Raw genomic sequence first — 55,766 nt, 5'->3', positions numbered from 1 at the left:
TCCCCCACCGGCCGCGGCTCCCCGTTCGTCAGGACGTAGGCGTTGCCGTGCACGGCGTCGTCCGCCGCGTGCTCGAGCGCAGCGACCATCGCCGAGGCCGCGTTGTCGACGTAGAGCGTGTCGATGAGTGCGGCGCCCGAGTCGAGGAGCGGCAGCCGGCCGGCACGTGCCCGGTCGACGATGCGTCCGACCAGCTGCGTGTCGCCCGGTCCCCACACCAGGTGCGGGCGGACGGCGACGACCGCGAAGCCCGGCTCGTCGGCCGCCAGCGCGAGGAGCTCCGCGGCGCCCTTCGTCCGCGCGTAGTGCCCGCGGGCGGCCATCGGCTCGGCGGGGTCGGCAGCGGCGCCGGCCAGCGACGACCCGGTGTGCGCCACGGACGGCGACGACACGAAGACGAAGCGCCCCACCCCGGCGGCCCGCGCGGCGTCGAGCAGCGCGCTCGTCCCGGCGATGTTGACCCGCGCGAAGTCGGCCGGGTCCCCGGCGAGCGAGACCTTCGCCGCCAGGTGCACCACGGCGTCGACGCCCTCGACCGCGCGCGCGACCGCAGCGGTGTCCGTCATCGTGCCGAGCGAGTCCTGCACGCCGTCGACCCGGGACGGCCGACGCTGGAACGTGCGGACGTCGTGCCCGGCGTCCCGGACGGCAGCGGCGGTCGCCCGGCCGAGGAAGCCGCTGGCACCGGTGACCAGGACCCTCACGGGCGGGTCATCCGGCCGCCGCCGAGCACCGTCGTCGCCCATCGCGACAGCCGGGCGCGGTCGACCTTCGAGTTGTGCCGGACGTCCGTCGGCAGCACCGGGACGACGAGCACCGCGGCGAGCGGGACCCCGGCGGCGGCGCGGACGGCGGCGGCGAGCTCGGCCGACGCGAGGCCGGGACGCCGGGCTGCGGGGACGGTCTCGACCACGGCGACGACCTGCTGGGTGCCGGACGGTCCGGTGCCCGCGATGCCGGCGCGGCCGACACCGTCGACGCGCTCGATGCGCTGCTCGGGTCCGACGGGTGTCACGACACCGTGCGGAGTCGTCACGACGTGCTGGAGCCGGCCCTCGATCCACAGGCGCCCGTCGGCGTCGAGGTGCCCGACGTCGCCGGTACGGTGCCCGCGCGGGTCGTCGACCCCGAGCCGCGAGACGCGGTCCGTGCGCCAGAGTCGGTCGTAGTGGTCGCGGACGTGCGGGGCCGCGACGACCACCTCGCCCGTGACGCCGGCCTGCTCCGTGAGGTCTCCGGTCGGTGCGCCGTCGGCGTCGAGCGGCGCGATCCGCACGCGGACACCGACCGCCGGTCGACCGACGCAGATGCCGTCGTCGGGAGCGGAACCCGCCGACCGGATGCCGTCCAGGTCGACGTCCGTCATGAGCAGGCCCTCGGTCATGCCGTAGGGCGTGTGCGCCGCTGCGTTCGGCATGAGGTCGGTGGCCGCCCGGAGGAGCGCCGCAGGCACCGGTGCCCCCGCGGACAGGAACAGACGCACCCGACCGAGGGCCTCGCGGTCGCCGGCCGCCAGCGCCGGTGCCGTCGCGACGACGTTCGCCAGCGCTGCGGGTGAGAGGAACACCACGGTCGCGTCCACGGCGGCCACTGCGTCGGCCACCGCCGACGCCGTCAGCGTGCGCGGACGGGTGACGTCCATGTCCGGGGCCACCGACCGGGCACCGAGGGCGGGACCGAGCAGGGCGAACGGCGCGAAGCCCGCGACCAGCCCCGTGCCGACGCCGACACCGTACTGCGCCGCGAGGACGTCCCGCACCGCGGTGAGCTGCCCGTGCGTGTAGACGACGCCCTTGGCCGGACCGGTCGAGCCCGAGGTGAACAGGACGGCCGCGGGTGCGTCCGGCGACGGTGCAGCGGGCAGGCCTGCTCCGGCTGCGAGTCGTCGGGCGCCACGTCGGGCGACCTCGGTCAGGGTGTGCTCCACGCCGAGGACCGCTCGCGCGGGGGCCGAGAGCGCGACCGTCGCGATGCGTCGACCCGGCCACCCGAGTGCGCGCGCAGCGCCGAGACCGGGCAGCGCCCCGATCACCCAGTCCGGCCGGGCGCCGCGGACGGCGCGGGTGAGCCCGCGCAGACCGAGGCCGGCGTCCGCGACGACGACCACGGCACCGATCCGGACGCAGGCGTACAGGACGGCCGTCAGGTCGGCCCCGGGCGTGACGAGCAACGAGACGCGGTCGCCGGGACGCACGCCGAGGTCGGCGAGACCGACGGCGACCTCGCGGACACGGCGGGCGAGCAGCCGCCACGAGACCGTCCGCGGGCCGCCGGGAGCGGCCATCTCGACGAGCGCCGGGCTCGCGTCGTCCGCGAGGTCGTCGAGGGCTGCCCAGAGCGGTCGGTCGGTCGCGGGGCCCTCGGTGGTCGCATCGGTCGCGTCGCTCGCGTCGGCCGTCCGGGCGTCGGCCGTCCGGGCGTCGGCTGTCCGGGCGTCGGCCGGGAGGCTCGACTCGCCGCCGCCGGGCGCGTGCCCGTCCGGCAGGCGGTCGCCGAGCCAGTCGAGCACCGTGCCCGCGACGTCGGCGTCGTCCGGCAGCAGGTGACCGGCACCCTCGAAGCGGTGCACGTCGGCGTGCGGCAACCGGTCGGCCAGGTCGTCGAGGTACCGCTCGAGGAACACCGGGTCACGTGGTCCCCACATGACGAGCGCCGGGACCTCGAGCGCCGCGACACCGGCCGCGATCCGGTCGAGCTCGGTCGCGCTGGGGTGCGCGGCGTCGACGGGGATGTCCGCCACGAACCCGCCGATGCCCCCGCGGCGGGCTGCTCCGCGGTACGGCGCCCGGTAGGCGTCGGCGGTCGGCCGGTCGAGCGTCGGGTGGGCGATGGCGAGCGTCGTCTCGAGGAACGCGGGCGTCAGGACGGTGCCGCGACCGAGCACGCCGGGACGCAGGGCCAGCCGCAGCGGTGCGGGGATCGGGGCGTCGTCGGGCTGGTGCACGGCGGTGTTGCACGTCGCCACGCCCACGACGAGGTCGGGGTGGTCGACCGCCCAGCCGAGCGAGACGACGCCGCCCCAGTCGTGCCCGAGCGTGACGACGGGTCCGGCGAGTCCGAGCTCGTCGGTCAGGGCGCCGAGGTCGCGCACGCGGTCGGCCAGACGGCGCTGGTCGGCGGTGCGCTCCGAGAAGCCCATGTCGAGCTGGTCGACGGCGATCACGCGCCAGGCCGGGCCACCGGCCCGGGCGACGCTGAGCGTGCGGGCCGCGACGGACCGCCAGAGGTAGGACCAGGTGGGGTTGCCGTGCACGCAGAGCAGGGTGCCGACCGGGGTGACGCCGAGTGCCTCGAGCTGACCGGCCGTGTCGAGGAGGTGCCAGGTGCGCGCGGGGTGGTGCGTGCCTCCCGGCCGGCCGTCCGGCGACGCGGGGACGGTGACCAGACGGGACCAGGCCGGGTCGAGTCCGGGCAGGGGCGGCGGGAGCGTCGCCGGGGCCGTGCTGGCGGCGACGCGCGGGAGGCCGGACCTCACCAGCGCAGTTCCATCATCGCCGTGTTGATGCCGGAGCCGACGCCTCCCAGGAAGACGCGGTCGCCGCGGGTGATGCCGCCGCGGTCGACCTCGTCGGCCAGGGTGATCGGGATCGACGCCGGGCCGACGTTGCCGTAGCGCTGGTAGGTGGTCGGGACCTTCGTGCGCGGGATGCCGATGGCCTCGACGAAGGCGTTCGTGTGCACGTCGGAGACCTGGTGGAGCACGTAGCGGTCCATGTCCTGCCAGTCGAAGTGCGATCGCGCCTCGGTCCAGGCGGCGACGACGAGCTCCATGCCGCCCTTCAGCAGCATCTTCGCGTCGGTGAACATGCCGTCCACGCTGCCGACGCACAGGTCGTACCACTGCGTCGCCGCGCGGGTGACGCCGCCGATGATGCGGTGCCCCTCGGGGTGGACGTCGGACGGGCCGAGCACGGCGGCCGCGGCGCCGGACCCGAGGGTCAGGCTCGCGAACTCGCTCATGAAGTCCTTGCGGTTCCGACCACCCTGGTTCAGGCGGTCGATCGTGTTGAGCTGCACCTGGTCGGCGTCCTCGCCGTCCACGATGAGCGCGTACTTGATCTGACCGGAGTCGATCATGCCCGCGGCGACGCTCATCGCGTTGACGAAGCCGAGGCACGCGTTCGCGATGTCGAAGTTGATGGCCGACGTCGGCAGCCCGAGCCCGTGGTGCAGGCGGACGGCGACGCTCGGCTCGAGGTGCGGACGGGTCACCGAGGTGTTGATCAGCAGGCCGACGTCCTCCGGGCGGATGCCGGCCTCGGCCATCGCGCGACGGCCGGCGTCGATCGCGGCGTCCTGGAAGGTCTGCCCCTCGCCCCAGTTGCGGCGCTCGGTGACACCGGCGACACGCTCGAGCAGACCGGTCGGGAGACGGAGCCGACGCAGCGCCCCGCGGAGCTTCGCCTCGATGTCCGCGGAGGTCGTCACACGGTCCGCGACGGTCGTCGCCACCGACAGCAGCGACACGTTCTGGTGCTTCGCCGTGGCGTTGCCGGGGCGCTCCGGTTCGCTGCTCGTCGACTGGTCGACCGGTCGTTCCGTCATGATCGTCACCGACACATACTTCCGCATCCGACCTGGATGTGCGATCCGGGTGCGCTGGGCGGCACCGGTCAGGCGTCCTTCGGCAGCTTGCGGACCTTGCTCCGGCGACGCCGACGGTCCGGGATCATCGACCGCATCTCCTCGAGCTTGCCGAAGCAGAGCAGGCGGTCGCTGGCCTGCAGCTCGACGCCGCTGCGGGGGTTCGGGATCACCGAGGCGCCGCGGTGCAGGGTCAGGACCGTGATGTCCCGGTCCCAGAGCCCGGACTCCTTGATGGTCTTGCCGACCAGGTCGGCGTTCGTGTGCACCAGGAGCTCGGCCACGCCGTAGCCGGTCGAGACGCTGAGGCGCTGACGGACGTCGATCTCCGGGAACGCGACCTGGTTGCCGATGAAGTCGATGATCGCGCCGGCGACGTCGAGGCCCGTCGCACGCTCGATGCCCTCGAGCCCCGGCGAGGAGTTGACCTCCATGACGAGCGGTCCGTCGTTGCCCTCGAGCATGTCGACACCCGCGACGCGGAGCCCCATGATCTGCGCCGAGCGCACCGCCGCCTCCTCGTACTCGGGGCTCAGCGTGACCTTCTCGACGGTGCCGCCGCGGTGCACGTTCGAGCGGAACTCGTCGCCGGAGGCACTGCGACGCATCGCAGCGACGACCCGGTCCCCCACGACCAGCGCACGGATGTCCCGGCCCCGGCTCTCGGAGATGAACGCCTGGATGAGCACGTTCTGCTTCGTGGAGTGCAGCGTCTCGACGATCGACTCGGCGACCTTCGCCTCGGGAGCAAGGATCACGCCGATGCCCTGCGTGCCCTCGAGCAGCTTGATGACGACCGGCGCCCCACCGACGCTGTCGATCGCCCCGCGGACGTCGGCACGGCTGTTCACGAACGTGGTCGCGGGCATGCCGATGTGGTGGCGGGACAGGATCTGGTTCGCCCGGAGCTTGTCGCGCGAGTTCGTGATGCCCGTCGCCGTGTTCGGCGTGTAGACGTCCATCTGCTCGAACTGCCGCACCACCGCGGTGCCGTAGTAGGTGATCGAGTTGCCGATCCGCGGGAGCACGGCGTCGTAGTCGCTGAGCAGCTTGCCCCGGTAGAGCAGGTCGGGCTCGTCACCGGACAGGTCGATGGCGAACCGTAGGGTGTTCAGCACCTTGACCTCGTGGCCGCGATCGACCGCGGCGGCACGCAGACGCTGCGTCGAGTACGCGTGCGGGGCGCGCGACAGGATGGCGAGTTTCATCGGGGTTGCTCCACGGGGTCGAGACGTCGACGGCGACGCTCAATCAAAGCATGCGACAGGATGGGCACATGGCCCGGAACCCGACGATCGCAGGATGGCGTGAGTGGGCTGCCCTGCCCGGGTTGGACCTGCCCTGGATCAAGGTGAAGCTCGACACCGGGGCGCGGAGCTCGGCACTGCACGCGTTCGACCTCGAGGAGCTCCCCGGCGACCGCGTCCGCTTCTCGGTGCACCCGTGGCAGGACACCGACGCCGATGCCGTCACGCACGAGTGCGACGTGCACGACCGACGGATCGTCCGGAGCTCGACGGGGCACACGCAGGAGCGCATCGTCGTGCTGACGCCGATCACGCTCGCGGGTCGCACGATCGACGCCGAGGTCACGCTGAGCAACCGCGACCAGATGGGCTTCCGCATGCTCGTCGGCCGCGAGGCGCTGCGCCAGGGCTTCCTGGTCGACCCCGCGCGGTCGTTCATGGCCGGCCGGGCCCCGAAGGAGATCCGGCGGCGCAACCGCGGTCGCGCCTGAGGCGCGGGGCCGCGCGTTCCGCACCACGGCGGACGGGAGGCGCGGGGCGGGTCGGATCCGCGCCTCCCGTCCGCCGCTCGGGTCGCGCCCCGCAGCCCGGATGACGCTCCGTGACGGCGGCCGTTCCCCCGCCGAGGTGACGTGCCTACGCTCCACGCACCGGCCCAGTCGCCGGCGTCCCGGACCCGAGGAGACCGACGTGACCGACCAGACCATCGCCCGCCAGGTGGACGACTTCAACCAGGGCTTCACCACCCAGATCGGCCCGGAGCTGTCCGCGGTCTTCGACGGCGAGCAGGCCGACCTGCGCGCCTCGGGGGTGCCCGACGGGGTCGTCGGTGTCGGCGAGACCGCCCCGGACGCGCGACTCGTCACCCCGACCGGCGACGAGACGTCGTTCGCCGCCGTCCGCGGCTCCACGCCGACCGTCGTCGTCTTCTACCGCGGCGCCTGGTGCCCCTACTGCAACATCACGCTGCGCACCTACCAGCAGGAGCTCCTGCCGGCGCTGCGGGAGCGGGGCGTCCAGCTCGTCGCGGTCTCGCCGCAGACGCCGGAGGCCGCCGAGCAGTCGATCGCGAACGGGGAGCTGGAGTTCCCGGTGCTGACCGACCCGGAGAACGTGCTCGCCGGACGCTTCGGCATCGTCACGGAGCCGAGCGACGCCGCGCGGGCGGCGCACACGCAGCTCGGGTTCGACGTCGCCGACAGCAACGCCGACGACACCGCGGCGATCCCGTTCCCGTCGGTCTTCGTGATCGACGCGGACGGCGCGGTCCGCTCCGCTGACGTGCACGTCGACTACACGACGCGCACCGAGGTCGCGGACGTGCTGACCGCGGTCGACGCCCTGGTGGTCCCCGCGCCCTGACCGGCCGCTCGGCGCGGAGCCGACCGGGGCGGACGGGAGGCGCGGGCCGGGTGACGGACGTCCGTCACCCGGACCGCGCCTCCCGACCGCACCGCGGCGCGGCCGTCAGGGCAGGAGTGCGGACGCCACCGCGCGTGCGGTGGCGGAGTCCGCAGCGGGGTCGCGCAGGCGCATCGCCAGCGCACCCGAGACGACGAGCAGCAGCTGCTCGGCGAGCGCCGGGGCACGGTCGCCGACGAGCGGACGAGCCGTCTCCGTCAGCCGCCGTCGCAGGGTGTCGGTCTCGCGGTCGAGGACGGCGCGCAGGTCCTCCGGGGCATCGACGTACTCGGCAGCGGTGCCGAGGAAGGCGCACCAGCGGGAGCCCGTCGGGGTGGACCGGTACTCGTCGAGCGCGTCGAACACGGCGAGCAGGCGGCCGCGGTCGTCGGTCGCCCGCTCGAGGGCACGGTCCCACGTCGCGACCCAGTCGTCGTGTCGTCGGTCGAGCGCCGCGGCGACCAGGGCCTCCTTGCTCGGGTACCCGCGGTAGAGCGTCGCCGACGACACCCCCGCGCGTTCGAGCACCGCGTCGACGGGGGTCGCCGCGATCCCGCGGGTGAAGAACAGTTCCTCGGCGGCGTCGAGCACCCGTTGCTCGGTCCCTGGACGCATCGCCATGCAGCCAGCCTAGGGTCGCAGAAGTGAAACGATCGTTTTTGTTACCGACCTCCGTCCTGCTCGCGAGCGGGCTGGGGCTCGTCGCTGCGACCTACGGCCTGGTGCGCCTGGCGTTCGGGCTCTTCCTGCCGGACGTCCAGCGCGACCTCGGCTTCGGCGCGGACGTCGGCGGTGCGGTGTCCTCGGGCGCCTCGGTCCTGTACTGCACCGGTGCCGTCGTGGGGTTCCTGCTCGCGGGCCGCGCTGCCCGGTGGCTCGTCGTGGGCGCGGCGCTCACCGCAGGCCTCGGCGCGATCACGACGGCGGCGAGCGCGACGACCGTCGTGTTCGGGGTGGCCGCCGTGGTGGCGTCGGCCGGGGCCGGGCTGGCGTCGCCGGCGATGGTGCAGCTGGTCGCCGGCCGGCTCGACGACGCCGCTCGCGACCGGGCCCAGGCTGTGGTGAACTCCGGGACGGGCCCGGGGCTCGTCGCGGCCGGGGTCCTCGCGCTCGTGCTGCTGCCGGACTGGCGCACCGCCTGGGCCGCCGCCGGCGTGGTCACGCTGTTGGTCGGTGCGGTGGTGTTCCTCGCGGCCGGGCGCGGGGCACCGGACGCGCGCTCCGCCCCGGCTCAGGGCTCCGCACTCCGGCACCCCGCGGTCCGGCGCTCCGCGCCCCGGCGCCCCGCGCTCCGCGCGGCGCTCCCGGGCCGGTCGTGGTTCGGCGCACAGGTCGTGCCGGTCGTGGTCGCGCTCCTCTTCGGTGCGGGCTCGGCGGTGGTCTGGACCTACGGCCGCTCAGCGCTCGTCGGAGCCGGCGTGCCGAGCGGACTGACGGTCGTCGCGTGGATCGCGCTCGGCGTCGGCGGGGCCTCGGTCGCGGTGACGGCACGATGGACGAGCGGGCTGCCCGCTGCCCGCCTGTGGCTGCTGACGACGACGCTCGCCGCCGTCGCGGTGCTCACGCTCGGCCTGCTGCCCCACGTCGTCGGGGCCGCACTGGTGGCGTGCGCGCTGTTCGGGTGGGGCTACACCGCGGCGACGGGCGCGCTCATCGCCTGGACGACCGAGATCGACCAGGACCACGCGGCCGCGGGCACCGCGCTGCTCTTCGTGGTGCTCGTCGCCGGCCAGGCACTCGGGGCAGCGGCGGCCGGCGTGCTGGTCGGGCCCGTGGGCACGGCGACGACCTTCACCGCGGCAGCCGCCGTCGTGGCGGTCGCTGCCACCACACCGCTCGTCGTCGCCCGGCGGGACCTGCGGCCGGCGGCGCCCACCCGGTAGCGTTGCCCGCATGGGGTGGACGAGGGAGGGGTGGGCCCGGTTGCCCGTCGGACCGCGGGAGCACCGGCAGGACGCACTGCTCGCGCTCGTGCTCGGCGTCGGGTTGGCCGTCACGACCACGCTGTACGGCGCCGCGGGCGTCTACGAGGACGACCAGGCGCCGTGGTGGGTGTCGGCGCTCATGGTGGTCGCGAACGCCGCGCCGATCGCGTTCCGCCGCCGCTGGCCGATGACCGTCGCCGTCGTGTCCGCGCTGGCGTTCGCCGCGACACAGCTGCTCCACGTCCCCGAGATCATCCTCGTCAACTTCACCCTCTTCATCGCGCTGTACACGGTCGGGGCGTGGTGCTCGGACCGGATCCGCGCCGAGGTGGTCCGCTGGGTGATCATCGGCGGGATGTTCGCGTGGGTGTTCCTCGCGCTCTCGTTCGGGTGGGCGGTGCCGAACGCGCTGCCGAACGACGACGACGCGCTGATCCCGCCGTACATCGCGTACTCGCTCGTCAACATCCTCATCAACGTGCTCTACTTCGGCGGCGCCTGGTACGCCGGCAACCGCGCGTGGGCAGCCGCGGTGGCCAAGCACGACCTCGCCGAACGCACCGCGGAGCTCGCCGCCGAACGAGAGCGCACGGCTGCCCAGGCGATCACCCTCGAGCGCGTGCGGATCGCCCGCGAGCTGCACGACGTCGTGGCCCACCACGTGTCGCTGATGGGTGTCCAGGCCGGAGCCGCCCGACGCGTGGTCGGCCGCGACCCGGAGCAGGCGACCGCCTCGCTCACGGTGGTCGAGGACAGCGCACGCACCGCGGTCGAGGAACTCCGCCGCATGCTGGGGACCCTGCGCGAGGACGACCCCGGCGCGAGCGCGACCGACACCGCGCCGAGCACGGCCGGGCTCGGTCGGATGCCGGAGCTGGTCGACGCCGTCCGCTCCTCGGGCCGGGACGCCGGGCTCGTCGTGGTCGGTGACGAGCGCTCGGTGCCGCCGACGGTCGGGGCCGTGGCGTTCCGCATCGCGCAGGAGGCCGTGACGAACGTCGTCAAGCACGCCGGCCCCACCGCCCGCGCGGACCTGCGCCTGCGGTACCTCGACGACGGGATCGAGGTCGAGGTCGCCGACGACGGACACGGCGCCGGCGCGGTCCGCGACCCCGGCGGCAGCGGGCTGGGCCACGTCGGCATGCGGGAGCGCGTCGCCGCCGTGGGCGGTCGCATCGAGATCGGGCCCCGCGCCCGGGGAGGGTACCTGGTACGGGCATGGCTGCCGACGACCTGACGATCGTGCTCGCGGACGACCAGGACCTGGTGCGTGCCGGCTTCCGCGTCATCCTGGAGTCCGAGCCGGGCTTCCGCGTGGTCGGCGAGGCCCCGGACGGCGGCGCCGCGGTCGAGGCGGTCGTCGCGCTGCGACCCGACGTCGTGTGCCTCGACGTCCAGATGCCCGGCGTCGACGGGCTCGAGGCGGCACGACGCATCGGCGCGCTCCCGGACCCGCCGGCGGTGCTCGTGCTCACCACGTTCGACGACGACGACGCCCTGTTCCAGGCGCTCGAGGCGGGGGCGAGCGGGTTCCTGCTGAAGAACGCCTCCCCCGAACGGCTGATCGACGCCGTCCGCACGGTCGCCGCCGGGGACGCCCTGCTCGCCCCCGACGTCACGCGCCGGGTGATCAGCCGCGCGACCGCCGGGCACGGCCCCACCTGCCCCGCGCACGCCGGGCACACGGCGTCCCCGGCCGACGACGGTGCTGCCGCCATCGCCACCGCGGGGCTCACCGAACGCGAGGCCGAGGTCCTGCGACTGCTCGCGCGCGGCTGCAGCAACGCCGAGATCGCCCGCGCGCTCTTCGTCGGCGAGGCGACCGTCAAGACGCACGTGTCGAACGTCCTGCAGAAGACCGGCGTGCGCGACCGCATCCAGGCGGTCGTGTGGGCCTTCGAGCACGGCGTCTCCTCCGCGGCCTGACGGACCCCGCTCCCCCGCGCGGTGGAGCCGGGGCGTCGGGAAGTCCCGCCTCCCGCCGGAGGTGGGCAGTGCCTCCCGGACCGTAGCGTCGAGACGTCGGCGAGGACCGCCGGCGGAAGGGGAACGGGCGATGCTCACCATCGAAGGCGTGACGAAGCACTTCGGCGACCGCCGGGTGCTCGACGACGTGGGGTTCTCGGTCGGCAGCGGCCGACTGACCGGGTTCGTCGGCGGCAACGGCGCCGGCAAGACGACCACCATGCGGATCCTGCTCGGCGTGCTGCAGGCCGACACCGGGCGCGTGTCGATCGACGGCGCCGAGGTCCGCCCGACCGACCGCCGCCGCTTCGGCTACATGCCCGAGGAACGCGGGCTCTACCCGAAGATGCCGGTCGCCGAGCAGATCACCTACCTCGCACGCCTGCACGGTGTCGACAAGCGGACCGCGGGGCAGCGGACCACCGCGCTGCTCGAACGACTCGAGCTCACGCAGCACGCGAGCGACGCCGTCGAGAAGCTCTCGCTCGGCAACCAGCAGCGCGTGCAGGTCGCTGCGGCGCTCGTCCACGACCCCGAGGTCCTGGTGCTCGACGAGCCGTTCTCGGGCCTCGACCCGATGGCCGTCGACACCGTGCTCGGCGTGCTCCGCGAGCAGGCGGCGAAGGGTGTCCCGGTGCTCTTCTCGAGCCACCAGCTCGACGTGGTCGAGCGGCTGTGCGACGACGTCGTCGTGATCGCCGACGGGACGATCCGTGCCGCCGGCTCCCAGGAGGACCTGCGCCGCAGCGCCGGCCCCGCCGCGTGGGAGCTGCTCGTCGACGGCGACGTCGCGTGGATCCGCGACGAACCCGGCGTGACCATGCGCGAGTTCGACGGCGGGTACGCGGTGTTCGAGGCCGACGAGCCCACGGCGCAGCGTGTCCTGCAGCGCGCCGTCCAGCACGGCACGGTGGGCTCGTTCGCCCCACGCGTGCCCCGTCTCAGCGAGGTCTTCCGGGAGGTCGTCCGATGACCAGCCACTTCGTCGACGCCGTCCGGCTCGTGACCGTCCGCGAGATCCAGGCCCGCGTCCGCAGCAAGGCCTTCGTGGTCTCTGCCGCGATCCTGGTGCTCGCCGTCGTCGTGTCCGTCGTCATCGCGGGCATCATCGGCAAGGCGACCGCCGACGACACCACACCCGTCGCGGTGGTCGACGGCGTCTCGCTCCAGTCCACCGACGGCCTCGACGTCACCCCGACCACCACCGTCGCCCAGGCCGAGCGCCTCGTGCGGAGCGGTGACGTGGACGCCGCCGTCGTGCCGTCCGACGACACCCTCGGGTACAGCGTCGTCGGGCTCGAGGACACCCCGACCGACGTCGTCGGTGCCCTCAGCGTCACCCCTGCGGTGGAGCTCCTGCAGCCCGGCACGCTCTCGGCGGGCCTGGTGTCCGCCATCGGCATCCTGTTCGGCGTCGTCTTCTTCACCTCCGCCGTGACCTTCGGGTCGTCGATCGCGCAGAGCGTCGTCGAGGAGAAGTCGACGCGGGTGGTCGAGATCCTGATGGCCGCCATCCCGGCCCGTGCCCTGCTCGCCGGGAAGGTGCTCGGCAGCAGCATCATGGCGTTCGCGCAGATCATCGCCATCGCGATCGCCGGCGCCGTGGCCCTCGCGGTCACCGGGCAGGACAACCTGTTCACGTTGCTCGGCCCCAGCGTGATGTGGTTCGTCGGCTTCTTCGCCGTCGGCTTCGTGCTCATCGCCGCGCTGTTCGCCGCGTCCGCCGTGCTCGTCTCCCGCCAGGAGGACGTCGGCAGCGTCACGATGCCCGTGATGCTCCTCGTGATGATCCCGTACATCCTCATCGTCTCGGCGGCGGACAACGAGACGATCGTCGGGATCATGTCGTACGTCCCGTTCAGCGCGCCGATCGGGATGCCGATGCGGATCTTCCTCGGGACCGCCGAGTGGTGGGAGCCGATCCTGTCGCTGCTGCTCGTCGCCGCGTCGGTCGTCGTGGTCGTCGCCGTGGGCGCGCGCATCTACGAGAACGCGCTGCTCCGGACCGGCGGACGGGTGAAGCTGACGGAGGCGATCCGCGGCTGACGTCGCCGCACGACGGACGGGAGGCGCGGTGCCGGCTGGCACCGTGCCTCCCGTCCGGATCGCGGATACGCCGGGCGCGGGCGCGGGGCGCCCCGCACAACCACACGCACGTCACGCCACGGAACCGCACGGCGCGACGTGCCGTCCGCTGTGCGGGAGCACGTCACGCCACGCGGATGCCGCCGGACGGGAGGCACGGGACCGGACCGCACCGCGCCTCCCGTCGGGATCGCGGCCGCGCCGGGCGCGGGGCGCCCCGCACAACCACACGCACGTCACGCCACGGAACCGCACGGCGCGACGTGCCGTCCGCTGTGCGGGAGCACGTCACGTCACGCTGGATGCCGCCGGACGGGAGGCACGGGACCGGACCGCACCGTGCCTCCCGCCCGAAACGCAGCCGTGCCGGGCGCGGGGCGCCCCGCCCAACCAGGAGCACGTCGCGCCACGAAACCGCGCGGCGCGACGTGCCTTCCGTTGTGCGGGAGCACGTCACGCCACGCAGGCGTCGCCGACGCGACGGCGCCACCGCCGCACGACGGGCCCGTCAGAGCTGGCCGAAGGCCGCCTGCGCGCCCAGGCTCGTCCCCGCGACGAGCACCCACAGCACGATGCCGAGCAGCATCGGCCGGAACCCGGCCCGGCGGAGCGCCGCGAAGTCCGTCGAGACCCCGACGGCCGCCAGCGCCACCGTGATGAGGAAGGTCGCCGCCGTCGAGAACCCCGGGGCCGCCGCCGCGGGCAGGACTCCGGTGGTCCGGAGGAGGACCACGACGAGGAAGCCGACCAGGAACCACGGGACCAGCCGCAGCACGCGGACGCCCCCGGCACGACCCGTGCCGTCGACGGCGGCGGGTTGCGAGCGGGCGGTGCGGCGCGCCTCGAGGCCGGCGAGCCCGATCACGATCGGGATGATCATCAGGGTCCGCACGAGCTTGACGACGACGGCGGTGTCCGTCGCCTGACGGCCGTAGACCGTGGCGGTCGCGACGACGGAGGACGTGTCGTTCACGGCGGTCCCGGCGAAGACGCCGAACGCGTGCTGGGACAGGCCGAGCGCGTGGCCGACGAGCGGGAAGACGAAGACCGCGGCGATGTTGCAGAGGAAGATCGTCGACAGGGCGTAGGCGACCTCGGCGCTGGCGGCACCGACCACGGGGGTGACGGCGGCGATGGCCGATGCGCCGCAGATGCCCGTGCCGACCCCGATCAGTGTGCGGAGCGTGCTCGACACCCGGAGCAGCCGGCCGATCCCCCACGCCGCGACGAGGCACACCACGAGCGTCGTGAGCATCACGGGGAGGGTCTCACCGCCGATGCGCAGGACCTCGCCGATCGACAGCTGTGCGCCGAGGAGCACGACCGCTGCCTGCAGGACGCGGCTCGACGCGAACTTCACGCCGGGCTGGAGCCCACCGAGGTCAGCTGCTCCGTCGTCCTGGGCCCGTCGACGCCGGACGAGCCAGCCGACCAGCGCACCGAGCAGGACGGCCGGCACCGGACCGCCGACGACCGGGACCGCGCGGCCGACCAGGGTCGCGGCGACGCCGATCACGACGGCGAGCGCGACACCGGGCAGGGCAGCGACGAGCGCCGGGCGGGACAGGGGCATGCGGACCAGCATCCCACCGTCCGGTGCCCAGGCGGTACGGGCAGGCTGAGGTGGTGGACCATCAGTCGGAGCCGTGGGTGCAGCGACTGCGCGACGGCGTCGTGCCGCCGCTGTGGCCGTTCGTCGCGGGCGCGCTCGGCCTGTTCGCCGTCGCGGTCGGCGTGCTCGTCTTCGAGGCGCGGTTCGTCGACCAGGCTTCACTCACCGGCCGCGGCTCGGTCGCCGTCCTCCTGCCGCTGCTCGGCGCCGTGGGCTCCGTCGTCGCGCCGATCAGCGCCTGGCGGGACGGACGACGGGACCGACGTGCGCTCCGGCACGCGCACGGCCACGGCCGGGGTCGACCGGCGTTCCACCTCCCGGTCTCCGCCCGCGGGACCATCGCCGGACAGGACCTCCCCGACCCGCGGATCGCGCTCGTCACCGTCGACCGGAGCGGGTTGCTCGGCTGGTCCCCCGTGTCACCCGACCCGGTGGTGACGATCCCCTGGGCGCGCGTCGCACGGATCGACCTGGCCACGAAGGACCACCGCGGGCGACGGGAGGACTACGGGCTGTGGCTCACGCTGACGGACGGCGGAACGTTCGTCCTCGAACCGCGTTCGGCACTCGGTCGACCGTTCAGCGCGACCCAGCCCCGGCTCGGCGTCCTGCGGGACGTGCTGCGGGCGCTGCGACCCGGGTCGGGGCCCGGGTCAGCGCCCGGGTCCGGGTCCGCCGGTCGACGCGGAGCACCGCGCTGAGTGACGGCGCGGCGGGACGTCACCGGGCGGGCGGGACGTCCCCGGACATCGCCACCCGACCGGCAGCGTCGTCCCACGTGTACGTCGCGGTCGCTCGACCGGAGGGGTCGGCGTTGCTGTCCGCGCCCTGCGGGTAGCGGTACTCGACGCGGATCGACCTCGCGGACTCCCGCGTCACCTGCGGGACGAACGGGTACTGCTCCTTCGTCGCCGTCCCCAGGTACGTCCCGTCGTTGAAGAGCAGGATCGCGACCGGCGAGCTCGCGGTGCCGTCGACGACGCTGACGGTCACCGCGGACAGCGCGGCGCAGCCGTCGTAGACCGAGGTGTCGGCGTTCGACGCGTCCCACCGCGCCGACTCGAGGCCGGCGGGCAGCGGGAGGTCGGCGATCGGACCAGCGGCGGCGGCGGCCCCGTCGGACGGTCCGCAGGAGGGTGTCGCGGTCGGCGTCGACGACGGGCCCGGGGTCCCGCTGCCCGTCGTCGACGACGAGGACGACGCCGAGGTCGAGGGCGTGAACGTCCGCGTGACGGTCGCGGTCGGGCCATCGCCGCCCCCGCCGGTGCACCCCGCGAGGGCGAGGGACGCCCCGACGACGATCAGGAGCAGGCCGGCGGGACGAGAGTGACGTGTGGTGCGCATGGGACCACCCTGCCCGCCGCGCTGCCCGGATGTTCATCCCCCGACCGCACCGACGCCTGGAGACCCCACCGGCTGTCGGCGTACCATCCAGGCGGAAGCAAGGGCGGTTCCGAACACCTCCCGAGCACCGACCTCACGGGCCGGTCGAGTCAGACACAGATCAGAGCACGCCGTGACCGAACACCTCATCGAGTACGTCGCCCGCGACCGGACGGGCATCACCACCGTCGTCACCACGACCGGTGTCTTCGACGTCGACACCGTCATCGACCACATCCGCGCCGGGCACGCCGGCTACTACGTCGCCGCCGATTCGTGGAAGCGGACGCCGGTCCGGAGCATGTCGTTCATCGGCGGTTCCTACCTGTTCGCGAACTGGGACGGCTCGAAGCGGAACATGCTCCACGACCTCGCCTTCCGGATGCCGACCCGCGCGGTCGAGGTCGTCCAGCAGCCGCGGCGCTCGTGGCGACTGACGCGCGCCCTGCGCGGGCTGTTCTCACGGGCGGCCTGAACCGCCGGTACCCGGCTGCGGACGGACGGGAGGCTCGGTGCCGGTCGGCACCGAGCCTCCGTCCCGTCACGCCCCGCGTCGCGAGCCGCGCGGCTCGTCGTCAGACGTCGCGCTTCTTGACCGCGGCCAGGGCGAGGACACCGATCGCGACGACCCACGCTGCCAGGACCCCGCCGCCGGCCCAACCGTTCAGCACGACGCCCTCGGGTGCGGGCTGGCCCGCGGACCGCTCGTAGGTGTAGAGCTGGCTGCCGGCCTGGTCGGGCAGGAAGCGGGACACGTCGAGGAGCCACTGCTGGTCCACCAGCCCCGCGAAGAGCTGCAGCACGATCGGCAGGACGAGCAGCACGCCGAGCGCGATCGCGATGCCACCGGCGCTCGACCGGACCAGGAGGCCGATGCCGAAGGCGAGCAGCGCGATCCCCGTGACGTAGACCGACGAACCGAGGATCGGCATGAATACGGCGGGGTCGGCCAGGTCGGCGTGCACGCCCTTGTCCGCCTGGAACAGCGCGACGAGCACGACCCCGATCCACGTCGCCGCTGCACTGACCACGAAGGTGGCCACGGCGAGGACGACGGCCTTGGCGAGGATCGCACCGGTGCGCCCGGGGTCGGCCGTGAAGGTCGAGCGGACCTGCCCGGTGCCGTACTCACCCGTGATGATGAGGACACCCAGGACCGCGGCGACCAGCACGGTGAAGCCGACCGACGAGATGCTGAGGTTGACGATCTGGGCGTTCGCGACCGCCTGGGTCACCTCGGCGCCCTCGGGCAGACCGACGATCGGCGCGTAGAGCCCGAGCAGCGCACCGAGCCCGATGGTCAGCACGACGATGATGGCGTAGCACCACCACGTCGACCGGATGCTGCGGAACTTGATCCACTCGCTGCGGACGAGTCGACCGAACCCGAGTCCGACGCGGTCGGGCATCGCGGTGGCCGTCGCGGCGCTCATCGTGCGACCTCCGCCTGGTACTCGACCTCGTCCTTCGTGAGGGCCATGTACGCCTCCTCGAGGCTCGCACCCATGGGGGTGAGTTCGTGGAGCACCGCGCCGGCACGGGCGGCGATGGTGCCGATCTGCTGTGCGTCGGGACCGACGACCACGAAGGCGCCGTCCTCGCGCGGGGTGATCGACGACGCCGCTGATCCCACGGCATCGAAGAGCTGGTCGGGGTGCGGGGTCCGGACGAGGGTCCGTGCGCCGCCGCCCTGTCCGCTGCCCGCGACGAACTCCGCGATCGGGGCGTCGGCCAGGACCTTGCCGCGGCCGAGCACGACCACGCGGTCGGCCGTCTGCGCCATCTCGCTCATGAGGTGACTGGAGAGGAAGACCGTGCGTCCCTCGGACGCCAGGTGCCGGGCGAGCTGGCGCACCCACACGACGCCGTCCGGGTCGAGGCCGTTGACCGGCTCGTCCAGGATCAGGGTCCTCGGGTCGCCGAGCAGTGCCGCCGCGATGCCGAGCCGCTGCCCCATGCCGAGGGAGAACCCGCCGACGCGCTTCTTCGCGACCGACTCGAGGCCGGTGAGCTCGATCACGTGGTGCACGCGGGACTTCGGGATGCCGTGCGTCGCCGCGAGCGAGAGCAGGTGGTTGTACGCGCTGCGCCCGGAGTGGACGGCCTTCGCCTCGAGCAGCGCGCCGACCTGGCGGAGCGGGTCGCGGAAGGACCGGTAGTCCTGGCCGTTCACCCGGACGCGTCCGGACGTGGGCGTGTCGAGGCCCATGATCATCCGCATGGTCGTGGACTTCCCGGCGCCGTTCGGCCCGAGGAAGCCGGTGACGCTGCCGGGACGGACGACGAAGGAGATGTCGTCGACGGCGGTCTTGGCGCCGTAGCGCTTGGACAGATGCTCGATCTCGATCACGTGGTCCACGCTATTTCCGGGACACCGCCGAGCGCGTCCCCCCTGGGGCGGAGACCCGGGGTCATCCCGCAGGAGGACGCCGCGCTGGAAGGACACCCGGACGGCGCACCAATCCGGCTGCGCACCTGCTCCGAAACCCCTGTACGACGACGACGCTGCCCCTGCGCGGTGACCCGGAGACGCCGTCGTGGAACGCATTCGGAAGGACCGCACCATGACCAGCAACGCAGCATCACCCCGTACCGGTTTCGCGTCGACCCTCGTCCAGAAGGGCGCACTGCTCTTCGGCGTCGTCTTCCTCATCGTCGGCATCGCCGGCTTCATCCCGGGCCTGACCATGGACATGGGCACCATGTCCTTCGCCGGCAACAGCTCGATGGCCATGCTCCTCGGCCTGTTCCAGGTGTCGGCCCTGCACAACATCGTCCACCTGCTCTTCGGCATCGTCGGCATCCTCGCCGCCCGCTCCGCCGCAGGGTCGCGCTCGTACCTGCTCATCGGCGGCATCGTCTACGCCGTGCTGTTCGTCTTCGGCCTCTTCGTCGCCGGCATGGCCGGGGCTGCGAACTTCGTCCCGCTGAACAGCGCCGACAACGTCCTGCACGCCTTCCTCGCCGTCGCGATGATCGTCCTCGGCGTGCTCCTGCCCCGCGCCGGACGCACCACCCGCTGACCGACCTCGGTGGACCGCCCGGTGCTGGGCGGTCCACCGGACCAGCGGTGGCCTCCCCGGGGATCAGGGGTCATCGGACGCCCCCGTCGCAGCAGCGGCGGGGGCGTCGTCGTGTCCCGGGTGAACCCGGCGCAGCGCGCAGCGCGTACGCGCCAGAGGCGCAGCGCTGCCCTCGCGCGCGTCAGAGGCGCAGCGCGAGGGCGTTCGCGGTCAGGCCGGCAGCCGTCCCGCAGAGCAGCACGGTGTCCCCGCGCCGGAGCCGACCGTCGTCGAGGCACCGCGCGAGCATGAACGGCACCGACGACGAGACCGAGTTCCCGAACGCCGCGACCTCGTCGACGTACTTGTCCGTCGGGATCCCGAGCCGGCGCATCGCGAGCCCGATCGCGCCGCTGGCCTGGTGCGGTACGACCAGGTCGACGTCGTCCAGCCCGAGACCGCTGCACTCCCAGAACCGCGCGAAGAACCCGGGCAGGACCCGGAGCATCCCGGTCAGGGCGCGCCGGCCGTGCATGTCGAACAGGTAGTCAGCGGGGTCGCCGTCGGCGTACTGCTGCGCCGGGTACCGGGACAGGCCGCCCCGGAGCTCGGTGTCGTGGGCGTGCTCCGGCCAGGTCTGCTGCAGCGCCGACAGCACCCCCTGCGCCCCGTCGCCGCGCGTCAGCACCACCGCGGCCGCAGCGTCGGAGAACAGCTCGGCGGACTCCCGTTGCGCCGGGTCGAGGAAGCGTGACCCGACGTCCCCGGAGACGATGAGCACCCGGTCGTGGTCGCCGTCCTCCAGGTAGCGGGAGGCGATGTCGAGTGCCGTGATGAAGCTCGTGCACGTCGAGTTCACGTCGAACGCGGCCGCTCGGGCGTCGGGCGCGACCCGCTCCGTCACGAGTGCCGCCGTGCAGGGGATCGGCTGCACGCCGGCGGCGCAGGCGGCGATCACGAGGTCGAGGTCGGCGGCGTCGATGCCGGCGTGCTCGATGGCCCGGGACGCTGCCGTGGCGAGCATGTCGAGGTGCGACACGTCGTCGGCGATGCGGTACCGGGTGACGGTGCGGGCACCGCTGCCGTAGGTGACCGTCCGGTCCGGCAGTGCCGTCCCCCACCCGGCGATGGCGCAGTGCTTCATGGTCCCCCTCGGTCCTCGTCGTCGTCGACGAGCAGGTCCACCCCGGTCCGGTGCTCGTCGTGGCTGAACAGCAGTCTGACACCTGCGCGCTCGAGGGCGAGCAGGCGCTCGGCGGTGTCGCGCTGCGATCGGGCGTCGTGGGCGACCGCACGCGGCAGGAGGCGCAGGTCGCGCTCGCGTCCGAGCAGGTCGCGGCTCCAGGCGGCGTCGCCCGCGAGCAGCACGCGGTCCTCGACCAGGACGCCGAGGTGCCCGTCGGCGTGCCCGGGCAGCCGGACGAGCCGCGTGCGACCGTCCCCGAACGGGTCGGCCGTCGACAGACCGACCGCGGCGAGCGGCCCGGTCGGAGCGGGGACGAAGGCGCTGTCCGGGACGACCTGCAGCCGGTCGACGAGCCCCGCGGGCAGCAGTCCGCGCAGCTGCCCGGCGAGCACGCGCGGGCGGGCGATGCCCCGGACCACGCCCTCGGAGGCCAGCACCCGCGCGTGCGGCACGGCAGCCAGCCCGCCGACGTGGTCGGGGTGCAGGTGCGACAGGACGACGTGCGTGACGCCGTCCGTGTCGATCGCGTCGGCGAGTGTGCTGCCCGGGGGGACGACGGGCGGGAGCAGGCGTCGGTACAGCTGCCCGGCGGCACCCGTGCGCCACGGCAGGGGTGCGTACCCGGTGTCGAACAGCACGGAGCGGTCCGGACCGGTCCAGTGGAAGACGTTCGCGGGGAAGACCCGACGGCCACGGGGCGCACCGCGGAGCAGACGGTGCACGTCGTGGGTCGTCCACCCGCAGGCGGCGGCGCGCAGGGTGCCGACCGGGCGCTCACCCACGCGGCTGCTCACCGACGTGCCGGCCGGCGGGCGCGTAGCTCGCGAGTGCCTCGTCGAGCCCGACGACCGGCTGGTAGCCGAGCACCTGCCGAGCCCGGGTCAGGTCGAGGGTCTGCGAGTGCGTGATCGTCGTCACCGTGTACCGGGTGATCGGCGGCTCGGGCTGCCCGGGCAGCACCGTGCACACGGCCTCGAGCACGGTGGCCAGCGCGGACACCGGCCCGGCGGGCAGGTGCAGGTGCCGCGGCCGGACCCCGAGTTCGGTGAGCAGCTGGTCGAGGAGCTCGACGAACGGACGCGGGTCCCCGTTCGTGATGTTGAACGCCAGCCCGGCGGCCCCGGGCACCTCGGCCGCGAGCCGGACGGCGTGCGCGACGTTCTCGACGGCGGTCAGGTCGACGAGTCCGCGTCCGCCGCGCAGGAGGGGCACGCCGACCCGTTCGTGCACGCGGAGCAGCCTCGGGACGAGTCCGGTGTCGCCCGCGCCGATGATGCCGCGCGGCCGCAGGACGACGATCTCGGGTCCGTCGGGGTCGCCGGTCGCGGCGCGGAGGAGCGCCTCGGCGTGCAGCTTCGAACGGATGTAGTGGTTCATCGGGCGGCTCGGGTCGACCTGGTCCTCGCGGATGTCGAGCCGGTCGCGCGGTGCGGCGTAGATGCCGGGCGACGACACGTGCACGAGCCGCCGCGCCCCGACGCGACGTGCGTACTCGAGCACCCGGGCGGTCCCGGTGACGTTGGCGTGCTCGAAGGCCGACCACGGGCCCCACGGCGAGCTGAGCGCCGCGCAGTGCACGACGACGTCGGCGGGGACGTCCGCGCGGGCGAGGTCGTCGAGGTCGCCGACGTGGACGTCACCGGCGGGCAGCGCCGATCCCCGCCGACCGGACGCCGTGACGCGGTAGCCGTGCTCGCGCAGGGTCCGCACGACGTGGCCGCCGACGAACCCGCTCGCCCCCGTGACCAGCGCTCGCTCCCCGGTGCCTGCTCCCCCCATGCCCCAGATCCTACGAGCCCGGCAGGAGCCGGCGGCCCCTAGGCTCGGGGCGTGCGGATCGCGCTGGTCACCGACTACTACCTGCCGACGCTCGGGGGCGTCCAGACGGCGGTGCGCTCCCTGGCCGAGGCCCTCACGGCGGCGGGACACGACGTCACGGTCTTCTGTCCCGACGACCCGGCGGGCCCCGTGCACTCGGCGGGCACGGCGCAGGCACCCGGCACCGCCACCGTGCCGGCCGTCGTCGGTCTGCCCGTCTCCCGCGTGTTCCGCCCCGACGGCTACCCCTTCGCGTGGTCCCCGCGTCGCCTCCGCGCCCTGCTCCGCCGCGAGTTCGCCGCACGCCGGGTCGACGTCGTGCACACCCACTCCGAGATGTTCGCGGCGCTCGGCGGGATCCGGGCCGCGCAGGACCTCGGCATCCCGGTGGTGCACACGATGCACGGCCGCATCGACGTCTACACGCGGAACGTCCTGCCCGTGCCCGCCGTCACGACCGCGCTGCTCGCCTTCCTGCACGCGACGCAGGTCCCCCGCCGGGGCGTCCGTGTCGCGGCCGACACCCCGTACACCCGGACCCGGACGGCGCGGCGGATGTGGCGGGTCATGCTCGCGCAGTCGCGGGCGAGCGACCACGTCGTGGTCCCGTCGCGGCACTTCGCCGACAAGCTCGTCGACCGGGGCGTCCGGACCCCGGTGTCGGTCGTCTCGAACGGCATCGAGCCCGCGGTCCTCGACGCGATCGGACCGGCGACCGTCCGGACCAGGACCGCAGGCGAGCCGCTCCGGGTGCTCTGGGTCGGGCGCCTATCGCCCGAGAAGCGTCCGGAGGTCCTGGTCGAGGCCGCCCGCTCCTTCCCACCCGGCACCGTGGTCGACGTGCTCGGCGACGGCGTCGCGCGTGCTGCGGTCGCCCGGGCAGCGGCCGGCACCCCGGTCCGGCTGCACGGCTCGACCCCGCACGACGAGGTCCTCGCCGCCATGCGCCGTGCACACGTGCTCGTGTCGAGTTCCTCCGACTTCGACAACCAGCCGATGGTGATGCTCGAGGCCGTCGCCACCGGCCTGCCCGTCGTGCACTGCGACCCGGACCTCGCCGAGGTCGTCCCCGACGGCGGTGGCTTCACGACGCCGACGCCGGAGGCCGCGGGGATCGCGTCGGTCGTCCGACGGCTCCACGACGAGCCGGAGCATCTCGTGCGAGCAAGCGCCGCGCTGGTCGCGGCCCGCGACCGCGTCGAGCAGCGCGTCGACGAGCTGGTGGCGGTCTACGCGAGCGTCCTGCGGCCGTCCCGCACCACGTGACGGACGGGAGGCTCGGTGCCGGCCGACACCGAGCCTCCCGTCCGTCGTGTGGCCGCTCAGACCGTGGCGGACGCACCCTCGAGGGTCGCGGCGAGCGGGTCGAAGTCCTCGGGCAGCGACGCGATCGGCGCCACCGTCGACGCGACCTCGACGAACGCGCGGCGCGCGACGGACTCCTCGACCGCGACCATGGTGTCGAGCACGTGGTACCCGACCTCGCCGGTCGCGACGTGCGCACCGCCCCCGCGGATCGCCCGTGCCATGTCGAGCACGCCGAGACCACGGCCGACCGTCGGTTCCTCGTCGGACAGGGTCTCCCACGCCTGCTCGATCGGGAACGACACGTCCGTGCCGAGCGGTCGTGCGATGCGGATCGGGTGTCCACCCCCGAAGGTGTTCGGGTCCGGGAGCACGATCGTGCCCTCGGTGCCGTTCACCTCGAAGACGCCGTGCCGGAACAGCGGGGTGTCGAACGACAGCAGCGACTGCGCGTTCCCGCCCTGCTCGAACGACGTGAGCACCGAGAGGTGCGTCGGGACCTCGACCGGGAACTCCTGCCCGGCGTTCGGACCGACCACCAGCTGCCGGGTCTCGCGCGACCGGGACCCCGTCGCCACGACGGACGCGACCGGGCCGAGCAGGTGCACGAGCGCCGTGAAGTAGTACGGGCCCATGTCGAACAGCGGGCCGGCACCCTTCGCGTAGAGGAAGGACGCGTTCGGGTGGAACACGTCCGGTCCCTGCCACTGGAAGCTCGTGACGGCGGTGAGGGGGGTACCGATCGCGCCGGCCTCGATCGCGCGCTTCGCGGTCTGCCACCCGGTGCCGAGGACGGTGTCCGGTGCGATGCCGAGACGCAGGCCGAGCTCGTCGGCGAGCGCCACGAGTCCGGCGGCGCTCTCGCGGTCGACGCCGATCGGCTTCTCGCTCCAGACGTGCTTGCCGGCGCGGAGTGCCGCCGTGGAGACCTCGACGTGCGTGGCGGGCAGGGTGAGGTTCACGACGATCTCGACGTCGGGGTCGGTGAGGACCTCGTCGCCGGTGCCCGACGCGGGGATGCCCCACTTCGCCGCCGACGCCGCGGCGCGCTCGGTGTCGATGTCGCCGATCCGGACCACCTCGACGTCCGGGAAGGTCGTGAGGTTCGTCAGGTACTGCTCGCTGATCATCCCGGCGCCGATGAAGCCGACGCCGACGCGGCCGGTGCGGGTCATGCGGACACCCCCGTGGTGGCGGTCTCGTCCGACCCGGCGAGCGCGGCCTGCAGCCAGCGGTACGACTGCTCGACCCCGTCGAAGATCTCCCCGTCGAAGCCGTCGAACTCGATGACGGCGTACTCGAGCGCCGGCGCTGCGGCGAGCGCCTCGGCCAGCCGGACGTCGCCCTGGCCGGCCGGGGTCTGGTCGGTCGGCACCTGCGCGGTGGAGATCCCCTCGCGCATCGGGCCGTCCTTGACGTGCACGGCGACGATGCGGTCGCCGAGCTCCTCGACGAAGGGCACGAGGTCGATGCCCGCGGCGGACGCCCAGTACAGGTCGAGCTCGAGCACGACGCGCGGGTCGAGCAGTTCGGCGAGCACCTGCAGCGCGGGCCTGCCGTCGATGCGCGGCCGGAGCTCGTGGTCGTGGTTGTGGTAGCCGACGCGCAGGCCGTGGCCGGCGGCTTCCTCGGCGGCCGCGTTCAGCCGGGCGGCGACCCGCTCGACGCCCTCGCGGGTCGTCCAGTGGTCGGGGCCGACGAACGGGTCGATGACGATCTCGAGCCCGAGGGCCGACGCCTCGGCGAAGGTCTCGGCGTGCGACGGGGCGGTCATCACCGTGCCGTCCGGCAGCGGGATCGACTCCTCGACCAGGAAGGCGTGGCCGGTGCGCGCGCTGATGCCGTGCGCGTCGAAGGCCGTCCGGAGCTCGGCTGCGCGACCGACGAAGGCGAACGCCTCGACGGTGTCGAACCCGATCGCGGCGAGGCGGGCGACGCCGCCGTCGAGGTCGGGCGCCAGCGCCTTGTCGACCGTGTAGAGCTGGAGGGAGATGCGGGGTGCCACGGTGGTCACCGGACCTTCTTGATCGGGAGGATGACGAGCGCACCGAGGAGCACGGCGACGCCGGCGCCCCAGAGCATGAGCGTGTAGTTCTGACCGCCGCCGATGCCGAGCAGGAACAGGCCGACCGCCGGGGCGAGCGACTGCGGCAGGGCGTTGGCGATGTTGATGACACCGAGGTCCTTGCCCGGACGCTCGGGGTCGGGCAGCACGTCGACGACGAGCGCGGTGTCGATCGCTGCGTAGATGCCGAAGGCGAACCCGAGCACGATCTCCGCGAAGTAGAACCCGCCGACGCTGTCGACGTGGGCGAGGATCACCAGGCCGACCGCGGTGAGGGCGGTGGAGCCCCAGACGAAGACCTTGCGGCGACGGACGCGGTCGGACACCCAGCCCGAGACCGCGGCGCTGACGAGCAGGGCGACCGTGTACAGGAGCACACCGAACGCGACGGTGGCGGTGGCCTCGGCCAGGTCCTCGATCCCGATCTGGTCCTGCATGTAGAGCAGGCGGTAGGTCGTGAACATGAACGTGCCGAAGGTGATGAGGAAGCGGCCCCACCAGGCGAGCCCGAAGTCCGGGTGCTTGATCGGGTTCGTCCAGAACGAGGCGATCAGGGTGGTCCAGCTGAAGGGCTTCGTCGGGGTCGTCGGCAGCTCGTCACGGGCGACGAACGAGTAGACGAGGATGACCGCGACGGCCAGGATGCCCGGGGCGATGAAGAGCAGCGGCAGGTTCCCGACCAGGTACACGGCGAGGTACAGGCCGGCGAGGATCGCGGTGTTCTGCGCGAGGGCGATGACGCTCGACGCCTTGCCGCGCTGGAACTCCGGCACGTTGTCGGCGAAGCTCGCGGTCAGGGTGGCGAGGACGGCGTTCGCGGAGACCTGGGCAAGGACCCACGCGAGGGTGAGCTGGACCACGTCCGGCGAGAACGCGAGCCAGGCGAGGGCGCCGAGGAAGACGACGACACCGCCGACCATCCACGGGCGACGGCGACCCCAGCGGGTGCGGGTCCGGTCGGAGATCGCCCCGAACAGCGGGTTCGCGAACAGGGCACCGAGTGCACCGAACGGCAGGACCGACCCGACGATCGTCTCGGGGCTGGACGGGTTCAGCTCCTGCGCCTTGATCGACATGCTCACGAACACCGGGGTGAGCAGGGCGGCGAAGAGTCCGAACTGGGCGAGGCTGAGTGCCCAGAGGTACTTCGGGCCGACCCGGACGGTGCTGACGTTCTGCGTGAGGCCCTCGACCGAGAACGCACGCGATGCGGCTGCGGGGTCGGTGCTCGTGGCTCCCGCGGCCGCGGTGACCGGCGGGTTCGCGGTACCGGCGAGACCGGACTGCGGTTCTTCCTTCGACGTCGGTGTCGACATGACTCCTCCTCGAGCCATCGGGGGCGGCGTGCCCTCTCGAATACCTAGTGCTGCTAGGTGATCAGGACAGTAACACCGAAAACCTTCCTCCGGAAGCTTTCTTTTCGACATGTGTCGGCGTCGAGCCCGCAACACGCAACCCCGGCGGTTCCCCGCAACGCCCTGCCACTGCGAGCAGTCGCCGACGTTGCGTTCTGCACTTCTCGGTCGGGCTGCGGAACAACGGGTCTCCCGCGTGGGTTGAGACGCACGGGCGGCCGAACGCCGGTCGCTCCTGACGAAAGGCACGCACATGACCCAGACGGTCCTCCTCGAGGTCCAGCTGCGAGACGACGTCGCGCAGGACACGATCGACTCCGCGATCCGCGAGACCCTCGCCCAGACGGCGACCTTCGCGGGCAACGAGTCGCTCGAGGTCCTGGTCGACGACTCCGACCTGCTGCACCTCGTCGTGCTCGAGCGGTGGACCACGCCCGCCGACCACGACGCCTACGTCGCCTGGCGCGCGACCGACGAAGGTGCCCCGAGGGCCCTCGCCGCGATCGTCGCCGCGCCGCCCGTCACGCGGACGTTCGGCCGGACGCTCGACCTCGGCTGACGGATCAGCGCGAGCCCGGTCACGGTCGGCGCCGCCGGAGGAACGACGGGGACGCGCCGGCGCCCTGACCGGGCCGTGGCCGCCGGACCGCGCTCACCCGCCTGCACCCCGGTCGCTCGGGCGTCCCGTGACCGGATCCGAGACGCGCACCCCCCGTGGCTCGCGGATGCGCCTGAGGGGTGAGCAGACGACCCAGACGACGGTGAGCAGGTTGCCCGCACACCCGATCGCGATCGCGGCCCTCGTTCCGAGGGCATCGCCGACGAGTCCGCCGAGCGCCGCCCCGACGGCGATGACCCCGTAGCTGATCCACCGCATGGTCGCGTTGACCCGCCCGAGCAGGTGGTCCGGCGTCCGGAGCTGCCGCAGGGTGAGCGCGACGACGCTCGAGAGCGCTGTCCCGGCACCGTTGCACGCGAACGCCAGCACGAGGACCGCCGTCGCCGTGGGTCGCGGCCAGTCCGGTCCGACGGCGGGCAGGGCGAACAGCGCGACGCACTCGACGGCAGCACACGCCACGAGGACCGGTCCGACACCCCACCGACGGACCGTCCTCGGAGCGGCAGCCGCCCCGACGACGGCACCGATCGCGCCGAGGCTGAAGACCGCGCCGAGCTCACCGGCGGTCATGCCCAGCTGTCGGACCGCGTGCACGGTGAAGAGGACGAGGATCCACTGCGCGAAGAGGTTGTAGATCGCGGCGAAGCCCACGAGGGAGACCAGGTACCGGTCCCTCCGCACGTGGTCGAAGCCGTCGCGGAGATCCCGGAGCACGCCGTGCCCGCTGGGTACCGGTCTGGCTTCCGGACGACGGATCCGAGCGAGCGCGACGGCTGAGACCACGTACGTCGCCGCGTGCGCGAGGAGCGCCCACGGTGCGGTCAGGACCTGCACGAGCAGGCCCGCGATCCCCGGGCCACCGACCTCAGCGACGGACGACGTGGCCTGGAGCCGCCCGTTCGCCCGCTCCAGCTGGTCGCGCCCGGCGACCGTGGGGAGGAAGGACTGGTACCCGACCTCGAACGCCACCGTGCAGGCACCGAGCGCGGCGACCGCCACGACCAGCAGTGGGAGCGTCAGCGCACCCGTCACCGCGAGCACGACGACACCGACCGTCAGCAGCGCCCGCACCACGTCGGCGGCCACGAGGACCGGCCGCCTCCGGCACCGATCGATCACCACGCCGAACGGGAGGGCGAGCAGCAGGAAGGGCACCCACCGGGCGGCACCGAGCAGCCCCGCCTCGCCGGCGGTGGCGTGGAGGACCACGACGGCGAGGAGCGGCACCGCGAGTTCACTGACCTGCCCGCCGACAGCGGACGCACCGAGTGCTGTCCAGAGGCGCGAGAAGTCGGCGCCGAGGCGTGGTGGACTAATGGCTTTCAAGTCATCCATGCATTAGACCCTGCCAGACCGTCGCTAATGGCGTACAGCCTCCACGCCCATTAGGCTGGGGGTATGGACGCACCCGCGAAGCCCGCGTTCCCGAAGGTCGCAGGCCACCTGGCCCTGGACCTCGTCGACACGGTCCACTGGCGCCTCGACGACGCGCGCTCGATCGACACCCTCCCGACGTTCGACGAACTCCTCCGCTGGTCCACGGAGATCGCCGGCTGCGCCGACCTCGGCGACCTCCGGGCCGCGGCGGTCGAGGTGCCGGACGTCGCTGCCCGGGAGCTGGCAGCGGTGATCAGGCTGCGCGAAGCGATCTACGAGGCCGTGTTCCAGGGCTCGGACACGGCCGTCGACCTCGTCGCCACCGAGTACGCCGGCGCCGTGCAGCGCTCATCCCTGGTGCGGGATCCCGACCAGAGCAGTTGGACGTGGTCGGTACCGACCGGCCTCACCGGCCCCCGCACGCTGATCGCCCGGGAAGCGCAGGACCTGCTCACCTCGGACCTCAGCCGCGCGCGCCAGTGCGGGGACGACGCCTGCGGCTGGGTGTACCTGGACACCTCACCGCGGCACAACCGCATCTGGTGCACCGCAGCCGGCTGTGGCAACCGCAACCGGGTCGCGCGGCACCAGGCCCGGAAGCAGCACTGACGACGCGCCGGGGCGGACGGGAGGCACGGGACGGAGCCCGCACCGCGCCTCCCGTCCGCCGCTGGTCACGTCGCGGACGCGACCACCCGCTGCTCGGCCGGCTCGCGCCCGACGGTGACCGCTGCCGACGTGCCCCGCACCTCGGCCCGGTACTCCCCACGGAACCCGCGCACCCGCACCTGCCCGCGCTCGTCGGTGCGGAGCACGGTCGGCCCCGTCCACCACTCCTCCTTGACGAGTCGACGCAGTGCCTCGTACGACGGCTTCGGCGTCCCGTCCTCGCGGACCAGCCCGATCGGCGCGCCGAGCCAGGCGCCCGTGTCGGTGATGCCCCAGAGGGTGACCGCCTCGACCGCGGGGTGCCCGACCAGGCTCCGGTAGTGCCGCTCGACCTCGTCCGCCTGTCGGGCCTCGCCCTCGGGCGTCGAGGGCCACGAGTCCACCACGTGGTCGTTCAGGTCCACGACGCGCGCGGGCATGAGGTCACCCGACACGAGCGAGGTCTCGGTCAGGTGCAGCGGCAGGCCGTACCGGGCGAAGCGGTCGACCATCGCGAGCATCGTCTCCTCACCCCAGTACCCCTGGTGCATGTGGGTCTGCAGCCCGATGGCGTCGATCTGCACGCCGGCCTCGAGCACGCCCTCGATCAGGCACTCGTACGCGCTCGACAGGTCGAAGTCGTTGAGCAGCAGGGTCGCGCGCGGGTTCGCGGCGCGGGCCTCCTCGAACGCCATCCGGATCGTCGAGATGCGGCCCTTCGCCCGGGCGAGCGGGGTGATGGCGTTGTCGCCGTTGTCGAACACGGGCATGATGACGACCTCGTTGATCGCGTCCCAGGTGTCGACCAGCCCGGCGAGGTCGCCGACCTCGCGGCGGATGCGCTCCCGCTGCAGCTGCTCGACCTCGTCGAGGGGCAGCCCGAGGAGCCAGTCCGGCTGCACGGTGTGCCAGACGAGCGGGTGCCCCTTGAGCGCGATCCCCCGGTCGCGGAACCACTCCGCGGTGCGCCGGAGCCGAGCGGTGTCCGGGCGCCCGCGCTCCGGCTCGAAGCGCCCCCAGTAGAACGGCAGCGTCGCAGTCGTGAAGACGTCAGCGTACAGGTCGGCGAGGCGTTCGAGGCGCTCCCGTCCGGCACCGTCGACCTCGTCGTTCGCCAGCTCCACGAAGTCGAACCCGATGTTGCCGAACCCGAAGGCATGCCGGGTCTGCTCGACGGCGACCTCGACGTCCGGCAGCGGTGCGCCGTGGTGGTCGACGACCGTCAGGACGGTCTCGCCGGTGCGGTGCGCGACCGACTCGTGCTGGACTCCGTGCTCGACCATGGGCTGCTCCTCCGGCGGCCGCGTCGCCACCGTCGTCCGGTTTTGTTGTGCTGCCGAACATAGCTGGTGCTCGGCGGACGCGACAGCCCCGACCCCACCGTCGTCCGGAGACCGCGGTTCCCTGGGGGCCTGGCTGAACGGATCCGTTGCCCCCGGGCGGCTCCGCACGGCTGCTCCATCGACTGCCGCGGGACAGTCACCGCATGACGACGACGATCGACGCGGCCGCGGAACGCCCGGCCCGGTGGTGGCACCAGGGCCGGTGGGAGCAGGCCACCCTCACCCTGGTGGTGGTGCTCGGCGCGGTGCTCACGAGCTGGAACCTCGGCCGCGGCGGCGACCTGTCCTTCTACGCGAGCGCCGTCCGGTCCATGTCCGAGTCCCTGCCGGCCTTCCTCTCGGGCTCCTTCGACCCGGATGCGACCGTCACCCTCGACAAGCTCGCCGGCTTCGCGGTCCCCCAGGCGATCAGCGTGCACCTCTTCGGCATGTCCGCGGCCGCGATGGGCCTACCGCAGGTCGTCGAGGGCGCCGTCACCACGATGGCGGTGTCGGTGGTCGTGCTCCGCTGGCTCGGGGCCCGCGCCGGTCTGGTCGCGGCCGCGCTGACCGCCGCGACCCCGATCTTCGTGTCGATGTTCGGCCACCCGATGGAGGACGGCCTGCTCACCGCTGCGCTCGCCGTCGCCCTCGTGTGGTGGCAACGCGCCGCCCTGACCCGCACCTGGTGGCCGCTGCTGCTCGCGGGGCTGTTCGTCGGCATCGGGTTCCAGGCCAAGATGCTGCAGGCGTGGCTGGTCCTCCCGGCGCTGGTGGTCGGCACCCTCGTCGCGACCGCCGGTCCGGGTCCGCGCTGGCGTCGGGCCGCCGGTCACCTCGCCGCCCTGGTGTCGGCGACGCTGGTCGCGAGCCTCGGGTGGTCGGTCGTCGTCGCCCTGCTCCCGACGGCCGACCACCCGTTCGTCGACGGCTCCACCGACGACAGCGTCTTCGCGATGGTCTTCGGCTACAACGGGGTCGACCGGTTCCTGCCGGGAGCCTGGCCGGGCGCCGTCAGTGCGCTGCGGACCGCGGGTGACGCGGCCGCGGACCGGTGGTCGCTCGCGGTCGGCCACGCGGCCGGACACCCGCTCCTGCAGTTGTTCTCGCCCCGCTACGCCTCGCAGGTCGGGTGGTCGTGGCCCGCTGCGCTCGCCGGGATCGTGCTCGGCGCGTTCCGCTGGTGGCCGCGACGCACCGTCCGGGAGGCCCGGGTCCCCTCCGCCACGCTGTGCACGCTGGTCGTCTGGCTGGCGACCGCGGTGGTGGTCCTGTCCGTCATGCACCTGCCGCACACCGCCTACGTCGCGGGCATCGGCGTGCAGCTCGCCGCCCTCGCCGCCCTCGGCTGGTGGGGAGCCGCCCGGCTCGCGGACGCTCCGGACCGCCGACTGCGGCTCGTCCCCGCTGGGCTGCTCGTCCTGCAGGGCGCCTGGTGGACCTGGCTCGCACGCACCTCGGCAGAGCCGGCGCTGCTCGCGACCGTCGCCGTCGGCACGACCGCCGCCGCCCTCGTCGTGCTCGGCGTCCGGAGCCGTCGGTCCGGGCCGGCGGCGACCGGACGAGCGCCGGGCGGGGCGGGGCGACGGACCGCGGCGGGCCTGCTCGTCGCCGCGGTCGTGCTCGGGCCCGCGTGCTTCTCCCTGCAGGCGCTCGACGCCGCTCGTGACGGGAGCCGTGCGGACGCCTCGGTCGGGCTCGGGCAGGGCATCGACGGCCGGAACGGGCAGCGGCCGCTCCGAGCGGTCGCCCTCGGGCGCGGTGGTACCGGCAGGATCGGCACCGACGACCGTCTCACTCCGGCAGCGGACGACGCCTTCACCGTCTCGCCGCCCGACCCGTGGGGCGGCGACACCGACCTGCCCCCTGCGGAGCGGGCACTGGTCACGGACGCCCGGCAGGCCGGTGGCGGTCGTGACGGCGCACCCCTGTTCCTGACCGACTCGTGGCAGGTCGCCTCCGATGTCATCGGGGCGACCGGCGACGAGGTCCTGACCGACGGCGGCTTCTCCGGCCAGGTGCCCGTCTTCACCACGGCGCAGATCGAGTCAGCGGTGCACTCCGGCCGCGAGCGCCTGTTCGTCGTGTCGGCAGACGCCCGGGCCTCCGACCCGGTCCGCCGGGCGACGGACGCACTCGGCTGCCGGGTGCTGCACCGCTGGGGCGCCGCGGTCGGCGTCCGGACGACGCCCTGGGGAGCCCTGCAGTCGTACGCGCTGGAGCGTTGCTCCTGACGACCCCGCTCCGTCCGGCTACGGTGCAGGGATGAGGGATGCCGAGGTCGCTCCGCACGACGCCGTCCTGCTGGCCGGGGGCCGGGCGTCGCGGATGGGCGGGGTCGACAAGACCGCGCTCGTCTCCGGCGGGCAGACGCTCTCGGGCCACGCGATCGCCGCTGCTGCCGGTGCCCGGACGGTGGTGCTCGTCGGACTCCGCGCCGGCCGCACCGCGCCGGCCGGCGTCGTGCAGGTCCGTGAGGACCCGCCCTTCGGCGGCCCGGTCGCCGCGATCGCCGCCGGACTCGCTGCCGTGGCCGACCCCGCTCCGTGGACGCTCGTGCTCGCGTGCGACCTGGTCCGGCCCGAGGCCGCCGTCGATCGGCTCGTGCGGGCGATCACGGGCGCCGGGGGCGCCGACGGGCTGGTGGCGGTCGACGAGGACGGGCGTCGGCAGCACCTGCTCGCGCTGTACCGTTCGGACGCGCTGCGCGCTGCGGTCCGGGCGCTCGGCGACCCGACCGGCGCGGCGGTGCGACGGCTGACCGGCGGCCTCCGGCTCGTCGAGGTCCCGCTGCCCGCCGCACTCTGTGCGGACGTGGACGAACCGGAGGACGCCGTGCGGGCCACGGCGGACACTCGGCTGCTTGACTGACCGCATGACCACTGACGACGTCCTCGCCGCCTGGACCGCCGAGCTCGCCGAGGCGCTCGGCCTCCCCGAGGGCGCTGCGCTCGACCGCGACGTCGTGCTCGACCTCGCCCGTGACGCCGCGCACGGCGTGGCCCGTCCGGCTGCTCCGCTGACCACCTTCCTGGTCGGGTACGCCGCGGGGCTCCGCGGCGGGTCGGAGGCGGACCTGGCCGATGCCGCGGCGACCGCGACGCGGCTCGCGCTCGCGCACAGGGACACCCCGGACACGACCGACGGACCGGACGGACCCGAGCACACGGGCCGGATCGACGGCACCACCGGGTCCGACGCCCGGTGACGCTGGTCCTGCCGTCCTGGTCCGACGCCCGGCACGAGGCACACCGGCAGGGCGTCCGCCTCGCCGCCGACACCGCCACCGACCCGGGAGCCGGACCCGTCCGGCTCGACCTGGCGTCGGCGCTCGGCCGGACGCTCGCCGGCGACCTCGCCGCCCGCGGCGACGTCCCCGGGCACGACGGCGCAGCCATGGACGGGTGGGCCGTCGCGGGACCGGGGCCGTGGGTGCTCGGCGCGCCGATCGTCGCCGGAGCGGTCCCCTCCGACGTGCCGCTGCCGACCGGGCACGCCCGACCGATCACGACCGGGGCACCCGTCCCGCCCGGCACGGAGGCCGTGGTGCGGTCCGAGGACGCCGCGGTCGGCGACGGCCGGTTGGTCCGCCACACGCCGTCCACCCGCCGACACGTCCGACCGGCGGGCGAGGAGGTCACCCGTGACCAGGTGCTGTTCGCCGGCGGCACGGTGCTCACGCCGCCGCGTGCAGCGCTGGCAGCCGCCTCGGGGGTCGACGACGTGCGCGTCGCGCCGGTCCCGACCGCCCGGGTCGCGGTGCTCGGCGACGAGGTCGTCGGTGCCGGGGTCCCACGACCCGGACAGGTCCGCGACGTCTTCTCGCACACCCTGCCCGCGGTGCTCGGGACCTTCGGTGCCGACCCCGTCTCTTCGGACCGCGTGCCGGACGACCCCGACACCACCGCCCGCGTGCTCGACGCCGCTCGCGAGCGCCTCGTCGTGAGCACGGGCGGCACGGCCGGTTCGTCGACCGACCACGTCCGCGGTGCGCTCGCCCGGATCGGGGCCGAGCTGCTCGTCGACCGGGTCGACGTGCGTCCGGGACGACCGATGCTCCTCGCCCGCCGGGGCCCGACGGTGTTCCTGTGCCTGCCAGGCAACCCGATGGCCGCGATGGTCGGCCTCGTGCTGCTCGGTGGACCGCTCGTCGCCGGACTGCTCGGACGGCCGCTCGAGCCGGTGGGACGGGTGCGGCTCGCGGTCGACGTGCCCAACGACCGGCCGGGCGCGCTGGTGCTCGCGTACCGCGCGACGCCCGAGGGCGCCGTCCCGGCGTCGCACCAGACCTCGGCGATGCTGCGGGGCCTGGCCGACGCGGACGGACTGCTGGTCGTCCCGGCCGGGGGCGGCGTGGCGGGCGAGGACGTGCCTCCCGTCCGGCTGCCGTGGTGCTGACGGGCGCACCGGACGGTCCGACGGCAGGCCTGAGGACCGCCACAGGACGGCGTGCGGGAACCGCACCGCCCTGGCGGGTGCCGGGCACGGGTGGTAGACCCGGAGCATGAGCCGGATCACGGCGCGGAAGCGCGTCACCCGCATCACCGTCGCGACGTCCCGGTCGGTGCGCGACGACCTGCTGGCCGTCGAGGAGCCGCTCGAGATCCGCGTCGGCGGGAACTCGCTCGCGATCACCATGCGGACGCCCGGCAACGACGTCGACCTCGCCGCGGGGTTCCTGGTGTCCGAGGGCGTGATCGCCCGGGGTGACGACTTCGCCGCCGCCCGGTACTGCGCCGGCGCGACGGACGAGGGGCTCAACACCTACAACGTGCTCGACGTGACGCTCGCACTCGGCGTCCCCGCGCCGGACCCGAGCCTGGAGCGCGCGTTCTACACGACGAGCTCGTGCGGCCTGTGCGGCAAGGCCAGCATCGACGCCGTGCGGACGACCTCGCAGCACAGCGTCCTGCACGACGACCTCGTGCTCGACCCGGCGCTCCTCGCGACGTTCCCCGACCGGCTGCGCGAGGCCCAGGACGTGTTCGAGAAGACCGGCGGCCTGCACGCCGCAGCGCTGTTCGACGGCGCCAGCGGGCGGATGCTCGTGCTCCGCGAGGACGTCGGTCGGCACAACGCCGTCGACAAGGTCGTCGGGTGGGCCGTGAAGGAAGGACGGCTGCCCCTGCGGGGCACGGTCCTCATGGTCTCCGGCCGGGCGAGCTTCGAGCTGACGCAGAAGGCCTCGATGGCCGGGATCCCGGTGCTCGCCGCCGTGTCCGCGCCGTCGTCGCTCGCGGTCGACCTGGCGAAGGAGGTCGGCATCACGATCGTCGGCTTCCTGCGCGGCCAGAGCATGGTCGTCTACAGCCGCCCCGAACGCATCACCGAACCAGCACCAGCCCCTCGAGAGACCGTGAGCGCACCGTGACCGAACAGCCCCCGAAGGACGACGTGACCGACGCCGAGATGACGGTCGGCGAACCGAAGGAGTGGGCCGCAGGCGTCCCCGGCGTCCTGCACTCGATGGCCCCGGCGATCGAGCAGCTGGGCGTGGCCCGCACCGCCAAGCTCATGCTGAACCTGAACCAGAAGGGCGGGTTCGACTGCATGAGCTGCGCCTGGCCGGACCCGGACAAGCGCAAGACCGCCGAGTTCTGCGAGAACGGCGCCAAGGCGGTCGTGTGGGAGGCCACCCCGCTGCTCGTGCCGCGCACGTTCTGGTCCGAGCACTCGGTCCACGACCTCGCCGACAAGACCGAGTACTGGCTCGGACAGCAGGGCCGCATCACCGAACCCGTGTGGAAGCCCGCGGGGAAGGACCACTACGAGCCGGTCAGCTGGGAGCGGGCGTTCGGGATCATCGCGGACAAGCTGAACGGGCTCGACTCCCCCGACCAGGCGTCGTTCTACACCTCCGGGCGCACCTCGAATGAGGCGGCCTTCGTCTACCAGCTCTTCGTGCGCGCCTTCGGCACGAACAACCTGCCCGACTGCTCGAACATGTGCCACGAGTCGACGAGCCTCGCGATGGCGGAGGTCGTCGGTATCGGCAAGTCGACCATCGCCTACGACGACTTCGAGGAGACCGAGCTCATCATCGTGATGGGCCAGAACCCCGGCACGAACCACCCCCGGATGCTCACCGCGCTCGAGGACGCCAAGGAGAACGGCGCCGAGATCGTCGCCGTCAACCCGCTCCCCGAGTCGAGCCTGAAGCGCTACAAGAACCCGCAGAAGGTCCGGGGCATCGTCGGCCGCGGGACCGAGATCGCCGACCAGTTCGTGCAGATCCGGCTCGGCGGTGACATGGCCCTGCTGCAGGCGCTCGCGAAGCGCGTCGTGCAGGCCGAGCTCGCTGCCCCCGGCACGGTCGTCGACCACGCCTTCATCGCCGAGCACACCAGCGGGTACGAGGCGTTCGTCGAGCACGTCCTGCGGGTCGACGACGACGAGGTCCTCCGCGCCACCGGCCTGACCACCGAGGAGATCGACGAGCTCGCCGAGCGCTACATGCGCTCCGAGCGGACGATCATCACGTGGGCGATGGGCATCACGCAGCACACCAAGGCCGTCGACACGATCAAGGAGATCATCAACCTCCTGCTCCTCCGCGGGAACATCGGTCGACCCGGCGCCGGTGCCTCGCCGATCCGCGGGCACAGCAACGTGCAGGGCGACCGGACGATGGGCATCTGGGAGCAGATGCCGGACTCGTTCCTCGACGCCCTGGCGGAGGAGTTCCACTTCGAGCCGCCCCGCGAGCACGGGGTCGACGCGCTGAAGGGCATCACGGCCATGCAGCGCGGCGAGATCAAGTTCTGGATGGGGATGGGCGGCAACCTCGTCGCCGCGATCTCCGACAGCCAGCTCGCCGAGGCGGCGTTCCGCGGCACCGAGATGACGGTGCAGGTGTCGACGAAGCTGAACCGGTCGCACGCCGTCGTGGGCGAGGAAGCCCTGATCCTGCCGACGATGGGCCGCACCGAGATCGACGTGCAGGCTGCGGGTCCGCAGTTCGTCTCGGTCGAGGACACCGTGTGCTCCGTGCACGGCAGCCACGGGCAGGTCCCGCCGGTCGCCCCCGGGCTGCTGTCCGAGGTCGCGATCGTCTGCGAGCTGGCGAAGGCCACGCTCGGCGACCGCGTCGCCGTCGACTGGCAGGGCATGCGGGACGACTACGACGTGATCCGCGACCACATCAGCCACGTCGTCCCCGGCTTCGACGACTACTCCCGCCGCGCCGCGAGCAAGGAGGGCTTCGTCCTGCCGAACGGTCCCCGCGACTCCCGGACCTTCGCCACGAAGACCGGCAAGGCGATGATCACCGTGAACGAGCTCGAGCACGTGGAGCGCCCCGAGGGCACCCTGCTGCTGCAGACGCTGCGGTCGCACGACCAGTACAACACGACGATCTACAGCCTGAACGACCGGTACCGCGGCATCAAGAAGGGCCGCCACGTCGTCTTCGTGAACCCGGACGACCTGGTCGAGCTCCGGCTGCAGGACGGCGACCGGGTGGACGTCGCGACGGTGTGGGACGACGACGTCGAGCGCGTGCTGCGCGACTACCGGGTCGTCGCGTACCCGAGTGCTCGCGGGTGTGCGGCGGCGTACTTCCCCGAGGCGAACGTGCTCGTGCCGCTCGACAGCGCGGCGAAGGGCAGCAACACCCCGGTGTCCAAGGCCGTGCCGGTGCGGCTGACGCGGGTGGCGGTGCCCGCGGGCGTGTGAGGCACGCGGACGGCGGCTCGTGACACGCGTCCTGCGACGAGACCGCTGTCGTTCGACAGCCGCGACGTCGCGGAACGCGCACCGCTGACGGACGGGAGGCACGGTGCCAGCCGGCGCCGTGCCTCCCGTCCGCCGCGGTGCCGGGTCAGGGCTCCGGGTGCTCGCCCTGCCAGATCGTGTCGACGGCCTCGAACTCGCGCGGGTAGCACTGGGTGTCGTAGACCTCGATGCTCTCCGACGCGATGCCGTACCGGTACCAGGGCCCGTCGCCGCCCGGTGTCGAGCGCGACAGGCCGTCCGCGGCGTACGTGAGCGGGACGACGGCCATCGGGTGGCCGGCCTGCGCCATGCACGCCTGCAGCCGGTTGAACGCCGTCGTGTACTCCTGCAACGTGACGACCCCGTCGTCGGTCTCGGCGTCCTGCTGCGGCGACGGTCCCGCGATCGTCGCCCGCTCCGTCCACGACGTCCACAGCGCCCACCGTGCCGATCCCGAGGCCGCGACCGTCACCCGCACCGCCCCGTCGTCGACCGGCAGGAGGCCCACCGTGACCGGATCGCGGCCGTCGCGCGCGGGGGTGCAGGACTCGCCGCCGACCGGGGTGCCGTCGACCTCGACGCGGAAGCTCCCGGCATCGAGGCAGGTCCACGCGACGGTGAGTGCGTCCGCACCGCGGGGCGGATCGACGACCGTCGTCGTCCGGTCCCCGTGCGCCACGAGGAAGACCGGGTCCCCGAGCACGCGCGCGTGGTCGCCCTCCTCGACCTGGTACCGGGCGGAGATCGCCAGCCCGGTCTCGACCGCGGCGTCGGGGTCCGCGCCCGGCAGCGCCGCTGCGGTGAGGCCGCCGGTCAGCCCGCCGCCGACCACGAACGCGGCGAGGACGGCGAGCACGGTGGCACGCGTCGGGCGTCGGTGACGGGCCGCGGCCGTCCGCGGAGCACCGGTGCGGTCGACCTCCGCGACGAGCGCGTCGCGGATGGCGGTCAGGCGGGGGGAGAAGTCGTCGTTCACAGTGCGCCTCCGAGGGGTTCCGCTGTGGCTGTGTACCGCTTGTGGAGCCGGGCCTTCGCCCGGTGGAGTCGGGACTTGACGGTCCCGGGGGCGACGCCGAGCACCGCCGACGCCTCGCGCTCGCTGAGTCCCTCGAGCACGCAGAGGGTCAGGACGCGCTGGTCGTCGAGCGACAGCCGCCCCATGGCCGCGACCGCACCGCCGTCGCCGAACTGCTCCGCGGGGTCGGGCGCCGGCTCGGGCGCCGGGAACCGGCCGAGGAACGCCCGGTGCCGGTGCGCCGACCGGGTGACGTTGTGCGCGGTGTTCGTCGCCGTGACGAGGAGCCACGGCAGGAGCGAGTCGTCGACGAAGCGGACGTGGTCGCGGCGCCGCCAGGCCTCGAGGAAGGTCATCGCGACGACGTCGTCCGCGTCGGCCGGTGCTGCTGCCGGGACGAGGCCGACGGCATGTCGCCGGAGCCTCGCGGCGTGCCGGTCGAAGACCCTGCCGAAGGCCTGCCCGTCCCCCGCGAGGCTCAGGGCCCAGTCGGCCCGGTCCCCCGTGATCTGGTTCATGTCAGGTGGTGTCCGCACCGGCGCGATCGGTTCCCGACTCGGCGTGTCGCGCGCGGGCGCGGCGTGTTCAGCGCTGGTCGGCGGCCTCGCGCGGCTCCGTGATCCGCTCCCCGGTCTGCGGGTCCCAGCCGATGGTCCTCGGTTCCTGCGCACGCGGGCGTCGCTCCCAGCGAGGGAACCACGGGCGTGCCGACGGCAGGGACAGCAGCACGGCAGCGGCGACGACGGCGACCGGCTCGAGCGTGGGCCAGTCCGCGCTCCCGACGGCCACGGCGATCACGACGTCCACCAGGGCGAAGGCACCCAGCACCCCGAGCCACACCCGTGCGGTGCCGGAACCGCGCCACGTGAGCAGGGCCGCCCAGGCGAGCAGCGCGCAGATGCCGATGCCGAGCACCCCGCCGACGAGTGCCGCGGGCAGCGCACCGGGTTCGTCCTGCGCCAGACGCACCGCACCGATCGCGACGGTGACGATCCGCACGACGAGCACGACCGCCCAGATCGCCACGGCCGCGGTGACCACCGTCGGTCGGCGCCCCGGTCGTCCAGCACCCTGCACTCGTTGCTCCGTCATCTCGGGTCCCCCTCCGGTCGCGTCCGTGCTCGTCACTTCCGCACCGTGACGGTACCGGACCCGGTCCGGAGCGAGCCAGCCCCCGAGACGGTCACCGCGCGCGGACCGGTCGTCGACGACCGGGACACCGACCAGGCGAACGCGGCGCGTCCCTGCCCGTCCGCCGTCGCGCGGCCGACCTGACGACCGTCCACGCGGAAGGACACGGACTCGCCGACGCGGAACCCGCTCGACACGAGGGTGACGCGCTTCCCCCGCTGCACGGTCGCGCTGGTCGCCCGGACGGTGGTCGGGGCGGCGAGCGCCTCGGCGCACGCGTCACCGGCCTTGCCGACAGCAGGTGCCGACGCGAGGACACGACCACGCTCGTCCACCACACCGTCGTCCTCGCGCACGGTGAGCGTGCCGGTCACGTCGCCGAGCACCGCTCCGCCCCGGGTGTTGCTGACGGTCATCGGGTAGTCGGTCGTGCGGTCGCTGGACGCGCGCCGGTCGCCGAGGACCGGCACCGCGACGGTCCGGCACTGCTCCCCGGGGCGGAACGTCACGCGCCGCATCGTCGGGACGACGTGGTCGTCGTACGCCTCGGCGAGGTCGAAGTACGCCGTCGTCGACCGCTCGGCCGGGCGGGACAGCACGACGGCCGCGCGGACGGTACCGCGTCGGGACCCCTCGTCGACGACGCGGTCGGCGATCCGGACCGTCGGGCGGTCGACGACCCGCGGGGCGCCGAGCGAGGAGGCGGGCAGTGCGGACAGGTCGCTGAGGAGCACACCGCCGTTGCCGGACGGCACGTCGACGGTGACCTCGCGGACGGCGGTCAGGTCGACGCCGGCGAAGGCCGCGAGCGGCACCTGCGCCTGCTGGAGCAGGGTCTTGCGCGGTGCGTTCCGCGTCCCCGGCAGGCGCTGCCCGGCGCGGCTGACGTCCGCGAGCCGCTGCGTCGCGACGTGCCCGGCAGCGTCACGGACGCTGAGCGACACGTCCGCGTTCGTCCGCGAGGTGTCGTCGGGCGCGATCCGCACCGACAGGGCCGAGAGGCCGCTGAGGTCGCCCCGTGATGCCGGCACGGCGACGTGCACCTGACCGCCGGTGGGCGTCCGCGTCGGGGCCACGTGCAGCGACGGTGTCGCGGGGACCGCCGGAGCGAGCCACGCGGGCGTGAAGTCGGGGGCGTTCGACGACGAGGAGACGCACGCGGGCAGCGCCGGCCGGGACTCGACGTCGGTGACGCTCGCGCACGTGACGGCGGTGACCTGCCCGGTCGTCGTGACGCCCGCCGCGGCGGACTCGAACAGCGCGAGGTCACGGCGTCCGGCGCCGGGCAGCGACGCCGACACGCGGATGTCCGCCGTCCCCAGCGCGGCGGGCTTCCGTCCACTGCCGTCGAAGTACGGCAGGAACTGCTGCTCGTCACCCAGCGTGAGGCGGAAGAACCCGCTCACCAGGCTCGCGCCCACGGCGGACTGGGCGTCGGCCGACAACCGCGTCGTGTGCTCCGCCTCCGGCCCGCACACCGCGTCGGCGTCGTCCCACCAGTCGTCGGACGACGCGAGCGGGTACTTGCCGGGCGTCCACGTGGTGTTGAAGAAGTTGTGGTTCGCGCCCATGACGAGGATCGATGCGCGCAGGACGTCGTCGCCGTAGGCCGTGCGGGAATCGTCGAAGAAGTGCTGGCCCTGCAGGTCGGAGACGTCGCCGTCACAGTACGGCAGCACGACGGCGGTGTCGGTGTCCGGCAGCGTCATGCGTCCGAAGTCGGTGGGCGCGAGGGGCATGACGGCCCTGATGCCGAACGGCGCCGGACGCTGCTGGTTCAGCAGGGCGGCCCGCACGACGCCGTCCCCGCCGCGGGAGTGCCCCATCAGCCCGACGTCGTCCAGGTCGAGCCGACCCACGAGCAGCGGCGACAGTCGGGGCTCCTGCCCGGCGTCCGCCCGTCGGAGCAGGTCCAGGTGGTCGAGCACGAGCTGCCCCCGGGCCAGTGCACCGCCGTCGTCGGCGTACGTGCCGTCGAGTGCGTTGACCGCGTTCGCCGAGATCGACACGACGACGTACCCGTTGCTCGCCAACGCGTTGCCGGCCGCGTCGTACCCGAGGTGGCTGGGGATGTCGGTCTGCCCGCGGCCGCACGGCCAGCCGGCGTCGGTCGGGGTTCCGCCCACGCATGCCTCGTGGCGTCCGTGCAGGAAGACCACGACCGGTCGCTTCCCCGTGGCGCCCTCCGGCACGTACACCGCGGCACGCATCTCGCCCTTGCGTCCGCCGAGTCCGCGCAGCCGGACCGCCTGGTCGCCGAGGTCGTAGTCCGCCCGGGCGACGGCGTACGGTCCGGCCGCGGCGGGATCGGCGTCGATCGGTGCCGGTGCATCGGTCGGGGCGGCCTGCGGCGCGACGGCCTGCTCGGTCGCGGCGGGGGCGGAGGCGTCGACGTCGCTCGTCCAGGCGAGTGCGACGTCCGACGCCCGCGCGACCGCCGGATCGGTCGTCGTGACGGAGACCTGCCGCTGGTCGAGGCTCGTGCGGGCGACGCCGATCTCCTGACCGTCGACCACCAGGACCGGTGCCGCTGCCCGGACCGGCAGGGGTGCGTCGAGGTCGAGCGTGACGTCGTACCCGCCGGCAGCGGGCGTGACCGCCCAGTCCTCGCCCTGCGCGACGGGGGCGGCAGCTGCGGGGCCAGCGGGGTCGGCGTGCGCGGGCGTCACGAACGCGCCGCCCAGGACGGTGGCGATCGCCAGCACGGCGGCGGCGCGGACCGCGGACGGTCGCTTCGGGTGTCGGGTCACGGATTCCCCCAGGTTCGGCTGCGGGGAGCGCCCCGCTGCTCGAAACCTAGGGCCGCGGGGCGTCCGGGCGGATCATCCTGCGGGATGACGCGCGGTCGTCGTCCGGCCACCGTCGGCGGGGCCGCACGGGATGACGGACGGGAGGCGCGGTGCTCGCTGGCACCGCGCCTCCCGTCCGTCGGTCAGGCACCACGTGGCGGTCGCGTCCGTTCAGACGGATGCCTCCGTCCCGCGCACCTTCCCCACCACGACGTCGACGATCCCAGCGACGAGCGCCGCCGCGACGAAGACCAGGGAGACCCCGAGGCCGAGCGGCAGGCCCTGCGAGTAGTCGCCCTTCGTGCTCGCGAGCGACGAGTAGAACACGCTGCCGACCGCGGCGATGCCGATCGCCGAGCCGACGCGGGCTCCGACCTGGATCAGGCCACCGGCGGACCCGCCCTGCTGGACCGGTACCTCGGAGAGCGTGAGCGTCTGGTTCGGCGAGATGGTCAGGCCCGACCCGATGCCGGCGACGAGCAGCGGCAGCACGAGCCACCAGCCGAGGTCCGGCCCGTAGTGGTCCGCGACGACCCAGATGACCGCGCCGAGGCCGATGAGCACCAGCACGGTGCCGACCACGATGAGCTGCCGACCGAAGCGGTGCACGATCCGGCCGCCGACGGTCGACGCGATGCCCGAGCCGATGGCGAACGGCACCGAGGCGACACCCGCGAGCAGCGCGGAGTACTGCAGGCCCGACTGCAGCGCCAGGGTCAGGACGAAGAACAGCGGGGTGAACCCGGCGAAGTAGACGGTGGCGAGACCGACCCCGAGCGAGAACGACCGACGGCGGAACAGCCGCAGGTCGACCACGGGCTCGTGGTCCCGGCCGTAGCGGCGCTCCCAGAGCACGAACAGCACCGCGAACACCACCGCGGCGACGACGAGCCACCACTTGGCGTTGCTCTTCCACTGCTCCGACTGCACGAAGGGCAGCAGCAGCGCGACGACCGCGGCGCCGAGCAGGACGATCCCGACCGGGTCGAAGTCGTGCTTCTGGCCGCGCTCCGCCTTCGGCGTGGTGGGCAGGTAGCGGAAGGCGAGCAGGATCGTGACGAGCCCGACGGGCAGGTTCACGAAGAAGACGAAGCGCCACCCGTTCTCGGTGCCGAACGCCGTGATGAGCAGGCCGCCCACCAGCGGACCGATCGCGGTGGCGATGCCGACGGTCGCGCCGAACAGGCCGAAGGCGGTGCCGCGCTCCTTGCCGCGGAACAGCTGCTGGATGAGCGCGGTGACCTGCGGGGTGAGCAGACCGCCGGCCAGGCCCTGCACCAGGCGGGCGACGACGAGCACGAACCCGTTCGGGGCGAAGCCGCAGAGCGCGCTCGCCACCGTGAAGAGTGCGACACCGACGACGAACATGCGGCGACGGCCGACGGCGTCACCGAGCCGGCCACCGGGCACGAGCAGCAGTCCGAACGCCAGGGCGTACCCGGACAGGATCCACTGGACGGCCTCGGGGGTCGCGCCGCTCAGGCCGCTCGAGATGGACTGGAGTGCGACGTTGACGATCGACACGTCGAGCAGGACGATGCCGCCGCCGAGCAGGCAGATGACGAGTGCCTTCCACCGGTTCGGGTCCGGGGCGTCGTCCTGCTGCTGCGCCGGTCGTCCGCCGGTCGGCTGCTGCTGGTCGGGGTGCTGCTCGGGGTGTTGCTCGGCCTGCGGCCCCGAGGGCTGCTCGGCGCTCGCGGCGTGGTGCGCGGTGTGGTGCGCGACGGTGGGAGCCGCATCGGGCTCGACGGGTCTGCGGTGTTCGGCTGCCATGACGATGCCACGCTAGGCCGGGCCCTCGGGGCGATCCGCAGGCTGTGCGGTTCTTGTCCCCCGATCCGACCCGCGGCCGCCGAGGACACCTCGGACACAGCGGACGCCCCGGACGCCCCGGACGGGCCGGACGGGCCGGAGGGGCCGGAGGGTCAGCGCCCCGTGCGCTGCAGGCCGTCCGCCGCCCTCCCCAGGAGCCAGTTGACCGCCCAGCCGAGCACGCCGACGACCGGCACCAGGACGATGACGAGCGTCCAGACGATCTTCACCGCGTCGCTCCGGCGTCGGTCGCGCCAGACCTGCACCAGCGCCAGCACGTCCAGGGTCAGCAGCAGCACGAGCACCAGCACGTGGGCACCAGCGAGGTTCTCGAACACGTCGTCCTCCTTCGTCGTCGGAGGTCCCACGCTAGGACGCGCCCCGTGTCGGTCGCGTCCCCCGCGAGGACGACCTCGCCCCACCCCGGTCGGCGTCGACCAGACTGGAGCGATGGAGTCGTGCACGTTCTGCAGCATCATCGCCGGCGGGGAACCGGTCACCTGGGTCGAACGCGAGGAGCACGCCGTCGCCTTCGCCCCGCTCCCGGCGTCGGCGCTGGCGCCCGGGCACACGCTGGTCGTCCCGGTCGCCCACGCCGCGGACCTGCTCAGCGCCGACCCCACCTCGCTCGCAGCCTGCACGGCGCTGGCGCGACGGGTCGGCCTCGCCCTGCGGGGTGCCCTCGGCGCGACCGGGACCGTCCTCCTGCAGGCCTCCGGCACCGACGCCGGGCAGAGCGTGCCCCACCTGCACTTCCACGTGGTGCCCTGCTGGCCGGACGACGGCACGACGCACTGGCCGGAGCCGCCGTCGGCGCACGTGCACGACGGCGATGCGTACGCCGACCTGCGGGCGATGTTCGAGTAGGCGCGGCACCGGATGTCATCCCGGAGGAGCACGTCGGTCCTCCGCTGTGCCGATCCCGCCGTGGGCCGCGGTGCGCTGTGATCGTCCCAGACACGAAAGGCTCGACATGCCCCGCTCCACGATCACCGCTCCCCTCGCCGTCGGCGTGCTCGCCCTCGGCGCCCTGACGCTCACCGGCTGCTCGGCCCTCGGCGACCTCGCCCACGACCGGGTGACCTCCGAGGCCTCGACCCGCGCCGACCTCGACTCCGCACCCGACTGGCTGCCCTCGGACGCCAGCGACATCACCTCGGTCGCAGGCACCGGCGGGAAGGGCTCCGACGCGACCCCGACCACGCTGGTCTTCACGAGCACCGACGGTGTCACCGACGACGCCTGCCGCACGACGCCCCGGCAGTCCGCGCCGACGATGGACGTCGACAGTGCGCCGGACGTGTACGAGGCCACCTCGGTACTGCGGTGCGGCCCGTGGTCGATGACGTCGACGGGTGACCGCTGGGTCGCCTGGACGCCGAACCCGGGCGACGGCGGGTCCTGACGTGCCCCGTCGCCGCGGCCGCCACCGACGTACGAGGACGCGGCGCGCCCGTCCGTTCGGCGAGCACCGCGCCACGGTCGCCGTCGCGGCCCTCTCCGCCGGCCTCGGCGCCCTCGTCGTCACCGGCGCCGAGGCCGCGCACCGGATCGTCGAGCTCGGCGAACGCACCGGGTCGAGCGCCACGGTGGCCGCGATCCTGCCCGTCGTGGCGTGGGTCTTCATCGGGATCGCCCTGTACGTCAGCGCCGTGGTCGCGTCCAACACCTGCGCGACCGTCATCGCCGGCCGCACCCGCTCGCTCGGACTGCAACGTGTCCTCGGTGCCACCGGTCAGCAGCTCCGCTGGCAGGTCACCCGGACCGGGGCGACCTGCGGGATCGTCGGCGCCGCCGTCGGCACCGTCCTCGGCGCGGTCGTCGCGGACGCCGCGCTCGCCGTCGCCGCGGCCGCGGACGTGCTCCCGCCGCTCGGCGTCGTCGCCCCGCCGTCCCTGGTCCCGATCGGGCTCCTGGTCGCGGTGATCACGACGGTCGCGTTCCGCATCGGCTCCCGCGCCGTCCTCACCATCTCCCCGCTCCGCGCGCTCGAGGCCGGCGTCGAGGCCGCTCCCGGCACGACCCGTTCCGTCGGCCGCACGGTGACCGCGAGCACGCTCTCCCTGCTCGGCACGGCGGGGCTCGGCGTCGCCGTGGTGCTCGGCGCGACGAGCGTCGACTCCCTGCTGCTCGCGGTGGCCTGCGGTGCCCTGTCGTTCACGGGCGTCGTGGTCGCCGCCCCGGTGCTGCTCCCCGCCGTCCTGCGGATCGCGGCCGCCGCGTCCGCCCGGTCGGTCGTGCCGGCGATGGCCGCACGGAACTCGCTCCGGGCGCCGAAGCGCACCGCCCGCGCGACGGTGGGGCTGCTCATCGCGGTGACGCTCATGGCCACGTTCGCCGTCGGGTTCTCGACCTACGCCAGCATGCTCCAGGGCCAGGCCGCGGACGACCCCGAGTACTACCGCGGGATCCAGGAGCAGTTCGACCAGCTCGCGGTCATGTTCACCGGCCTCGTCGGCGCCGCCGGGGTCATCGCCGCCGCCGGGGTCGTCGCCGTCACGGCCCTGACGACCGCGCAGCGGGGACGTGAGCTCGGACTGCTCCGGGTGGTGGGCGCGACGCGGCAGCAGGTCCGCGCGCTCGTCCTCGCGGAGACGGCGATCACGGTCGCGGTCGCGGTCGTGCTCGGCGGGCTGCTCGGCACCGCGTACGGCTGGGCCGGGGCGTACACCCTGCTCGGCGCGACGAAGGGTGCGGAACTCATCGCGCCCGTCGTGCCGCTCTGGCTCGTGGTCGTCGTGGCGGTCGGCGCTGCGGGCACCGGGCTCGCCGCTGCGCTCGGCCCGGCGGCACGAGCCGTGCGGGCGGCCCCGGTGACCGCGCTCCGGTACGAGTAGCGCCCGACGGGGCCGGGGGGGGGGGTCGCGGGATCAGACGGCCGCCCGGCGCACGAGCTCCCGGAGCCGCTGCTCAACCTCGTCGGTCCACTCGACGACGGCGAACGAGGTCGCCCACATCGCGCCGTCGTCGAGCGTGGCGTCCTCCTGGAACCCGACGGTCGCGTAGCGCGCACCGAACTTCGAGGCCGGCTGCACGAAGGTGACGACCTTGCCGTCCCGCGCGTACGACGGGAACCCGTACCAGGTCTTCGGATCGAGCTCCGGAGCGACCTCGGTCACGAGCACGTGGTAGCGCGCGGCCAGGACCTGGTCGAAGCCCTCGAGTGCCTCGATCGCGGCCGTGCACGCCTCGCGCTCGGCCTCGCGCTTCGCGGCGCCCTTCAGCCCGCGCGTCGCCTTCCGTTCCGCTGCTGCCTGCTGCATCGCGGCTCGCTCCGCGTCGCTGAACACCTCGGCCATGCCCGTCTCCCTCACGGATCCGCCCGGTCCGCGACCGGTGCTGACGGCATCCTGGCACCGCCGGTGCGGACCGCGCCACCCGGCGGACGGGAGGCACGGTGCGGGTCGACCACGAGCCTCCCGTCCGTCCCGGCGCACGCCCGTGGCCCACGGACGACAGGAGCGCGCCGGTCCGAGGACCGACGCGCTCCTGTCTGCGCTGGGCTGGGTGTCAGCGGGTGGTGCGTCCGGCGCGGGGCAGGAGCACGCCGAGGACGATCATCGCGACGGCGAGGAAGGCGTGCAGGACGTTGTCGGCGCTGTTCAGCGGGACGAAGTTCGCAGCCCCGGCCATGCCGGCGACGAAGAGGCCGAAGACGAACAGCACGGCGTAGACGATGCCGCCGATGAGCAGGTACGAGCGCGAGCCCGCGGCCGAACGGGCGGCGAGCAGGCCGACGATGCCGAACAGCAGGTGCACGATGTTGTGGAGCACCGACACCTGGAACAGGCCGAGGAGCATGGCCATCGAGCTGTTGCCCGCGAAGGACAGCGTGCCCATGTCCATCGTGAGTCCGGGGATGAAGCCGGCGATGCCGACGATGAGGAAGACGATCCCGAAGAGCAGTGCGCCCTTCTGGACGAGGGTCGAACCGGTACGGGGGGTTGCTGCGCTGGACATGTGGTCTCTCCTTGTGTGCGAGGACCGGGTCGTGGTTCCGGTCGGGGACGTGACGCGTGTCACGCTCGGTTGCCTTTCACGGTAGACATGCAGCCTGCTCTCGGTTTCCCCCCGTCCGGGGGCACGCGCCGAACGGACAGGACCCGTCGCACGGTGGGAGGGTGCGGGGACTCGACTGGGACGGCCACCGGAACGTGCGGGACCTCGGCGGGCTCCCCACCCCGCTGTCCCCGACCGGTGCGACGCAGCTCGGCCGGATCGCACGCGGTCCGCGCCGCGAACTGCTCACGGACCGGGGCTGGCAGGACGCACGCGTGTGGGGGCTCCGGTCGGTGGTCGACCTGCGGTGCGCCGACGAGGTGGGCCGTCGCGACGGCGATCCCCTCGTCGCTCCGGACGCCCTCACCGACATCACCGTCGTCGCGGCCCCGACCGAGGACCAGGACGACCCGGAGTTCCGCGAGGTGTGCTTCCCGATCCTCGACTCCCCCGAGTACTGGCGGCACAACTGGCGGATCCTGCCCGACCTGGTGCTCGGTGCGCTGCGGGCGATCGCGGACGCGCCGTCCGGGGTGCTCGTGCACTGCAGTGCGGGGCGCGACCGGACGGGCATGATCAGCACGCTGCTGCTCGCGAACGCCGGTGTCCCGCCGACGGTCGTCGCCGAGGACCACGCAGCCTCCGTCCGCGCGATGGCCGGCACCGGGACCCACGCTCCGGGTGACCGCCAGGCGACCTGGGATGCCGATCAGGTGACCGAGTGGCTCGCCGCCGTCACACCGATCGTCGAGGACGTCGCCGCCGACGTCGACGCGGCGTTCGCCGCCGTCGGTGCCGACGACGACCTGCGTGCACGGTTGCGCGCCCGACTCACCACGCCCTGACCACACGGGAGCCGTCGGACGGGAGGCACGGTGCCGGCCCGCACCGCGCCTCCCGTCCGTCAGCTGCGCCCCGCCGTCGACTGCTCAGGTCGGTCGTGCGGTCACGGTCCGGGGACGGTGACGCGGACGGCGCTGATCCGCCCGGCGCGCGTGCGCGCCGTGGTGTCCGGGTCGTAGCTGTCGGCGGTGGCGAGGTAGAGGGTGCGACCGTCCTCGCCGCCGAGCGCGCAGTCGATGGCGCACAGGCCGGGGGCGTCGATGCGGTCGGTGACCTCGCCGCCCTCGACGACGCGGAGGAACTCCCCGGTGTCCACCGAGCAGACCCAGATCGCGCCCTCGGCATCGACCGTGCTGCCGTCCGGGGTGACGCCCTCGGGCAGTGCCGCCCACTCGCGTCGGCCGGTGAGCGCCCCGTCCGGCTCGATGTCGAACGCGGTCAGGCGACCGCCCCAGGTCTCGCTGACCACCAGGGTCCGCGTGCCGGGGAGCACGTTCGCGCTGTTCGGGAACACCAGGCCGTCGGCGGCGAGCCGGGCGGAGCCGTCCTGGTCGACGACGTAGAGCGGTCCCGGGCGGAGTTCCTCACCGCCGTACAGGTCGTAGCCGAACGCGCCGACGTACGTCCGGCCGGTCGCCTCGTCGACGACCAGGTCGTTGAGGAGCGACGGTTCGGTCGACGACAGGTCGGCGAACGGCTCGTTCGAGCCGTCTGGACGCACGACCTGGATCGTCCGGGCGTTCATGGCACTGACGATCAGCCGGCCGTCGGCGAGCCACCCGAGGCCGGACGACTGGCCGTCGATGGTCGTCTCGAGGCGTGGTCGCGCGTCCGCCGCACCGGGGTCGACCGAGAAGACCTCGCCCGTGTGCATGTCGGAGTACCAGAGCCGGCCGTCGTGCCAGCGGTTGCCCTCGGGGAAGCGGATGCCGGAGACGACCTCGGTCGCGGAGTCGATGGTGGTGTGCACCCGTCCAACCTGCCACTCGGGACTGGCGGTCACCTGGCGCTCGTGGCCGGGGTCCAGCCGAGCTCGGGGCCGAGCCGATCGGCCATGTCCTCGGTGATCTGCGCGTAGTCGTCGGGTGCGAACGAGAACGGCAGCGCGAAGGCCACCTCCGTCGCCACCTGGTACCCGGCGTCGGCGCGGAGTCGATCGGCGATCTCGGCCGAGCTCCCGACGAGGTCGGCGGCGAACAGCAGCTTCCCCGGCCCCTGCGGGACCCCGACCCGACCGGCTCGCGCCGCGGCGTAGGCCCGGTACCGCTCGACCTGCTCCGGCGTCGCCGAGTCGGTCGGGATGACCACGAGGCCCTGCGAGACCCGTGCCGCAGCAGGATCCGGGTGCGCGTCGAGGTAGGCGTCGACCTGCGCGCGCTGGTTCGCGGCGAAGTCGGTGCCGACCTCGCTCCGGGTCACGCTCGAGGTGAGCAGGTGGAAGCCGTGCTCGGCCGCCCACACCGCGGACCGCGTGCTGCCGGTGCCGTACCAGATCCGGTCGGCGAGCCCCGGGCTCTGCGGTTGGACGGTCGTGGCGAACTCCTCGATCCCCCGGCGCTCCACGATCGCCGTGACGGGGTCGCCGCGCACGAGGTCCCGGAATCGCAGGAGTCGGTCGTTGCCGAGGTCCTCGTGCTCGGCGGTGTCCGGGTGGATCGCGTCACGGTAGAGGTCGTAGTGCATGGGCGTCCCCACGGAGAAGCCGGGCTGCAGCCGACCGCCGAGCAGCACGTCCACGGTGCCGAGGTCCTCGGCGAGGCGGAACGGGTTCTCGGCGCCGATCGGGGTGACCGCGGTGCCGAGGGCGATCCGCGAGGTGCGCTGCGAGGCGGCGGCCGTGATCGCCACGGGTGACGAGATGCCGTGCTGCAGGTGGCGGTGCCGGAGCCAGGCACTGTCGAAGCCGAGGGCCTCGGCTCGCTCGATCACGCGGAGCGTCTCCTCGTGGCCGTCGGCCGGGCGCACGGGGTCGAACGAGCCGATGGTCAGGAAGCCGAGGCGCTCGAGGGGCCGGTCGTCGGAGGGCATGCTCCGATCGTCGCAGACCGGGGCGCGGGGCGTCGGTGGTCCCGACGTATCCTGGCTGCATGAGCATGGAAGGCGCTGCCTGGAGCTCGCTGTACAAGATCTCGTCCGCGAAGGACGCCGGGCGGGGCTTCTCCCGCGAGTCGCTCCGGCGGATCATGACGTTCGCCGTGCCCTACAAGGTGCAGCTCGTGGTGTTCATCGCACTGTCCGTCGTGGGGGCGTTCCTCGCGGTCGCGACGCCGGTGCTCGCCGGCCAGGTCGTCGACGTCATCGCGGCCCGCGGCGCCGTGTCGACCATCGTCTGGCTGGCCCTGGTCATCGCGCTCGTGGCCGTCGCCGACGCCGCGTCGTCGCTGCTGACCCGCTGGTACTCGGCGCGGATCGGCGAGGGCGTCATCCTCGACCTCCGCACCGCGGTGTTCAACCACGTGCAGAAGATGCCGATCGCGTTCTTCACCCGCACCCGCACCGGCGCCCTGGTCAGCCGGCTCAACAACGACGTCATCGGCGCGCAGCAGGCCTTCAGCGGGACGCTCTCCGGCGTCGTCACGAACTCCGTGGCACTCGTGCTGACCCTCGTCGTCATGCTCAGCACCTCGTGGCTGGTGACGGTCATCGCCGTCGTCATGCTCCCGGTGTTCCTCGTCCCCGCACGCCGGATGGGCAGCCGCCTCGCCGCACTCCGCCGCGAGGCCGCCGACCACAACTCCGCGATGAGCACGCAGATGACCGAGCGGTTCTCCGCACCCGGCGCGACGCTCGTCAAGCTGTTCGGGCGCCCCGACGAAGAGGCCGAGGAGTTCCGCGTCCGCGCCGCCCGCGTGCGGGACATCGGCGTCCGCACCGCGATGCTGCAGTTCGTCTTCGTCACCGCGCTCATGCTCGTCTCGGCGCTCGCGCTCGCACTCGTGTACGGGCTCGGCGGCACGCTCGCCCTCGGTGGCCAGCTGAACACCGGCGACGTCGTCACCCTCGCACTCCTGCTCACCCGCCTCTACGCACCGCTCACCAGCCTGGCGAACGCGCGCGTCGAGATCATGAGCGCCGTCGTGAGCTTCGAGCGCGTCTTCGAGGTGCTCGACCTCCGGCCGCTCATCCAGGAGAAGCCCGACGCCGTCACCCTGCCCGACGGTCCCGTCGCGGTCGAGTTCGACGACGTCCGCTTCGCCTACCCGTCCGCCGACAAGGTCTCCCTCGCCTCGCTGGAGGAGGTCTCCACGCTCGACACCCGCGGCGGTGACGAGGTCCTGCACGGTGTCTCGTTCCGGATCGAGCCCGGGCAGACCGTCGCCCTGGTCGGGTCCTCCGGCGCGGGCAAGTCCACGATCGCGCAGCTGCTCTCCCGCCTGTACGACGTCGACAGCGGTGCCGTCCGACTCGCCGGTACGGACGTGCGCGACGTCACCTTCGCGTCACTGCGGCACACGATGGGCATGGTCACGCAGGACGGGCACCTGTTCCACGAGACGATCGGCGCCAACCTGCGCTTGGCCCGGCCCGAGGCCACCGACGACGAGGTGTGGGACGCCGTCCGACGTGCGCGCCTCGAACCGCTCATCCGGTCGCTGCCCGACCAGCTCGACACCATGGTCGGCGAGCGGGGCTACCGACTGTCCGGCGGCGAGCGCCAGCGCATGACGATCGCCCGGCTCCTGCTCGCGCAGCCCCGCGTCGTGATCCTCGACGAGGCGACCGCCGCGCTCGACTCCACGTCCGAGGCCGCCGTGCAGGCCGCCCTGAGCGAGGCACTCGACGGTCGCACGGCGATGGTCATCGCGCACCGGCTGTCGACCATCCGGAGCGCGGACCTCATCCTGGTCATCGAGGACGGCTCCGTCGTCGAGCGCGGCACGCACGAGGAACTCCTCGCTGCCGGCGGGCGGTACGAGGAACTGCACCGGACCCAGTTCGCGGTCCAGGCGGACCAGGCGCCGGACCCCGCTCCGCTGCGCGGGAGCGGCATCCGCTGACGGCGCGACCGCAGCGTCCTGTGACGGGCTGCGGGCGGACGAGCGGTCGCGCCCAGCGCCGGTCCGGAGGCGCGTGGTGCGCGCGCCCCGCGCCTCCCGTCCAGCGGCGCCGCGGTCCGCGGCCGTCAGCCGCTCCGTGCCCGGGACCGTGTTCGGGGCACGTCGGTGACGATCGCGGTGAACGAACCGCGGCATCCGTGCACCGGGATCGTCACGCGGCCGACGGAACGTGGCCGCCCCGTACTCGGCTCCCGGCTCGCTCGGTGCGACGAGGCGCAGGATGGCGCCGTGTCGTCGCTCACACCACGGGGACGCCGTCGAGATGCAGGGCAACGGGGAGTGACGAGCGGCGGAGATCCTCGACGGATCAGTGCGGCCCGAGCAGCTCGACCCCGTAGCTGACGACGACCGCCCGCAACTCCTCCAGGTACGTCTGCGCCTGTTCCGTCAGGGGCACCGAGGAGTGCGCGATCCACCCGATCTCGATGCGCTCGTCGACGTCGAGCGGGATGGCGACGATCTCCGGGTCGAGGTCGTCGCTGATGAGCCCGGTCGAGATCGTGTACCCGCCGAGACCGATCATGAGGTTGAAGATCGTCGCCCGGTCCGACACCCGGATCTCCCGCTTGCTCGACATCGTCGACAGGATCTCCTCGGCCAGGTAGAAGGAGTTGTTCGCACCCTGGTCGAACGTCAACCGCGGCAGTTCGGCCAGGTCGTCGAGCGTCGCCCGCTCCTGCGACGCCAGCGGGTTCCGTCGGGCGACGAAGACGTGCGGCTGCGCGACGAAGAGCGGCGTGAACACGACCCCGGCGTCCCGCATGAGCTTGCCGAGGACCTGCCGGTTGAAGTCGTTGCGGTAGAGGATGCCGAGCTCGCTCCGCAGCGTCCGGACGTCCTCGATGATGTCCCACGTGCGGGTCTCGCGCAGCGAGAACTCGTACTGGTCGGCGTCGGCGCCCTCGACCATCCGCACGAAGGCCTCGACCGCGAACGAGTAGTGCTGGGCCGACACCCCGAGCAGCCGGCGCGACGCCTGGCGCCCGACGTACCGCTGCTCGAGCAACGACACCTGCTCGACGACCTGGCGGGCGTACCCGAGGAACTCGACGCCGTCGACGGTGAGCACGACCCCACGGGCGGACCGAGTGAAGAGCGGCCGGCCGATGCGCGCCTCCAGGTCCTTCATCGCAGCCGACATGGTCGGCTGCGAGACGTAGAGCAGGTCTGCGGCCGCGCTGATCGATCCTTCGGAGGCGACCTCGATGAAGTACCGCAGCTGCTGCAGGGTGATGTCGTTCGCAACGCGAGCCATAGGAACAGACTATGCGACCGCATAGCGTCTCGGTATTACCTGATGACCCGCGCCTCCCGTCATGATCGGAGGACCCTTCCCACAGTGCCCGCGGGCGCTCGACGACCGGACTGCGGACCATGGCGAACGACATCACCTTCAGCATCAGCAGGACACGCTTCGACGAGGACTACTCCCCCGCCGAGAGCTCGCGTCTGACGACGAACTTCGCGAACCTGGCTCGCGGTGCGCACCGGCAGCAGAACCTCCGCA

At 73.5% G+C, this 55,766-nt stretch carries 53 protein-coding genes (2 of these 53 cut by a window edge); 25 read left to right on the top strand and 28 right to left on the bottom strand.

Translation table 11 applies throughout. The annotated features are described in order from the left end of the window. The 4 genes from J2X59_RS12245 to rimK all read right to left on the bottom strand — a co-directional run. Window positions 1-704, bottom strand: the 5' portion of a protein-coding gene (locus J2X59_RS12245; RefSeq protein ID WP_326496856.1) for an NAD-dependent epimerase/dehydratase family protein. Its footprint begins 271 nt before the window's first position; 704 of the gene's 975 nt are visible here — the first part of the coding sequence; the start codon lies at window positions 702-704; the stop codon falls past the left edge of the window. After that, on the bottom strand, window positions 701-3,475 hold the full coding sequence (locus J2X59_RS12240; protein ID WP_326496855.1) for an alpha/beta fold hydrolase: 2,775 nt from the start codon (window positions 3,473-3,475) through the stop codon (window positions 701-703). The genes J2X59_RS12245 and J2X59_RS12240 overlap by 4 nt, the downstream gene beginning before the upstream one ends. Next, entirely contained in the window at window positions 3,472-4,545 is a 1,074-nt protein-coding gene (locus tag J2X59_RS12235; RefSeq protein ID WP_066658652.1) for a 3-oxoacyl-ACP synthase III, read from the bottom strand. The genes J2X59_RS12240 and J2X59_RS12235 overlap by 4 nt, the downstream gene beginning before the upstream one ends. 68 nt (window positions 4,546-4,613) lie before the next feature. Next, on the bottom strand, window positions 4,614-5,792 hold the full coding sequence (rimK, locus tag J2X59_RS12230; RefSeq protein ID WP_058727301.1) for a 30S ribosomal protein S6--L-glutamate ligase: 1,179 nt from the start codon (window positions 5,790-5,792) through the stop codon (window positions 4,614-4,616). A 68-nt stretch (window positions 5,793-5,860) separates the two neighbouring features. Between rimK and J2X59_RS12225 the strand changes: the two genes are divergently transcribed. Both J2X59_RS12225 and J2X59_RS12220 read left to right on the top strand, forming a co-directional pair. Continuing rightward, entirely contained in the window at window positions 5,861-6,322 is a 462-nt protein-coding gene (locus J2X59_RS12225) for an ATP-dependent zinc protease family protein (RefSeq protein WP_066656091.1), read from the top strand. A 199-nt stretch (window positions 6,323-6,521) separates the two neighbouring features. Continuing rightward, window positions 6,522-7,193 carry a peroxiredoxin-like family protein gene (locus J2X59_RS12220; RefSeq protein WP_326496854.1) on the top strand — a complete coding sequence of 224 codons (672 nt, stop codon included), beginning with the start codon at window positions 6,522-6,524 and terminating at the stop codon, window positions 7,191-7,193. Window positions 7,194-7,298: 105 nt separating this feature from the next. Here J2X59_RS12220 and J2X59_RS12215 read toward each other — a convergent pair whose 3' ends face one another. Further along, complete coding sequence (locus J2X59_RS12215; protein WP_066656095.1) at window positions 7,299-7,853, bottom strand: TetR/AcrR family transcriptional regulator; 555 nt, start codon at window positions 7,851-7,853, stop codon at window positions 7,299-7,301. 23 nt (window positions 7,854-7,876) lie between these two features. Here J2X59_RS12215 and J2X59_RS12210 point away from each other — a divergent pair, with 23 nt between their 5' ends. The 5 genes from J2X59_RS12210 to J2X59_RS12190 all read left to right on the top strand — a co-directional run bounded on the left by J2X59_RS12210 (window position 7,877) and on the right by J2X59_RS12190 (window position 13,168). Further along, window positions 7,877-9,115: an MFS transporter gene (locus tag J2X59_RS12210; RefSeq protein WP_326496853.1), complete on the top strand. Its 1,239-nt coding sequence runs from the start codon at window positions 7,877-7,879 to the stop codon at window positions 9,113-9,115. Window positions 9,116-9,125: 10 nt separating this feature from the next. Continuing rightward, window positions 9,126-10,394, top strand: coding sequence for a sensor histidine kinase (locus tag J2X59_RS12205; RefSeq protein ID WP_209685822.1), 1,269 nt, complete (start codon window positions 9,126-9,128; stop codon window positions 10,392-10,394). Continuing rightward, complete coding sequence (locus J2X59_RS12200; protein ID WP_326496852.1) at window positions 10,376-11,083, top strand: response regulator transcription factor; 708 nt, start codon at window positions 10,376-10,378, stop codon at window positions 11,081-11,083. The genes J2X59_RS12205 and J2X59_RS12200 overlap by 19 nt, the downstream gene beginning before the upstream one ends. Window positions 11,084-11,213: 130 nt before the next feature. Beyond that, window positions 11,214-12,095, top strand: coding sequence for an ABC transporter ATP-binding protein (locus J2X59_RS12195; RefSeq protein WP_326496851.1), 882 nt, complete (start codon window positions 11,214-11,216; stop codon window positions 12,093-12,095). Then, window positions 12,092-13,168, top strand: a complete 1,077-nt coding sequence (locus tag J2X59_RS12190; RefSeq protein WP_326496850.1) for an ABC transporter permease — start codon at window positions 12,092-12,094, stop codon at window positions 13,166-13,168. Before J2X59_RS12195 ends, J2X59_RS12190 begins: the two co-directional genes overlap by 4 nt. A 547-nt stretch (window positions 13,169-13,715) precedes the next feature. On the opposite strand, the gene J2X59_RS12185 is transcribed toward J2X59_RS12190, so the two are convergent. Further along, window positions 13,716-14,780: a YeiH family protein gene (locus tag J2X59_RS12185; protein ID WP_326496849.1), complete on the bottom strand. Its 1,065-nt coding sequence runs from the start codon at window positions 14,778-14,780 to the stop codon at window positions 13,716-13,718. A gap of 53 nt (window positions 14,781-14,833) precedes the next feature. Between J2X59_RS12185 and J2X59_RS12180 the strand changes: the two genes are divergently transcribed. Beyond that, window positions 14,834-15,520: a hypothetical protein gene (locus tag J2X59_RS12180; protein WP_326496848.1), complete on the top strand. Its 687-nt coding sequence runs from the start codon at window positions 14,834-14,836 to the stop codon at window positions 15,518-15,520. Between the two features lie 19 nt (window positions 15,521-15,539). Here the strand turns inward: J2X59_RS12180 and J2X59_RS12175 are convergent, their stop codons facing one another. Continuing rightward, a complete protein-coding gene (locus J2X59_RS12175; protein WP_326496847.1) occupies window positions 15,540-16,163 on the bottom strand; it encodes an LppP/LprE family lipoprotein in 624 nt (207 codons plus the stop codon). A gap of 172 nt (window positions 16,164-16,335) precedes the next feature. On the opposite strand from J2X59_RS12175, the gene J2X59_RS12170 reads away from it, so the two are divergent. Next, on the top strand, window positions 16,336-16,677 hold the full coding sequence (locus J2X59_RS12170; protein WP_066656115.1) for a hypothetical protein: 342 nt from the start codon (window positions 16,336-16,338) through the stop codon (window positions 16,675-16,677). 100 nt (window positions 16,678-16,777) lie between these two features. Here the strand turns inward: J2X59_RS12170 and J2X59_RS12165 are convergent, their stop codons facing one another. Together J2X59_RS12165 and J2X59_RS12160 are read right to left on the bottom strand one after the other, a co-directional pair. Beyond that, window positions 16,778-17,635, bottom strand: coding sequence for an ABC transporter permease subunit (locus J2X59_RS12165; RefSeq protein ID WP_326496846.1), 858 nt, complete (start codon window positions 17,633-17,635; stop codon window positions 16,778-16,780). Then, window positions 17,632-18,552, bottom strand: coding sequence for an ABC transporter ATP-binding protein (locus J2X59_RS12160; RefSeq protein ID WP_209685835.1), 921 nt, complete (start codon window positions 18,550-18,552; stop codon window positions 17,632-17,634). The genes J2X59_RS12165 and J2X59_RS12160 overlap by 4 nt, the downstream gene beginning before the upstream one ends. A gap of 214 nt (window positions 18,553-18,766) precedes the next feature. On the opposite strand from J2X59_RS12160, the gene J2X59_RS12155 reads away from it, so the two are divergent. Next, a complete protein-coding gene (locus tag J2X59_RS12155; protein ID WP_326496845.1) occupies window positions 18,767-19,225 on the top strand; it encodes a DUF4383 domain-containing protein in 459 nt (152 codons plus the stop codon). Window positions 19,226-19,406: 181 nt separating this feature from the next. Here the strand turns inward: J2X59_RS12155 and J2X59_RS12150 are convergent, their stop codons facing one another. Genes J2X59_RS12150 through J2X59_RS12140 form a run of 3 tightly spaced genes read right to left on the bottom strand, consistent with a single transcriptional unit; the run spans window position 19,407 to window position 22,169 of the window. Further along, entirely contained in the window at window positions 19,407-20,348 is a 942-nt protein-coding gene (locus J2X59_RS12150; protein ID WP_326496844.1) for a 3-oxoacyl-[acyl-carrier-protein] synthase III C-terminal domain-containing protein, read from the bottom strand. Further along, window positions 20,345-21,172: an MBL fold metallo-hydrolase gene (locus tag J2X59_RS12145; protein ID WP_326496843.1), complete on the bottom strand. Its 828-nt coding sequence runs from the start codon at window positions 21,170-21,172 to the stop codon at window positions 20,345-20,347. The genes J2X59_RS12150 and J2X59_RS12145 overlap by 4 nt, the downstream gene beginning before the upstream one ends. Then, window positions 21,165-22,169 carry an NAD-dependent epimerase/dehydratase family protein gene (locus J2X59_RS12140; protein WP_326496842.1) on the bottom strand — a complete coding sequence of 335 codons (1,005 nt, stop codon included), beginning with the start codon at window positions 22,167-22,169 and terminating at the stop codon, window positions 21,165-21,167. Before J2X59_RS12140 ends, J2X59_RS12145 begins: the two co-directional genes overlap by 8 nt. 51 nt (window positions 22,170-22,220) lie before the next feature. Between J2X59_RS12140 and J2X59_RS12135 the strand changes: the two genes are divergently transcribed. Beyond that, entirely contained in the window at window positions 22,221-23,474 is a 1,254-nt protein-coding gene (locus J2X59_RS12135) for a glycosyltransferase (protein WP_326496841.1), read from the top strand. A gap of 56 nt (window positions 23,475-23,530) precedes the next feature. Here J2X59_RS12135 and J2X59_RS12130 read toward each other — a convergent pair whose 3' ends face one another. From J2X59_RS12130 to J2X59_RS12120, 3 genes are read right to left on the bottom strand one after another with little or no spacing between them, the layout of a single operon-like run. Further along, window positions 23,531-24,688 carry a Gfo/Idh/MocA family protein gene (locus J2X59_RS12130; RefSeq protein ID WP_066656133.1) on the bottom strand — a complete coding sequence of 386 codons (1,158 nt, stop codon included), beginning with the start codon at window positions 24,686-24,688 and terminating at the stop codon, window positions 23,531-23,533. Beyond that, window positions 24,685-25,527, bottom strand: coding sequence for a sugar phosphate isomerase/epimerase family protein (locus J2X59_RS12125; RefSeq protein WP_326496840.1), 843 nt, complete (start codon window positions 25,525-25,527; stop codon window positions 24,685-24,687). The genes J2X59_RS12130 and J2X59_RS12125 overlap by 4 nt, the downstream gene beginning before the upstream one ends. Continuing rightward, entirely contained in the window at window positions 25,524-26,894 is a 1,371-nt protein-coding gene (locus tag J2X59_RS12120; protein ID WP_326496839.1) for an MFS transporter, read from the bottom strand. Before J2X59_RS12120 ends, J2X59_RS12125 begins: the two co-directional genes overlap by 4 nt. Window positions 26,895-27,186: 292 nt before the next feature. On the opposite strand from J2X59_RS12120, the gene J2X59_RS12115 reads away from it, so the two are divergent. Beyond that, a complete protein-coding gene (locus J2X59_RS12115) occupies window positions 27,187-27,492 on the top strand; it encodes a putative quinol monooxygenase (protein WP_326496838.1) in 306 nt (101 codons plus the stop codon). A gap of 93 nt (window positions 27,493-27,585) precedes the next feature. Here the strand turns inward: J2X59_RS12115 and J2X59_RS12110 are convergent, their stop codons facing one another. Beyond that, a complete protein-coding gene (locus J2X59_RS12110) occupies window positions 27,586-28,887 on the bottom strand; it encodes an MFS transporter (RefSeq protein WP_326496837.1) in 1,302 nt (433 codons plus the stop codon). 63 nt (window positions 28,888-28,950) lie between these two features. Here J2X59_RS12110 and J2X59_RS12105 point away from each other — a divergent pair, with 63 nt between their 5' ends. Then, complete coding sequence (locus tag J2X59_RS12105) at window positions 28,951-29,538, top strand: CGNR zinc finger domain-containing protein (protein WP_326496836.1); 588 nt, start codon at window positions 28,951-28,953, stop codon at window positions 29,536-29,538. 65 nt (window positions 29,539-29,603) lie between these two features. Here the strand turns inward: J2X59_RS12105 and J2X59_RS12100 are convergent, their stop codons facing one another. Next, window positions 29,604-30,860: an endo-1,4-beta-xylanase gene (locus J2X59_RS12100; protein ID WP_326496835.1), complete on the bottom strand. Its 1,257-nt coding sequence runs from the start codon at window positions 30,858-30,860 to the stop codon at window positions 29,604-29,606. Between the two features lie 203 nt (window positions 30,861-31,063). On the opposite strand from J2X59_RS12100, the gene J2X59_RS12095 reads away from it, so the two are divergent. The 6 genes from J2X59_RS12095 to J2X59_RS12070 all read left to right on the top strand — a co-directional run bounded on the left by J2X59_RS12095 (window position 31,064) and on the right by J2X59_RS12070 (window position 38,573). Then, a complete protein-coding gene (locus J2X59_RS12095; RefSeq protein WP_326496834.1) occupies window positions 31,064-33,133 on the top strand; it encodes a glycosyltransferase family 39 protein in 2,070 nt (689 codons plus the stop codon). Window positions 33,134-33,164: 31 nt separating this feature from the next. Continuing rightward, a complete protein-coding gene (gene mobA / locus J2X59_RS12090; protein WP_326496833.1) occupies window positions 33,165-33,770 on the top strand; it encodes a molybdenum cofactor guanylyltransferase in 606 nt (201 codons plus the stop codon). Between the two features lie 4 nt (window positions 33,771-33,774). Next, window positions 33,775-34,107 (top strand): DUF6457 domain-containing protein, encoded by a 333-nt coding sequence (locus tag J2X59_RS12085; RefSeq protein WP_326496832.1) that lies wholly within the window; start codon window positions 33,775-33,777, stop codon window positions 34,105-34,107. Continuing rightward, complete coding sequence (locus tag J2X59_RS12080) at window positions 34,104-35,297, top strand: molybdopterin molybdotransferase MoeA (RefSeq protein WP_326496831.1); 1,194 nt, start codon at window positions 34,104-34,106, stop codon at window positions 35,295-35,297. Before J2X59_RS12085 ends, J2X59_RS12080 begins: the two co-directional genes overlap by 4 nt. 106 nt (window positions 35,298-35,403) lie before the next feature. Next, window positions 35,404-36,270 (top strand): formate dehydrogenase accessory sulfurtransferase FdhD, encoded by an 867-nt coding sequence (gene fdhD / locus J2X59_RS12075; RefSeq protein WP_066656158.1) that lies wholly within the window; start codon window positions 35,404-35,406, stop codon window positions 36,268-36,270. A gap of 38 nt (window positions 36,271-36,308) precedes the next feature. After that, window positions 36,309-38,573: an FdhF/YdeP family oxidoreductase gene (locus J2X59_RS12070; protein ID WP_326496862.1), complete on the top strand. Its 2,265-nt coding sequence runs from the start codon at window positions 36,309-36,311 to the stop codon at window positions 38,571-38,573. Between the two features lie 145 nt (window positions 38,574-38,718). Here J2X59_RS12070 and J2X59_RS12065 read toward each other — a convergent pair whose 3' ends face one another. The 6 genes from J2X59_RS12065 to J2X59_RS12040 all read right to left on the bottom strand — a co-directional run bounded on the left by J2X59_RS12065 (window position 38,719) and on the right by J2X59_RS12040 (window position 45,697). After that, window positions 38,719-39,588, bottom strand: a complete 870-nt coding sequence (locus tag J2X59_RS12065; protein ID WP_326496830.1) for a hypothetical protein — start codon at window positions 39,586-39,588, stop codon at window positions 38,719-38,721. Further along, window positions 39,585-40,145 (bottom strand): RNA polymerase sigma factor, encoded by a 561-nt coding sequence (locus J2X59_RS12060; RefSeq protein ID WP_066656163.1) that lies wholly within the window; start codon window positions 40,143-40,145, stop codon window positions 39,585-39,587. The genes J2X59_RS12065 and J2X59_RS12060 overlap by 4 nt, the downstream gene beginning before the upstream one ends. A 67-nt stretch (window positions 40,146-40,212) precedes the next feature. Beyond that, window positions 40,213-40,719: a hypothetical protein gene (locus J2X59_RS12055; protein ID WP_326496829.1), complete on the bottom strand. Its 507-nt coding sequence runs from the start codon at window positions 40,717-40,719 to the stop codon at window positions 40,213-40,215. A gap of 32 nt (window positions 40,720-40,751) precedes the next feature. Beyond that, window positions 40,752-43,508: a hypothetical protein gene (locus J2X59_RS12050; protein ID WP_326496828.1), complete on the bottom strand. Its 2,757-nt coding sequence runs from the start codon at window positions 43,506-43,508 to the stop codon at window positions 40,752-40,754. A gap of 210 nt (window positions 43,509-43,718) precedes the next feature. After that, a complete protein-coding gene (locus tag J2X59_RS12045) occupies window positions 43,719-45,320 on the bottom strand; it encodes an MFS transporter (RefSeq protein WP_326496827.1) in 1,602 nt (533 codons plus the stop codon). 152 nt (window positions 45,321-45,472) lie between these two features. Further along, window positions 45,473-45,697, bottom strand: a complete 225-nt coding sequence (locus J2X59_RS12040; RefSeq protein WP_066658679.1) for a PLDc N-terminal domain-containing protein — start codon at window positions 45,695-45,697, stop codon at window positions 45,473-45,475. A 112-nt stretch (window positions 45,698-45,809) separates the two neighbouring features. Between J2X59_RS12040 and J2X59_RS12035 the strand changes: the two genes are divergently transcribed. The 3 genes from J2X59_RS12035 (at window position 45,810) to J2X59_RS12025 (ending at window position 48,196) form a co-directional block, all read left to right on the top strand. Next, window positions 45,810-46,226, top strand: a complete 417-nt coding sequence (locus tag J2X59_RS12035) for an HIT family protein (protein ID WP_326496826.1) — start codon at window positions 45,810-45,812, stop codon at window positions 46,224-46,226. Window positions 46,227-46,332: 106 nt separating this feature from the next. Next, entirely contained in the window at window positions 46,333-46,764 is a 432-nt protein-coding gene (locus tag J2X59_RS12030; protein WP_326496825.1) for a hypothetical protein, read from the top strand. A 1-nt stretch (window position 46,765) separates the two neighbouring features. Beyond that, window positions 46,766-48,196 carry an FtsX-like permease family protein gene (locus tag J2X59_RS12025; protein WP_326496824.1) on the top strand — a complete coding sequence of 477 codons (1,431 nt, stop codon included), beginning with the start codon at window positions 46,766-46,768 and terminating at the stop codon, window positions 48,194-48,196. 33 nt (window positions 48,197-48,229) lie between these two features. Here the strand turns inward: J2X59_RS12025 and J2X59_RS12020 are convergent, their stop codons facing one another. Both J2X59_RS12020 and J2X59_RS12015 read right to left on the bottom strand, forming a co-directional pair. Continuing rightward, the gene (locus J2X59_RS12020; RefSeq protein WP_326496823.1) at window positions 48,230-48,658 is read right to left on the bottom strand and encodes a hypothetical protein; all 429 of its coding nucleotides are present in this window, start codon (window positions 48,656-48,658) and stop codon (window positions 48,230-48,232) included. A gap of 211 nt (window positions 48,659-48,869) precedes the next feature. Then, entirely contained in the window at window positions 48,870-49,319 is a 450-nt protein-coding gene (locus J2X59_RS12015) for a DUF4383 domain-containing protein (protein ID WP_066656188.1), read from the bottom strand. Between the two features lie 161 nt (window positions 49,320-49,480). Here J2X59_RS12015 and J2X59_RS12010 point away from each other — a divergent pair, with 161 nt between their 5' ends. Then, window positions 49,481-50,203: a tyrosine-protein phosphatase gene (locus J2X59_RS12010; RefSeq protein ID WP_326496822.1), complete on the top strand. Its 723-nt coding sequence runs from the start codon at window positions 49,481-49,483 to the stop codon at window positions 50,201-50,203. Window positions 50,204-50,304: 101 nt separating this feature from the next. On the opposite strand, the gene J2X59_RS12005 is transcribed toward J2X59_RS12010, so the two are convergent. Continuing rightward, a complete protein-coding gene (locus J2X59_RS12005; protein WP_326496821.1) occupies window positions 50,305-51,171 on the bottom strand; it encodes an SMP-30/gluconolactonase/LRE family protein in 867 nt (288 codons plus the stop codon). A gap of 29 nt (window positions 51,172-51,200) precedes the next feature. Further along, window positions 51,201-52,229 carry an LLM class flavin-dependent oxidoreductase gene (locus J2X59_RS12000; protein WP_326496820.1) on the bottom strand — a complete coding sequence of 343 codons (1,029 nt, stop codon included), beginning with the start codon at window positions 52,227-52,229 and terminating at the stop codon, window positions 51,201-51,203. A 59-nt stretch (window positions 52,230-52,288) separates the two neighbouring features. Between J2X59_RS12000 and J2X59_RS11995 the strand changes: the two genes are divergently transcribed. Continuing rightward, window positions 52,289-54,199 (top strand): ABC transporter ATP-binding protein, encoded by a 1,911-nt coding sequence (locus tag J2X59_RS11995; RefSeq protein WP_066656205.1) that lies wholly within the window; start codon window positions 52,289-52,291, stop codon window positions 54,197-54,199. 367 nt (window positions 54,200-54,566) lie between these two features. On the opposite strand, the gene J2X59_RS11990 is transcribed toward J2X59_RS11995, so the two are convergent. Beyond that, window positions 54,567-55,514, bottom strand: a complete 948-nt coding sequence (locus J2X59_RS11990; protein ID WP_066656220.1) for a LysR family transcriptional regulator — start codon at window positions 55,512-55,514, stop codon at window positions 54,567-54,569. A gap of 119 nt (window positions 55,515-55,633) precedes the next feature. Between J2X59_RS11990 and J2X59_RS11985 the strand changes: the two genes are divergently transcribed. Beyond that, window positions 55,634-55,766: the start of a putative oxygenase MesX gene (locus J2X59_RS11985; protein WP_326496819.1), read on the top strand. The gene runs 863 nt beyond the window's last position; only the first 133 of its 996 coding nucleotides appear in the window; the start codon lies at window positions 55,634-55,636; its stop codon lies beyond the right edge, outside the window.

This window comes from Curtobacterium sp. 260 (assembly GCF_030803485.1).
Classification (GTDB): domain Bacteria; phylum Actinomycetota; class Actinomycetes; order Actinomycetales; family Microbacteriaceae; genus Curtobacterium.
The sequence above is the reverse complement of the archived record's forward strand: the minus strand, read 5'-3'. Positions and strand labels throughout refer to the sequence as shown.

What these genes read in the sequence shown, in the direction of transcription:
- J2X59_RS12235 (WP_066658652.1), bottom strand. Translation starts at nt 4,545, where the DNA reads ATGACGGAACGACCGGTCGACCAGTCGACGAGCAGCGAACCGGAGCGC.
- rimK (WP_058727301.1), bottom strand. Translation starts at nt 5,792, where the DNA reads ATGAAACTCGCCATCCTGTCGCGCGCCCCGCACGCGTACTCGACGCAG.
- J2X59_RS12225 (WP_066656091.1), top strand. Translation starts at nt 5,861, where the DNA reads ATGGCCCGGAACCCGACGATCGCAGGATGGCGTGAGTGGGCTGCCCTG.
- J2X59_RS12215 (WP_066656095.1), bottom strand. Translation starts at nt 7,853, where the DNA reads ATGGCGATGCGTCCAGGGACCGAGCAACGGGTGCTCGACGCCGCCGAG.
- J2X59_RS12205 (WP_209685822.1), top strand. Translation starts at nt 9,126, where the DNA reads ATGGGGTGGACGAGGGAGGGGTGGGCCCGGTTGCCCGTCGGACCGCGG.
- J2X59_RS12200 (WP_326496852.1), top strand. Translation starts at nt 10,376, where the DNA reads ATGGCTGCCGACGACCTGACGATCGTGCTCGCGGACGACCAGGACCTG.
- J2X59_RS12195 (WP_326496851.1), top strand. Translation starts at nt 11,214, where the DNA reads ATGCTCACCATCGAAGGCGTGACGAAGCACTTCGGCGACCGCCGGGTG.
- J2X59_RS12190 (WP_326496850.1), top strand. Translation starts at nt 12,092, where the DNA reads ATGACCAGCCACTTCGTCGACGCCGTCCGGCTCGTGACCGTCCGCGAG.
- J2X59_RS12185 (WP_326496849.1), bottom strand. Translation starts at nt 14,780, where the DNA reads ATGCCCCTGTCCCGCCCGGCGCTCGTCGCTGCCCTGCCCGGTGTCGCG.
- J2X59_RS12175 (WP_326496847.1), bottom strand. Translation starts at nt 16,163, where the DNA reads ATGCGCACCACACGTCACTCTCGTCCCGCCGGCCTGCTCCTGATCGTC.
- J2X59_RS12165 (WP_326496846.1), bottom strand. Translation starts at nt 17,635, where the DNA reads ATGAGCGCCGCGACGGCCACCGCGATGCCCGACCGCGTCGGACTCGGG.
- J2X59_RS12155 (WP_326496845.1), top strand. Translation starts at nt 18,767, where the DNA reads ATGACCAGCAACGCAGCATCACCCCGTACCGGTTTCGCGTCGACCCTC.
- J2X59_RS12150 (WP_326496844.1), bottom strand. Translation starts at nt 20,348, where the DNA reads ATGAAGCACTGCGCCATCGCCGGGTGGGGGACGGCACTGCCGGACCGG.
- J2X59_RS12140 (WP_326496842.1), bottom strand. Translation starts at nt 22,169, where the DNA reads ATGGGGGGAGCAGGCACCGGGGAGCGAGCGCTGGTCACGGGGGCGAGC.
- J2X59_RS12130 (WP_066656133.1), bottom strand. Translation starts at nt 24,688, where the DNA reads ATGACCCGCACCGGCCGCGTCGGCGTCGGCTTCATCGGCGCCGGGATG.
- J2X59_RS12120 (WP_326496839.1), bottom strand. Translation starts at nt 26,894, where the DNA reads ATGTCGACACCGACGTCGAAGGAAGAACCGCAGTCCGGTCTCGCCGGT.
- J2X59_RS12115 (WP_326496838.1), top strand. Translation starts at nt 27,187, where the DNA reads ATGACCCAGACGGTCCTCCTCGAGGTCCAGCTGCGAGACGACGTCGCG.
- J2X59_RS12110 (WP_326496837.1), bottom strand. Translation starts at nt 28,887, where the DNA reads ATGGATGACTTGAAAGCCATTAGTCCACCACGCCTCGGCGCCGACTTC.
- J2X59_RS12105 (WP_326496836.1), top strand. Translation starts at nt 28,951, where the DNA reads ATGGACGCACCCGCGAAGCCCGCGTTCCCGAAGGTCGCAGGCCACCTG.
- J2X59_RS12100 (WP_326496835.1), bottom strand. Translation starts at nt 30,860, where the DNA reads ATGGTCGAGCACGGAGTCCAGCACGAGTCGGTCGCGCACCGCACCGGC.
- J2X59_RS12095 (WP_326496834.1), top strand. Translation starts at nt 31,064, where the DNA reads ATGACGACGACGATCGACGCGGCCGCGGAACGCCCGGCCCGGTGGTGG.
- mobA (WP_326496833.1), top strand. Translation starts at nt 33,165, where the DNA reads ATGAGGGATGCCGAGGTCGCTCCGCACGACGCCGTCCTGCTGGCCGGG.
- J2X59_RS12085 (WP_326496832.1), top strand. Translation starts at nt 33,775, where the DNA reads ATGACCACTGACGACGTCCTCGCCGCCTGGACCGCCGAGCTCGCCGAG.
- fdhD (WP_066656158.1), top strand. Translation starts at nt 35,404, where the DNA reads ATGAGCCGGATCACGGCGCGGAAGCGCGTCACCCGCATCACCGTCGCG.
- J2X59_RS12070 (WP_326496862.1), top strand. Translation starts at nt 36,309, where the DNA reads ATGACGGTCGGCGAACCGAAGGAGTGGGCCGCAGGCGTCCCCGGCGTC.
- J2X59_RS12060 (WP_066656163.1), bottom strand. Translation starts at nt 40,145, where the DNA reads ATGAACCAGATCACGGGGGACCGGGCCGACTGGGCCCTGAGCCTCGCG.
- J2X59_RS12055 (WP_326496829.1), bottom strand. Translation starts at nt 40,719, where the DNA reads ATGACGGAGCAACGAGTGCAGGGTGCTGGACGACCGGGGCGCCGACCG.
- J2X59_RS12045 (WP_326496827.1), bottom strand. Translation starts at nt 45,320, where the DNA reads ATGGCAGCCGAACACCGCAGACCCGTCGAGCCCGATGCGGCTCCCACC.
- J2X59_RS12035 (WP_326496826.1), top strand. Translation starts at nt 45,810, where the DNA reads ATGGAGTCGTGCACGTTCTGCAGCATCATCGCCGGCGGGGAACCGGTC.
- J2X59_RS12030 (WP_326496825.1), top strand. Translation starts at nt 46,333, where the DNA reads ATGCCCCGCTCCACGATCACCGCTCCCCTCGCCGTCGGCGTGCTCGCC.
- J2X59_RS12020 (WP_326496823.1), bottom strand. Translation starts at nt 48,658, where the DNA reads ATGGCCGAGGTGTTCAGCGACGCGGAGCGAGCCGCGATGCAGCAGGCA.
- J2X59_RS12015 (WP_066656188.1), bottom strand. Translation starts at nt 49,319, where the DNA reads ATGTCCAGCGCAGCAACCCCCCGTACCGGTTCGACCCTCGTCCAGAAG.
- J2X59_RS12000 (WP_326496820.1), bottom strand. Translation starts at nt 52,229, where the DNA reads ATGCCCTCCGACGACCGGCCCCTCGAGCGCCTCGGCTTCCTGACCATC.
- J2X59_RS11995 (WP_066656205.1), top strand. Translation starts at nt 52,289, where the DNA reads ATGAGCATGGAAGGCGCTGCCTGGAGCTCGCTGTACAAGATCTCGTCC.
- J2X59_RS11990 (WP_066656220.1), bottom strand. Translation starts at nt 55,514, where the DNA reads ATGGCTCGCGTTGCGAACGACATCACCCTGCAGCAGCTGCGGTACTTC.